Source organism: Winogradskyella sp., from assembly GCF_028282165.1.
In the GTDB taxonomy this organism is placed as follows: domain Bacteria; phylum Bacteroidota; class Bacteroidia; order Flavobacteriales; family Flavobacteriaceae; genus Winogradskyella.
This window is the reverse complement of record NZ_JANQIM010000019.1, coordinates 1-57,671: the sequence shown is the minus strand read 5'-3', so window position 1 is coordinate 57,671 and position 57,671 is coordinate 1. Positions and strand designations below refer to the sequence as shown.

Annotated in this window: 50 protein-coding genes (1 of these 50 running past the window's edge); 26 read left to right on the top strand and 24 right to left on the bottom strand. The window is 35.4% G+C overall.

Translation table 11 applies throughout. The features are described 5' to 3' along the window. The 3 genes from Q0972_RS08315 to Q0972_RS08305 form a co-directional block, all read left to right on the top strand. Positions 1-458 carry the 3' portion of a SprT-like domain-containing protein gene (locus Q0972_RS08315; protein WP_299364757.1) on the top strand. The gene continues 139 nt to the left of window position 1, outside the view, so 458 of the gene's 597 nt are visible here — the last part of the coding sequence; the start codon falls outside the window, past its left edge; it ends in the stop codon at positions 456-458. A gap of 144 nt (positions 459-602) precedes the next feature. Then, on the top strand, positions 603-1,694 hold the full coding sequence (locus Q0972_RS08310; RefSeq protein WP_299364755.1) for a mannose-1-phosphate guanylyltransferase: 1,092 nt from the start codon (positions 603-605) through the stop codon (positions 1,692-1,694). Between the two features lie 2 nt (positions 1,695-1,696). Then, positions 1,697-3,187, top strand: coding sequence for a DUF389 domain-containing protein (locus tag Q0972_RS08305; RefSeq protein ID WP_299364752.1), 1,491 nt, complete (start codon positions 1,697-1,699; stop codon positions 3,185-3,187). Here the strand turns inward: Q0972_RS08305 and Q0972_RS08300 are convergent, their stop codons facing one another. From Q0972_RS08300 to Q0972_RS08280, 5 genes are read right to left on the bottom strand one after another with little or no spacing between them, the layout of a single operon-like run. Beyond that, positions 3,188-3,955, bottom strand: coding sequence for an ABC transporter ATP-binding protein (locus Q0972_RS08300; RefSeq protein WP_299364750.1), 768 nt, complete (start codon positions 3,953-3,955; stop codon positions 3,188-3,190). It lies immediately after the preceding gene. After that, on the bottom strand, positions 3,955-4,692 hold the full coding sequence (locus Q0972_RS08295; RefSeq protein ID WP_299364748.1) for an ABC transporter permease: 738 nt from the start codon (positions 4,690-4,692) through the stop codon (positions 3,955-3,957). Before Q0972_RS08295 ends, Q0972_RS08300 begins: the two co-directional genes overlap by 1 nt. Before the next feature lie 59 nt (positions 4,693-4,751). After that, positions 4,752-5,600, bottom strand: coding sequence for a glycosyltransferase family 2 protein (locus tag Q0972_RS08290; protein ID WP_299364745.1), 849 nt, complete (start codon positions 5,598-5,600; stop codon positions 4,752-4,754). Positions 5,601-5,651: 51 nt separating this feature from the next. Continuing rightward, complete coding sequence (locus Q0972_RS08285) at positions 5,652-6,188, bottom strand: methyltransferase (protein WP_299364743.1); 537 nt, start codon at positions 6,186-6,188, stop codon at positions 5,652-5,654. 33 nt (positions 6,189-6,221) lie between these two features. Further along, the gene (locus Q0972_RS08280; protein WP_299364741.1) at positions 6,222-7,280 is read right to left on the bottom strand and encodes a 3-oxoacyl-ACP synthase III family protein; all 1,059 of its coding nucleotides are present in this window, start codon (positions 7,278-7,280) and stop codon (positions 6,222-6,224) included. A 381-nt stretch (positions 7,281-7,661) separates the two neighbouring features. Here Q0972_RS08280 and Q0972_RS08275 point away from each other — a divergent pair, with 381 nt between their 5' ends. After that, positions 7,662-10,895 (top strand): T9SS type B sorting domain-containing protein, encoded by a 3,234-nt coding sequence (locus Q0972_RS08275; protein WP_299364739.1) that lies wholly within the window; start codon positions 7,662-7,664, stop codon positions 10,893-10,895. 16 nt (positions 10,896-10,911) lie between these two features. Here the strand turns inward: Q0972_RS08275 and gcvP are convergent, their stop codons facing one another. Further along, positions 10,912-13,761, bottom strand: a complete 2,850-nt coding sequence (gene gcvP / locus Q0972_RS08270) for an aminomethyl-transferring glycine dehydrogenase (protein ID WP_299364736.1) — start codon at positions 13,759-13,761, stop codon at positions 10,912-10,914. Positions 13,762-13,883: 122 nt separating this feature from the next. On the opposite strand from gcvP, the gene Q0972_RS08265 reads away from it, so the two are divergent. Further along, positions 13,884-14,717 (top strand): hypothetical protein, encoded by an 834-nt coding sequence (locus Q0972_RS08265; RefSeq protein ID WP_299364734.1) that lies wholly within the window; start codon positions 13,884-13,886, stop codon positions 14,715-14,717. On the opposite strand, the gene Q0972_RS08260 is transcribed toward Q0972_RS08265, so the two are convergent. The 8 genes from Q0972_RS08260 to Q0972_RS08225 form a co-directional block, all read right to left on the bottom strand. Then, entirely contained in the window at positions 14,700-14,957 is a 258-nt protein-coding gene (locus Q0972_RS08260) for a hypothetical protein (RefSeq protein ID WP_299364732.1), read from the bottom strand. The two genes, Q0972_RS08265 and Q0972_RS08260, sit on opposite strands and share 18 nt — an antisense overlap. 4 nt (positions 14,958-14,961) lie before the next feature. Beyond that, positions 14,962-15,516: a sigma-70 family RNA polymerase sigma factor gene (locus Q0972_RS08255; RefSeq protein WP_299364729.1), complete on the bottom strand. Its 555-nt coding sequence runs from the start codon at positions 15,514-15,516 to the stop codon at positions 14,962-14,964. A 66-nt stretch (positions 15,517-15,582) separates the two neighbouring features. Further along, positions 15,583-16,464: a cyclopropane-fatty-acyl-phospholipid synthase family protein gene (locus Q0972_RS08250; RefSeq protein WP_299364727.1), complete on the bottom strand. Its 882-nt coding sequence runs from the start codon at positions 16,462-16,464 to the stop codon at positions 15,583-15,585. Between the two features lie 400 nt (positions 16,465-16,864). Next, complete coding sequence (locus Q0972_RS08245) at positions 16,865-17,368, bottom strand: MarR family transcriptional regulator (protein ID WP_299364725.1); 504 nt, start codon at positions 17,366-17,368, stop codon at positions 16,865-16,867. Between the two features lie 47 nt (positions 17,369-17,415). Further along, positions 17,416-18,195 (bottom strand): hypothetical protein, encoded by a 780-nt coding sequence (locus Q0972_RS08240; protein WP_299364722.1) that lies wholly within the window; start codon positions 18,193-18,195, stop codon positions 17,416-17,418. A gap of 28 nt (positions 18,196-18,223) precedes the next feature. After that, positions 18,224-20,254 (bottom strand): M3 family metallopeptidase, encoded by a 2,031-nt coding sequence (locus Q0972_RS08235; RefSeq protein WP_299364719.1) that lies wholly within the window; start codon positions 20,252-20,254, stop codon positions 18,224-18,226. A gap of 189 nt (positions 20,255-20,443) precedes the next feature. After that, positions 20,444-20,923, bottom strand: a complete 480-nt coding sequence (gene purE, locus Q0972_RS08230) for a 5-(carboxyamino)imidazole ribonucleotide mutase (protein ID WP_299364717.1) — start codon at positions 20,921-20,923, stop codon at positions 20,444-20,446. Positions 20,924-20,926: 3 nt separating this feature from the next. Further along, complete coding sequence (locus tag Q0972_RS08225; protein ID WP_299364715.1) at positions 20,927-22,081, bottom strand: 5-(carboxyamino)imidazole ribonucleotide synthase; 1,155 nt, start codon at positions 22,079-22,081, stop codon at positions 20,927-20,929. Between the two features lie 149 nt (positions 22,082-22,230). On the opposite strand from Q0972_RS08225, the gene Q0972_RS08220 reads away from it, so the two are divergent. From Q0972_RS08220 to Q0972_RS08200, 5 genes are all read left to right on the top strand, one after another. Next, positions 22,231-23,343 (top strand): adenylate kinase, encoded by a 1,113-nt coding sequence (locus Q0972_RS08220; RefSeq protein WP_299364713.1) that lies wholly within the window; start codon positions 22,231-22,233, stop codon positions 23,341-23,343. 83 nt (positions 23,344-23,426) lie between these two features. Continuing rightward, positions 23,427-24,425, top strand: a complete 999-nt coding sequence (gene obgE, locus Q0972_RS08215) for a GTPase ObgE (protein ID WP_299364710.1) — start codon at positions 23,427-23,429, stop codon at positions 24,423-24,425. A gap of 157 nt (positions 24,426-24,582) precedes the next feature. Continuing rightward, the gene (locus Q0972_RS08210) at positions 24,583-26,406 is read left to right on the top strand and encodes a T9SS type A sorting domain-containing protein (protein WP_299364708.1); all 1,824 of its coding nucleotides are present in this window, start codon (positions 24,583-24,585) and stop codon (positions 26,404-26,406) included. Positions 26,407-26,434: 28 nt separating this feature from the next. Then, positions 26,435-26,953: a DUF4136 domain-containing protein gene (locus Q0972_RS08205; protein WP_299364706.1), complete on the top strand. Its 519-nt coding sequence runs from the start codon at positions 26,435-26,437 to the stop codon at positions 26,951-26,953. 82 nt (positions 26,954-27,035) lie between these two features. Next, on the top strand, positions 27,036-27,596 hold the full coding sequence (locus tag Q0972_RS08200; RefSeq protein WP_299364703.1) for a DinB family protein: 561 nt from the start codon (positions 27,036-27,038) through the stop codon (positions 27,594-27,596). Between the two features lie 61 nt (positions 27,597-27,657). Here the strand turns inward: Q0972_RS08200 and Q0972_RS08195 are convergent, their stop codons facing one another. Together Q0972_RS08195 and Q0972_RS08190 are read right to left on the bottom strand one after the other, a co-directional pair. Then, a complete protein-coding gene (locus Q0972_RS08195; RefSeq protein ID WP_299364700.1) occupies positions 27,658-28,032 on the bottom strand; it encodes a DoxX family membrane protein in 375 nt (124 codons plus the stop codon). A 62-nt stretch (positions 28,033-28,094) separates the two neighbouring features. Then, complete coding sequence (locus tag Q0972_RS08190) at positions 28,095-34,295, bottom strand: MG2 domain-containing protein (protein WP_299364697.1); 6,201 nt, start codon at positions 34,293-34,295, stop codon at positions 28,095-28,097. Positions 34,296-34,446: 151 nt separating this feature from the next. On the opposite strand from Q0972_RS08190, the gene Q0972_RS08185 reads away from it, so the two are divergent. The 7 genes from Q0972_RS08185 (at position 34,447) to Q0972_RS08155 (ending at position 43,011) form a co-directional block, all read left to right on the top strand. Then, positions 34,447-35,400 carry a tetratricopeptide repeat protein gene (locus Q0972_RS08185; protein WP_299364694.1) on the top strand — a complete coding sequence of 318 codons (954 nt, stop codon included), beginning with the start codon at positions 34,447-34,449 and terminating at the stop codon, positions 35,398-35,400. A gap of 117 nt (positions 35,401-35,517) precedes the next feature. Continuing rightward, entirely contained in the window at positions 35,518-36,210 is a 693-nt protein-coding gene (locus tag Q0972_RS08180; RefSeq protein ID WP_299364692.1) for a TetR/AcrR family transcriptional regulator, read from the top strand. Further along, entirely contained in the window at positions 36,197-37,858 is a 1,662-nt protein-coding gene (locus tag Q0972_RS08175) for a peptidase domain-containing ABC transporter (protein ID WP_299364689.1), read from the top strand. Before Q0972_RS08180 ends, Q0972_RS08175 begins: the two co-directional genes overlap by 14 nt. Positions 37,859-37,869: 11 nt before the next feature. Beyond that, positions 37,870-39,225, top strand: a complete 1,356-nt coding sequence (locus tag Q0972_RS08170; protein WP_299364686.1) for an HlyD family efflux transporter periplasmic adaptor subunit — start codon at positions 37,870-37,872, stop codon at positions 39,223-39,225. A gap of 3 nt (positions 39,226-39,228) precedes the next feature. Next, positions 39,229-40,632, top strand: a complete 1,404-nt coding sequence (locus Q0972_RS08165) for a TolC family protein (protein ID WP_299364684.1) — start codon at positions 39,229-39,231, stop codon at positions 40,630-40,632. Between the two features lie 264 nt (positions 40,633-40,896). Further along, entirely contained in the window at positions 40,897-42,249 is a 1,353-nt protein-coding gene (gene murC / locus Q0972_RS08160) for a Mur ligase domain-containing protein (protein WP_299364682.1), read from the top strand. 120 nt (positions 42,250-42,369) lie between these two features. Next, on the top strand, positions 42,370-43,011 hold the full coding sequence (locus tag Q0972_RS08155; protein WP_299364680.1) for a hypothetical protein: 642 nt from the start codon (positions 42,370-42,372) through the stop codon (positions 43,009-43,011). A gap of 12 nt (positions 43,012-43,023) precedes the next feature. Here Q0972_RS08155 and Q0972_RS08150 read toward each other — a convergent pair whose 3' ends face one another. The 3 genes from Q0972_RS08150 to Q0972_RS08140 all read right to left on the bottom strand — a co-directional run bounded on the left by Q0972_RS08150 (position 43,024) and on the right by Q0972_RS08140 (position 44,943). Continuing rightward, on the bottom strand, positions 43,024-43,482 hold the full coding sequence (locus Q0972_RS08150) for a hypothetical protein (RefSeq protein WP_299364679.1): 459 nt from the start codon (positions 43,480-43,482) through the stop codon (positions 43,024-43,026). A gap of 72 nt (positions 43,483-43,554) precedes the next feature. Next, complete coding sequence (locus tag Q0972_RS08145) at positions 43,555-44,022, bottom strand: Crp/Fnr family transcriptional regulator (RefSeq protein WP_299364677.1); 468 nt, start codon at positions 44,020-44,022, stop codon at positions 43,555-43,557. 24 nt (positions 44,023-44,046) lie between these two features. Further along, positions 44,047-44,943, bottom strand: coding sequence for a dienelactone hydrolase family protein (locus tag Q0972_RS08140; RefSeq protein WP_299364676.1), 897 nt, complete (start codon positions 44,941-44,943; stop codon positions 44,047-44,049). Between the two features lie 270 nt (positions 44,944-45,213). Here Q0972_RS08140 and Q0972_RS08135 point away from each other — a divergent pair, with 270 nt between their 5' ends. After that, entirely contained in the window at positions 45,214-46,842 is a 1,629-nt protein-coding gene (locus Q0972_RS08135) for a hypothetical protein (RefSeq protein WP_299364674.1), read from the top strand. Between the two features lie 143 nt (positions 46,843-46,985). On the opposite strand, the gene Q0972_RS08130 is transcribed toward Q0972_RS08135, so the two are convergent. Then, on the bottom strand, positions 46,986-47,576 hold the full coding sequence (locus tag Q0972_RS08130; protein WP_299364672.1) for an FMN-binding negative transcriptional regulator: 591 nt from the start codon (positions 47,574-47,576) through the stop codon (positions 46,986-46,988). A 79-nt stretch (positions 47,577-47,655) separates the two neighbouring features. After that, on the bottom strand, positions 47,656-48,105 hold the full coding sequence (locus tag Q0972_RS08125; protein WP_367182399.1) for a DUF1569 domain-containing protein: 450 nt from the start codon (positions 48,103-48,105) through the stop codon (positions 47,656-47,658). A gap of 54 nt (positions 48,106-48,159) precedes the next feature. On the opposite strand from Q0972_RS08125, the gene radC reads away from it, so the two are divergent. From radC to Q0972_RS08105, 4 genes are read left to right on the top strand one after another with little or no spacing between them, the layout of a single operon-like run. Next, positions 48,160-48,858: a DNA repair protein RadC gene (gene radC, locus Q0972_RS08120; RefSeq protein WP_299364670.1), complete on the top strand. Its 699-nt coding sequence runs from the start codon at positions 48,160-48,162 to the stop codon at positions 48,856-48,858. Further along, positions 48,858-50,153 carry a polysaccharide deacetylase family protein gene (locus Q0972_RS08115; RefSeq protein WP_299364668.1) on the top strand — a complete coding sequence of 432 codons (1,296 nt, stop codon included), beginning with the start codon at positions 48,858-48,860 and terminating at the stop codon, positions 50,151-50,153. Before radC ends, Q0972_RS08115 begins: the two co-directional genes overlap by 1 nt. Beyond that, positions 50,150-50,836 (top strand): YjjG family noncanonical pyrimidine nucleotidase, encoded by a 687-nt coding sequence (locus Q0972_RS08110; protein WP_299364666.1) that lies wholly within the window; start codon positions 50,150-50,152, stop codon positions 50,834-50,836. The genes Q0972_RS08115 and Q0972_RS08110 overlap by 4 nt, the downstream gene beginning before the upstream one ends. Further along, positions 50,833-51,627: a hypothetical protein gene (locus tag Q0972_RS08105; protein ID WP_299364665.1), complete on the top strand. Its 795-nt coding sequence runs from the start codon at positions 50,833-50,835 to the stop codon at positions 51,625-51,627. The genes Q0972_RS08110 and Q0972_RS08105 overlap by 4 nt, the downstream gene beginning before the upstream one ends. A 13-nt stretch (positions 51,628-51,640) precedes the next feature. On the opposite strand, the gene Q0972_RS08100 is transcribed toward Q0972_RS08105, so the two are convergent. Beyond that, positions 51,641-52,918 (bottom strand): replication-associated recombination protein A, encoded by a 1,278-nt coding sequence (locus tag Q0972_RS08100; RefSeq protein ID WP_299364663.1) that lies wholly within the window; start codon positions 52,916-52,918, stop codon positions 51,641-51,643. A gap of 105 nt (positions 52,919-53,023) precedes the next feature. On the opposite strand from Q0972_RS08100, the gene Q0972_RS08095 reads away from it, so the two are divergent. Continuing rightward, entirely contained in the window at positions 53,024-53,767 is a 744-nt protein-coding gene (locus Q0972_RS08095; protein WP_299364661.1) for a rhomboid family intramembrane serine protease, read from the top strand. A gap of 81 nt (positions 53,768-53,848) precedes the next feature. On the opposite strand, the gene rlmB is transcribed toward Q0972_RS08095, so the two are convergent. Beyond that, complete coding sequence (gene rlmB / locus Q0972_RS08090) at positions 53,849-54,586, bottom strand: 23S rRNA (guanosine(2251)-2'-O)-methyltransferase RlmB (RefSeq protein ID WP_299364659.1); 738 nt, start codon at positions 54,584-54,586, stop codon at positions 53,849-53,851. 25 nt (positions 54,587-54,611) lie between these two features. Then, the gene (locus tag Q0972_RS08085; protein ID WP_299364658.1) at positions 54,612-56,222 is read right to left on the bottom strand and encodes a POTRA domain-containing protein; all 1,611 of its coding nucleotides are present in this window, start codon (positions 56,220-56,222) and stop codon (positions 54,612-54,614) included. Positions 56,223-56,498: 276 nt separating this feature from the next. Between Q0972_RS08085 and rpsL the strand changes: the two genes are divergently transcribed. The 3 genes from rpsL to Q0972_RS08070 form a co-directional block, all read left to right on the top strand. Continuing rightward, complete coding sequence (gene rpsL / locus Q0972_RS08080) at positions 56,499-56,873, top strand: 30S ribosomal protein S12 (RefSeq protein WP_008269190.1); 375 nt, start codon at positions 56,499-56,501, stop codon at positions 56,871-56,873. Positions 56,874-56,921: 48 nt separating this feature from the next. Further along, positions 56,922-57,398: a 30S ribosomal protein S7 gene (rpsG, locus tag Q0972_RS08075; RefSeq protein ID WP_299364656.1), complete on the top strand. Its 477-nt coding sequence runs from the start codon at positions 56,922-56,924 to the stop codon at positions 57,396-57,398. Positions 57,399-57,406: 8 nt separating this feature from the next. Continuing rightward, positions 57,407-57,671: GTP-binding protein (locus Q0972_RS08070; protein ID WP_299364654.1), on the top strand; the 265-nt coding region annotated here is incomplete at its 3' end.

Here is a 57,671-nt window from a genome sequence, read left to right as displayed (position 1 = left end):
GAAAGCATCAGATTACGGTAAATTCAAACTTAAATTCATATCGATTTTTAATCACCTTAATTCATGAAATAGCCCATTTTGAAGCTTATGATACGTATGGGCGCTTTATTAAACCACATGGCAAAGAATGGAAAAAGACCTTTCAGCATTTAATGTTACCTTTCTTGCGACCAGAGGTATTTCCAACGGAATTGTTACCACTGCTTGCAAAACATTTTAAAAACCCAAAAGCATCTAGCGATACGGATACGAAATTAACTTATGCCTTAAAGCAGTTTGATGAAGGTGATGCGAAGACTTATGTTTTTGAGGTACCTTTTGGTAAAAATTTCAAACTTTATAATGGGCGAACGTTTAAAAAGGGCGAAAAACGAAGAAAACGTTTTGAATGTGTTGAAGTTAAGACAGGTAGACTATATTTGTTTAATCCTAATGCAGAGGTGGAATTATTGGAATAATTCCGTTTCTACATATCACACTAAGATGTCAGGCTTAGCTTGTCGAAGTCTTGTCGAAGTGGGAATAGAAATCTAATAAAGACAATTAAATATAAGATTCCGTAACAATCCCGATAATTATTGGGACGGAATTACAAAGCGTGAATGAAAAACAAAAACTATTACGCCATTCTCATGGCAGGCGGAGTGGGGTCGAGATTTTGGCCTGTGAGTACACAGAATTTTCCTAAGCAATTTCATGATATGTTAGGAACAGGTGATACTTTAATTCAAAAAACCTTTAATCGTTTAGCTAAGTTGATTCCAGAAGATAATATTTTTATTCTCACCAATGCACGTTATAACGATTTGGTGTTTCAACAGTTGCCAAATATTACAAAAAGGCAGGTGGTTTTAGAGCCAGCCATGCGCAATACGGCACCTTGCATCTTATATGCGGCAATGAAAATCCAAAAAGAAAATGAAGATGCGGTAATGATTGTAGCTCCAAGCGACCACTGGATAGAAGATGAACAGTCCTTTTCAGAAAACGTAAAGACCGCTTTTGATTTTTGTGAATCCCATGATGCCTTAATGACGTTAGGCATTACACCGACGTTTCCAAATACAGGTTATGGTTATATTGAATTTAATAGAGAACAGTTACTGAGCTTGGCCGAAGTAAAGCCCGTTAATCAGTTTAGGGAGAAACCAGATTATGAAACGGCAAAGTCGTTTTTAGAGCAAGGTAACTTTTTGTGGAATGCAGGTATTTTTATGTGGAGCGTTAAGTCTGTTATCTCTGCTTTTGAATCTAAACAACCCGAATTATTTCAACTTTTTCAAAAAGGCTACGACGTTTACAACACAGAATTGGAAGCAGATTTCATAAAAGAAAATTATGGCAAGGCCGAAAATATCTCTATAGATTATGCCATTATGGAAAAGAGTACTAATGTATTTGTTGTTCCGGCTACGTTTGATTGGAATGACTTAGGCACTTGGGGAAGTCTTTACGATAAATTGGATAAGGATGAGAATAATAATGCGATAGTTAATTCTAAAGTGCTAGCAACTGATACCAGTGGCAATATGATTCGCTCTAAAAAAGATAAGATTATTGTTATCGATGGGTTAAAAGACTACATCATTGTGGATAAAGACGAAGTTTTGCTTATCTTTCCTAAGCGTAAAGAACAGGATATTAAAAAAGTACTCCAGAATGTGAAAGCTAATTTTGGAGAAGAATATGGTTAAGCATGAGCGAAGAAAGTAAATTCAATTTTTCTGAGGACGAACAACAAAAGATAGAGAAGGATAAAGCCGTTGAAGAAAAAAAGGAAGCTGTAAAAAAAGATGCAAAAGGGTTATTTGCAAGCATATCAAATTTTTTAAGTGAGCTTTTAGATTTTAGGGAGGATACTGATCGAGATGCTACTATTGCAGCGATAAAGGCCGACATTCCTTTTAAAGGTGCTACGGCATGGATTTTGGTTTGTTCAATTATGGTGGCTTCGGTTGGATTAAACGCCAATTCTACAGCGGTTGTTATTGGTGCGATGTTAATATCACCGCTTATGGGGCCGATCTTAGGCGTTGGGATGTCTATAGCTATTAATGATATAGATACTTTGAAAAAATCACTTATCAACTTAGCGACAATGATAGTATTGAGTCTTCTTACTGCATTTTTGTTCTTTAAGTTTTTTCCTTTGAGCGAAGACACTTCTGAGCTTTTGGGACGCACACAACCAGATATACGAGATGTTTTGATCGCATTTTTTGGTGGTTTGGCGCTGATTATTGCACGTACAAAAAAAGGAACCATTGCCTCTGTAATATTTGGTGTAGCTATTGCTACCGCCTTGATGCCTCCGCTCTGTACAGCGGGCTATGGTATCGCAGTTTGGGTAGGTAATACGGGCGAGCGTGCTAGAGAAGGCTTTGCTTTTTTTGGTGGCGCAATGAATTTATTCACCATTAATACCATCTTTATCGCTCTAGCAACTTTTATTGTCCTTAAGATTTTGCGTTTTCCAATGCTTAAATATGCTAACTCCAAAAAACGTAAGCGTATTTCACGAATTGCTTTGTTGGTTGCAATAGTCGTTATGGCTTGGCCAATTTATACCTTTGTTAAGGTCCTTAAAGAAAGTAGAATAGATATTGATTATACAAAGTTTCTAAAAGAGGAAATTGAGGGTAATGAATCCTTATGGCTTCAGCGTGAACGCATTGATACTGAAAAAAACAGAATAACACTTTTCTTTAATGGAGAAATTAGCGAAGCTACCGAAAGTGATCTTAGAAATGAGCTAAATAGGTATGAATATATCAAAGATTATGATTTAGTCATTAATGGTAATAAGAATGTAAGTGCCGAACGATTGATGGACCTTTATAATAATGCACTTATCACTATTGAGCAGCGCGATAGTTTGTTATTGGTCAAACAGTCCGAGTTGGATACTCTAACATTATTTATTCGCGAAAAAGGAAACCTTATGGATAATACTACTTTTGTTCTTTTGGCAAAAGATGCTAAAATAAAGTTTAATGACTTGTCGTATTTTGGCTATGCCAAAATGCTAGAATCCAGTGACTTCGTAAAGGTAGATACCGTTACTGTAGCAAATGTTAGGTGGAAATCAAATCTAACCGATAGCCTAATTAAGATAAAGGAATCTGAGTTATTAAAGTGGTTAAAGGCTGAATTAAAGACGGAGAAAGTAAAAATCAATAGAAATTAATTACTGATTTTCTTCAAGATACATCTTGCGTACTTTTTTAAATAGTTCGGAAGAATATACAAAGTTGGTAACAGCTTTATTATCGGTTTTAAAGATGGTGTCCTTAGAACCTTCCCATTCTTTATAGCCATTTTTCAGAAATACAATTTTTTCACCTATCTCCATTACAGAGTTCATGTCGTGAGAATTGATTACAGTAGTCATTTGATATTCGTCCGTAATTTCTTGTATGAGATTATCAATAACAATAGCTGTTTTTGGGTCTAATCCTGAATTGGGTTCGTCGCAAAACAAATATTTAGGATTGTTAACAATTGCTCTTGCTATAGCAACACGCTTCTGCATACCTCCAGAAGCTTCACTCGGCATTTTATGGTGGGCATCATCTAGGTTAACACGTTTTAAAACAAAGTCAACGCGATCTTCCATTTCACTTTTACTTTGTTTTGTGAACATTCTTAATGGAAACATCACATTTTCGGCTATGGTCATGGAATCAAACAAGGCACTCCCTTGAAATACCATTCCGATTTTAGCTCTTAAGTCACGCTTTTCATCGGGGCTTAGTTCGTTAAAAACTTTCCCGTCATAAGCAATACTTCCTTCTTCGTATTCAAATAAACCCAATAGGCATTTCAAAAACACGGTTTTTCCTGAGCCACTTTGTCCTATAATAAGATTGGTTTTCCCTTTATCGAAAGACGTTGTAATGCCTTTCAAAATATGGGCATCTCCAAACGATTTGTTTAAGTTTTTTACCTCTATCATTAGCCTAAAAGTAAACTTGTTATTAAATAATTCACCAAAATAATGACTACACTGGTCCAGACAAATGATGTGGTACTTGCTTTTCCTACTTCTAGTGCGCCACCTTTCATAAAATAGCCATAAAAAGAGGGAATAGTGGCTAAAATAAAGGCAAATACCATAGTTTTTATAAAGGCGTAGGCCATATGAAAAGGGATGAAATCAATCTGAACCCCATCAATATAATCTTCTAGAGTACCATAACCACCATATACACACGCAGCTAATCCTCCAAGAATTCCCAAAGACATGGAAATGGAGATGATAAAAGGATAAAGTGTTAAGGCAATAAACTTTGGAAATACCAAATAATTAATGGCATTTATACCCATAACCTCTAAGGCGTCTATTTGCTCGGTAACACGCATGGTGCCAATACTAGACGTTATAAAAGATCCAACTTTACCAGCCATAATTATGGAAATAAAGGTAGGCGCAAATTCTAAGATAATCGATTGGCGTGTAGCAAATCCAACTAGGTATTTTGGGATGAGCGGATTGCTAATATTTAATGAGGTCTGTATAGCAACAACACCACCAACAAAAAATGAAATAAAAGCAACTATACCAAGAGACCCAATGATGAGATCGTCAATATCTTTTAAGATCAAAGTTCTCATCACAGACCATTTTGTGGGTTTGCGAAACATGTCTTTAATCATTATAAAGTAAGTGCCAATGTTATGAAGGTACTTCATCTAAGAAAATTCTAATGCTAAAGTATAAAAAATGATTAGTAATATAACGTTAATTTAAATTAAGATAGTTTCCTTAAAACACCTTTCCAACGTAGTTGCCGTATAAACTTTCCTTCATCTCGAGATACAAGAAATTCTGAGTTATTGGATTTTGCTTTAAAGTAGCCGTACATGTAATCTTTAAATAGTTTTAAGCTTCCTTTTCTATAAGCCAATTTTAATGCAGATATAAGTGTAATCCAAAAACCATAGCGCATCTTGTACATGGCTTCTCCTTGTAAATACTTTGAAGCCTTATTGTAAGATTTTCCGGTAGGTTTAAGGTGTTTAACGCGCAGTGACTCATCCGTTAAAATATCCCAACCATGGTATTTTGCCAAAAGTTCATCAACCGTATCCCAACCCATGGATGACTTTAACTGCCCAATCTGCTCAAAACAAGTTTTTCGATATGCTTTTAGGGCACCTCTAATATGGTCTTTACGAGTTAAGTTTTCTAAAATCCAAATTCCATTTTCTTCTATATAGCAGAAACCTGCTGCCATACCCAAATTGGGATTGTTTTTGAAATGACTGGCAATAAGCTCTAAGTAATTTTTAGGGAAAATTAAATCAGCATCAAACTTACAAATAACATCATAGTGATCGTCTAATACTTCTAGGCCTTTGTTAAATGCGTTAATAATTTTAGCTCCTGGTAAGTGTTTTTCTGAAGAACTAATGTTAACCAAAGATATCCAATTGAACTTGGTCTGATAATTTTCGACAACACTTTGGGTATCGTCGGTAGAATTATCATTGATCACAACAACCTGTTTGGGTAATAAAGTTTGTCCAACCAAAGAGTTCAATGTTTTCCCAATAAAGACGGCTTCGTTATGTGCTGGGATGATGATGTAAAATTTCAAATCTTTAATTCCAAAATCCAAAACTAAAGAAATCCAATTGAAATTTGTTATTTAGTGATTGTTATTTGGGCTTCTTTCAGCATAGACTATGTAATAACGATTAGTCAATCGCCTTAAAATAGGTCTTATACCAAATTTCTTTACAGGATTTGTCCATTTAGCGCTGTCTATAATCCTCCAGCCTGTTTTTTCTAATAGCCAATCGAGCTGCCAATCTTCAAATTCGTGGTAGTGTCTGTCCCATTTATCATGTTCACTCCTGTAGGCAGAGGCAAACCACAATCTTAAGGGTACGCTAATCACTAATTTATTGGCTTTTATTGATTTTAAGACTTCATATGGTGATAAAAGATGTTCAAAAATTTCAAAAGCTGTGATCACCTTTGCATCAGAGTTTTCTATAGTTGAATGGTCTTCATCGAGATCTTCGCCTTTGGTGTTTTCAACATTATAACCCTCTGAAATCATAATTTCAGCAAAAGGATTTTTAACACCCAAGTCTAGAATAGATTCTGATTTGTCTATATGCTTCTTAAGAAACTGAAGTGTTAGTCTAAAGCGCTTATTTGGAAACGTTTTCTCGTACATATTTGTTTTCCGAGAAATCGGAAGTCTTTATGGTTAATACCTATACACAATCGCATTGATATGCATTCCGGCACCTACACTGGCAAATATAATAACATCGCCTTTATTAATCTGGTGATCCTTTAGTTGATTGTTTCTAATGAGATCAAAGAGTGTTGGGACAGTGGCTACAGAACTATTGCCCAACTTGTGTATACTCATTGGCATAATATCGTCTGGTGCCTGAGCTTTAAACAGTCTATAAAATCTCTTAATAATGGCTTCGTCCATTTTTTCGTTAGCTTGGTGAATCAATACTTTTTTTACTTCGGAAATATCTATACCGCTTTTATCTAAACAAAACTTCATTGCTTGAGCTACATTGGTCAGTGCGAATTCATAAATCTTGCGCCCATGCATTTTTATGTAGCGCGTATCTGGACATAAATCCTTGTTGTTAGAATTCCCAAAGAATAAGTAATAAGCTTCATCGTAGGTGAAAGAGGCAGATTCATGTGCCAAGATACCACTGTTGTCATCTGATGCTTCAACAATACTAGCACCAGCACCATCAGAATAGATCATGGAATCCCTATCGTGTTTGTCTACCACGCGCGACAATGTTTCAGCTCCAATAACTAAGCATCGTTTTGCCATTCCGGCTTTTATAAAGGCTTGGGCTTGTATTACGCCTTCAACCCATCCAGGGCATCCAAAAAGGATATCATACGCAACACATTTAGGATTTTTTATTCTAAGCCTATGTTTAATACGCGAGGCTAAGCAAGGCAATATGTCACTTTGGATTGTATTTGCCCTTACATCACCAAAATTATGGGCGCAGATAATATAATCAATATCTTCAGGATTAATTTTGGCATCATCTATAGCTTTCTGAGCAGCAAGAAATCCAATGTCTGAAGCAACCAAGTTGTCATCAGCATATCGTCTTTCAACTATCCCAGTAATGGCCTTAAACTTTTGTACAATAACTTCATTAGGGTAGTCTATTGATGATCCATCGGTATTGAGGAATGTATGTTGATGAAAATCTTCATTCTTTTCTATACTTTTAGGAATATAGCTACCTGTTCCTGTGATTTTAATACTCATAAATGCAGAATTCTAAAAATGGTTTATACATAGATGGCAATGTAATTATATTTAATCAAATAAAAAGACAAAACGGCTTTGTTTTACGATGTTCAATCATGAATATGCGTCTCAATATACTATTCCTTTGTTGGCATATGCAAATTGAATTTCTGTAGCCTAGATATCGTCAAGTTATTTCAATAATTATACAAATACTATTATCTATGATAAAATGGTAGTATAAAGTAACGCTGGAATATCATATACGTTTCTTCTCCATTCTTTGTAATAAAAGCTTGTGAAGCTGTAATAGGATGAATTTTCAATTTGTTAAGTTGCTATTAATTCATTTATTTTTTGTTTAATCTTTTATTATATTTGTTAAACAAAAATATAAAAATGACTATAAAATCAACATTCTATATTATGGCGTTTTTACTTTTTTGTGGTATTAATGTATTTTCCCAAGGTGAAGCCAATAATTGGTATTTTGGTTCAAATGCGGGCATAACTTTTAATAATGGCGCTCCAGAAGCTTTATTGGACGGACAATTGGATACTTTTGAGGGCTGTTCCAGTATATCAGATAGTTCAGGTAATTTGCTGTTTTACTCAGATGGAATAAGTGTATGGAATCGAAACCACCAAGTAATGCCTAATGGATCGGGCTTATTAGGAAGTTCATCGAGTACACAATCTGGACTCATTGCGCCATATCCTGGAAATCCAAATTTATACTACATTTTCGCCATTGATTTGCAAGCTGGTCCTAATGGAATAACATATAGTTTGGTAGATTTATCCTTGGATAATGGCTTAGGTGATATAACATCCGAAAAAAATGTTTTATTGTATGCACCATCTACGGAAAAGATTACAGCAATTAAGCATACAAATTCAGATGATATTTGGGTCATTACGCACAGAGCTGATACCAATGAGTTTTATACGTATTTAATAGATGATACTGGTATTAATCTTAATCCTATAATTTCTGCTATTGGTTATAATCCAGCAAACGAGATCGACTCAGCAGGATACATGAAAATAAGTCCAGATGGAACACGGTTGGCTATAGCTTACTCGTTCTCCAATATTTTGGAGTTATTTGAGTTTAATGCATCAACCGGTAGCATTTCTAGCTTAATTCAAATCGACAGTTTAAATCCAATTAATGAAGGATCATATATTTATGGTGTAGAATTTTCTCAAAATGGTGAACTATTGTATGTTAGTTCTTTACTGGATGGCATCTATCAATTGGACTTGAGTGCTTATGATGCTGCATCGATCAGTTCTTCACAATTATTAATACCACCAGATGCTTCGTTGAGCAGCACACCTCCGAGTGCAGGGCTACAGCTTGGTCCAGATGGTAAAATTTATGTTTCGCACTTTGATTATGGTTATTTAGGTGTTATCAATAATCCTGATATACAGGGTGTAGGATGCGACTACATTATTGATGGTATATTTTTAGAGGAGCGAGTCACTTTTTTTGGGTTACCTCCTTTTATTCAATCATTTTTTTCGGCATTTATTAATGCTAATGATACATGCATAGGCAATCCTATCGATTTTTCAGTCAACACCAATCAAAATATTGATAGTATTTTATGGGATTTTGGTGATTCAAATACCGCTATGGTTAATAATCCTTCTCACACCTATAACTTGCCTGGAACCTATACTGTTTCAGTTACAGTAACTTCGGGCCTACAAGTCATAACAAATACAAAAACTATTACTATTTTCGATCAGCCACAATTGGATACACTGACTGCGAGTTTAAGGCAATGCGATGACGATCAAGACGGTTTTAGTATTTTTAATTTAAATGAAGCGAATACTGAACTATCTTTAAATTTTACTAGTGAAATAATTACCTATCATGAAGCGTTAGCCGACGCAGAAAACAGAAGCAATCCTATTGAGAATACCACAGCCTATGCCAATGAAACTTCTAACACGGATATACTTTGGATTCGTGTAGAAAATAATACAGGTTGTTACAGTACGGCACAATTAAATCTTATTGTCTCTACCACACAAGTTCCTATTACATTTACGAGACAATTTGTTGCTTGTGATGATGGAGAGGATATAACTGATGGGGTAGCAACGTTTGATTTTTCATCGGTAAGTTCAGAAGTATTAGATGTATTTCCTGCTGGTCAAGAACTTATTATTAATTACTATCGAAGTGAATCTGACGCATTATCTGAACTCAATCCAATAACTGATATTTCAAATTATGAGAATATAGGGTTTCCTGGCCAACAAGATATTTTTGTTAGGGTGGATAGCGTCTTAGATAATGATTGTTTAGGGTATGGTCCGTACATTAGGCTAGTGGTAGAGCCTCAGCCTTTTGCCAATACTGTTGTAGATGATTTTGTATGTGATGATATATCTAATGATGGTGCGGCTAGTTTTGTGCTCTCAAATTATGATATACAAGTGTTACAGAATCAGTCGCCAATATTTTTTGAAGTTCTTTATTTTGAGACAGAATTAGACGCTTTAAACACAGTTAATTCACTTGAGGATACTCACCTCATTGACACAACATCCCAAACCCTTTTTGCCAGAATACAAAATAGAGATCATCCAGAATGTTTTGATATTACATCCTTTACACTCGGAATTAGTTATCAACCTATAGCTTATACTCCAGAAGATTTATCAGTTTGTGATAATGAGGGAGAAGGTATTGCAATGTTTAGTTTAAATGCGCAGGACGCTTCCATTTTAAATGGTCAATCTTCTATGGATCATAAAATCACTTATCACTTCACTCAAAATGATGCTCAGAGTGGGGAGAATCCTTTGGAGCTTAATTATAGTAATATTCAAAACCCGCAAACAATATTTGCAAGGTTGGAAAATGTGAATAATAGAAATTGTTTTGATATAACATACTTTGATCTTGTAGTTATTGAGCAACCTATATTAGAAATGGCTACTCAATGGTCTATTTGTAAAGGTGATACTCTAGAGATAGTCGGTGAGCCAGGCTATGATGAGTACTTATGGTCTACAGGTGAAATCACTCAAAACATTCTAGTAGATACTCCTGGTGTCTACAGTCTTACAGTTACCAATATCGACAATGACGTACGATGTGAGGATAACATAAGTATCATTGTAAACCTTTCAACTATAGCTTCAATAACAAATATTGAAACTAGTGATTGGACAAGTAATGAGAATACAATTTCTATTTTTGTAGAAGGTACTGGGGATTATGAGTACTCAATTGATAATGTTACTTATCAAGACAGTCCTATATTTATAGGATTAAACGCTGGTGACTATAGTGTTTATGTCAGAGATAAGAATGGCTGCGGTGTTGTGGCACAAGAGGTGTACCTACTTTCATATCCAAAGTTTTTTACCCCCAATGACGATGGTCTTAATGATTATTGGCAATTGATTGGTTCAAATAGAGAACCTGGTAATAAATTATCCATATTTAATAGATATGGTAAATTGATTACGACATTAAGCCCTAATAATTTAGGTTGGGATGGGACTTATAATGGTAAAAAAATGCCTTCTAGTGACTATTGGTTTGTACTAGAGCGACAGAATGGACGCACTTATGCGGGACATTTCACATTGAAGCGCTAATCTTTAGTCATGAGAATTAAGCCTCAACATAAGTCTCAATAGGTGCACAACTGCAGATTAAGTTTCTATCCCCATAAGCATCATCGACACGTCTAACACTTGGCCAGAATTTGTTGTCTCTTACATAGTCTAACGGAAATGCAGCTTCTTGTCTGGAATAGGGTAGTAGCCATTCATCTGAGGTCAACATTTCCATAGTATGAGGTGCATTCTTTAGTACATTGTTTGGCTCTTCTTTTGTAACGTTATCAATTTCTGCTCTAATAGAGATTAAAGCATCACAAAAGCGATCCATTTCTGCTTTACTCTCACTTTCTGTAGGTTCTATCATCATTGTGCCAGCAACAGGAAACGAAACAGTTGGTGCATGGAATCCGTAGTCCATTAAACGTTTGGCAATATCAGAAACCTCAACACCATTTGCTTTAAAATCACGACAGTCAATAATCATTTCGTGTGCTGCTCTTCCAGTTTCGCCAGTATAAAGCGTGTTATAATAACCTTCTAATCGTTCTTTAATGTAATTGGCATTTAGTATAGCGATTTCAGTGGCTTTTTTTAGACCATTAGCGCCAAGCATTTTGATATAACCGTATGAAATAATGCAGGCCAATGAAGAACCGAATGGTGCTGCTGAAATAGCTGATATTGCTTGGTGACCACCAGTTTTTATAATTGGATTTCCTGGAAGAAATGGTACTAACTGTTTAGCTACGCAGATAGGGCCAACGCCTGGTCCACCCCCGCCATGAGGAATGGCAAAGGTTTTGTGTAAGTTAAGGTGGCACACATCTGCACCAATATTTCCGGGATTGGTTAAGCCTACTTGGGCATTCATATTGGCACCATCCATATAAACTTGTCCGCCATTGTCGTGAATGATCTGCGTTATATCTTTTATTGCAGACTCATAAACGCCATGAGTAGAAGGGTAGGTGACCATTAATGCTGCAAGATTATCCTTATGTAATTCTGCTTTTTCTCTTAAATCATCAACATCAATATTTCCATTTTCTGAGGCTTTGGTCACTACTACTTTCATACCTGCCATAACTGCACTTGCGGGATTGGTACCATGTGCAGAGGAAGGGATTAAACAGATATTTCTGTGATAATCTCCTCTAGATTCATGATAGGCCTTTATTACCATAAGACCGGCAAACTCTCCTTGAGCACCAGAATTGGGTTGTAAGGATGTAGCGGCAAAACCAGTTATTTCTGTTAACTGATTTTCTAGAGCTTTCAACATTAATTGGTAACCTGCAGCTTGTTCTTCGGGTGCAAAAGGATGCATATTTCCCCAATTGCTCCAGCTTAAAGGCAACATCTCTGATGCCGCATTTAGTTTCATAGTACAAGAACCAAGAGATATCATTGAGTGATTTAAGGCTAAATCTTTGCGCTCTAATCTTTTGATGTAACGCATTAATTCGGTCTCGGAGTGATAAGAATTAAATACATCAAAGGTTAAAAACTCAGTTTGACGTTTCAACGTTTCTGGAATTGTATCCATTTCTAAAAGTGAAACAATCTCATCTGTTTTTTTTCCAGTAAAAGCTTCAAAAACAGAAATGATATCATTTAAATCTGAAATCGTTGTTGTTTCATTAATAGCTATGGTAACGGTATCATTATCTGGATAATAGAAGTTAACCTCTTTTTTCTCGGCTTCGTATTTTACTTTAAGGGCATCAGCTTTAATTTGAATCGTATCAAAATAATGCGTGTTTACTTGTTCTAAGCCTAAGCTTTCCAGAGCTGAAGATAAAGTAGCTGTTGTATTTTGAACTTTATTGGCAATAAACTCTAATCCCTTTGGGCCATGGTAAACAGCATACATACCGGCCATTACTGCTAAGAGGACTTGGGCGGTACATATATTTGAAGTTGCTTTGTCGCGTTTAATATGTTGTTCCCTGGTCTGTAACGCCATACGCAAAGCTCTATTGCCATTTGCGTCTTTGGTAACTCCAATAATTCTTCCAGGAACGTCACGTTTATAAGCTTCTTTAGTGGCAAAATAGGCAGCATGAGGACCACCGTAGCCCATCGGAATACCAAAACGCTGGGTGGTGCCAACAACCACATCTGCTCCAAATTTACCAGGTGCTTCAAGCTTAACAAGACTTAGTATATCTGCTGCAACCGCTACTTTAATATTTAAGGCATTTGCTTTTTCTATGAAGGATTTAATATCTGTAATCTTACCATTTTTGCCTGGATATTGTAAAAGTGCACCAAAAAATTCTTCAGTTAGTTTAAATTCCGTTTCGTTGCCAATCACTAATTCTACCCCTATTGGTGTTGCTCTAGTTTTTAACAAAGCGATGGTTTGTGGTAGGACGAGGTCCGAAACAAAGAACTTATTGATACCTGCTTTCTTTTGAACCCTTTCCCTAACTGCAAATAATAAGCTCATGGCTTCTGCTGCTGCCGTACTTTCGTCCAATAAAGAGGCATTGGCAATTTCCATTCCGGTAAGATCGATCACCATCGTCTGGAAATTGAGAAGTGCCTCCAAACGACCTTGGGCTATCTCAGCTTGATAAGGCGTATAAGCTGTATACCAACCAGGGTTTTCTAAAATATTTCGCTGTATAACGGCTGGTAAGTTTGAAGGATGATACCCTAAGCCTATATATGATTTATAGACTTTGTTAAGTTGTGATAGGTTATAGATATGATCGAGATAATCTTGCTCACTTATGGCAGTATCTAAATTTAAATCCTTTTTAAGACGGATACCATCAGGTATAGTTTCAGAAATGAGTTGTTCAATACTGGTAACACCAATAGTGTTTAACATGGCTTTTTGTTCATCTGAATTTGGCCCAATGTGTCTAAGTGCAAAAGAAGTCGTGTCCATTCTAAAATCAGCTATTTTTTTCGATATGCAAAAATACGGAAATAGCCTCTTTTTTTAGTTAATGAAAACTAAAGTTTTTAACCGAAAATAAGGGTTATTAACACATTGATTATTTTTGTTTAATGAGGATTTTAAAGCAGTTACTTAATTTTTACATTAACAGCAGTATACATGTTGCGCTTGCTGTATATTCTTTGACCTGGGTGACATTGCTGCAATTTGAATTAGCTTATGATAAAGAGGTACTATATTTAGTGTTTTTTGCTACGATAACAGGGTATAATTTTATAAAGTATTTTGGTGTGGCCAAGTTTCATCATAGACAATTGGCTGGTTGGTTGAAAACAATCCAGATATTTTCGTTAATGGCATTTATTGCCATGTGTTATTATGCGCTTCAGCTAAATATCAATTCACTTTTATATCTTTCGATATTTGGGCTTATTACGTTTTTATATGCCGTTCCTATAATACCTATGCGCTACTTTAGGGATCGCCAAAAAAATTTGAGACAAATAAGTGGCTTAAAGATTTATGTGATTGCCTTAGTTTGGGCTTTTACTACAGTATTCCTCCCGTTAATAGATAATGAAGTTGAGATTAACTCGGATATAGTAATTACGGCCGTCCAACGCTTTATCCTTGTTATTGTTTTAACCTTACCGTTTGAAATTAGGGATCTTAATTATGATAGTGTGAAACTAGCAACCATACCGCAAAGGATAGGTGTTAAAAACACTAAAATGATTGGAGCGCTATTACTAATGGTATTTTTTTTATTGGAATTTTTTAAGGACGACTTAGACAATAATACTATAATTTCAACAGTAATAGTACTAGTAGTATCACTTTTGTTTTTGGTCTTTTCAAACAAAAATCAGTCAAAATATTATAGTGCTTTTTGGGTGGAAAGTGTACCGATGATCTGGCTGGTCATACTATTGATGCTTCGCTAACTCTTCTTCGAATTGCAGTTTAATTTTACTGCGTTCATCGTTATTTAAGCAATCTACATCAGCTTTTTCTATCACTTCGGTCAACTTATTATTTCTTTTAGAATAAGCTCTGGTGATACGACACCAAGAAAGCCTGATGCCTAATTTTACGCGCTCCCATCCTGTAGCTTCACCATATTGCCTTTTATCGCATATATGATGTGCCTCTTCACAGCTTATAAATAAAAAACTTTTTTTCATTGTGTTAAAACCAATTTTTTTCCATGCAATCCGCCAAAGCTGTTCTAGCTCTATGGATGATTACCCAGAGGTTAGACGCAGTTATTTCTAATTCATTACAAATCGTTTCGGTATCATAACCCAAAATAGTTTTCATCTTAAAAACTTCAGCCTGTTTTTCAGGTAATTTGGCCATGCAATCGTAGATGGCATCGCCCAATTCAGAGTTTTCTATCTTATCTTCGGCCGTTTTATCAAACGGATCGGCCACACGTTCTTCCAACCAATCACCCTCAGCTTCAGTATCGTTGTTGTAACTCATTCTCACTTCGGCTTTACCTTTATTTGAGTTTATCTTGCGATAATAGTCTATAATTTTGCGTTTGAGAATAGAGATTAACCATGTACGTTCACTAGCTTCGCCTTTAAAATTGGCCATGGATTTAAGACCGGCTAAAAAAGTTTCAGAAACTAAATCTTGTGCCATTTCCCTATCATTAACTCTAGAAATCGTGTAGTTAAACAGGTAGTCTGAATATAGATTAATCCAGTTATTTGGGTTTATTTGATGGTCCGCCATTTACAAAAATCATTGCTTGATCAAAAATAGGATAAAATATTAACTTCTAAAATAGATTACCCTATTTTACTGGCTTTTGGTAGCACTAATTATATAGTAACCAAAGCTTTTCATGTGCAAGCCAGATAGTAGTGCATAAAACGAACCCTTAAGATTATGAAAACTTTCACTTTTTATTTTTTTGAAACTCAATAGCTTTTTCAATATAAAACCTGTGATGGCAAAAGGCACATGAAGCACTGAGGGAGCGACCCTATGTGAAACATTTTCGACTTTGATATCTGTAAAACCTAATTCCTTAAGTTTTTCATTGATAAAGTAATATGTTTCTAATTTTTCCAAATTCCAGTGGTTACACAACTTATTGTAAGCATATTTACCGCCTAAACAAAGTTGTGTTTTTTCTTTTTTTAAGAAAGCATCGGCGATAACAAATCGTCCTCCAGGCCTTAGAATGCGGTGCATTTCCTTTAAGGAACTATAATTGTGACCCGAATGGCAGAAACTTTCAATGGCTATAGCAGAATCAAAAGAATTGGATCGAAATGATGTATTATTATAGTTTTCCTTTAGAATAATACCATTTTTACCTTGTAAAAGTTCATTCCCCTTTTGTACTTGAAAGTTGGATAAGGTGACACCATAGGCTATTACATTTTTGCAGTGTTTTAGGGCATATCGCATAGTTGCGCCCATGCCGCAGCCCAAATCGATTAATCGGTGTTTGGTGTTGCCAATATGGAGTCGTTTTATCACTTGCCTGTTCATCTGGTTGAGCATGGAATCGCGCCTAAACGGATTAGTCTTAAAAGGCACAAAGTAGCCAAAATGCATGTTGAAATCGTGACTCCAAAATCCATAATCTTCCGTAGCTTTGTTATAGAAGTCTACCATGTCTATACGGTTTTGTTCTGCGTAATTACTGTAGGGTAAGGTTTGTGTTTTCATGAGTTTGAAGATTTAGTTGAACTATAGGTGACTATGACTAAATAAAATCCAATGGTCATAGGAATGATTAGCATGATTAATTTGAAATGGCTGTTTATATGAGATGTTACAATTGATGCTACCAGAAATAGAATCCAAGCCAGAATACCTATCCAATAATAATTAATCAATGTCTTTGAAAGTTGGTTGAGTCGCTGTGAGTTAATTTTGATTATGCACGCGATGATTAATTGAAAAACACCGAGTCCAATTTGGCTTAAAGCTCCTAGAACAGGTTGGACAAAGTAAAGCAACAAGACCGTGATGTAGAAGACTAAATTTGAGTGGTGAATATTTTTCATAATTCTATTGTTTTTAAAATTTCAGAAAAAATTGAAAGTTAAGTTTAAAAAAATATTTGCTATTTCATTAGCTTTAAAACAGACTTCGTTAACCAATTTTGTTTTTGGTTCACCAATTTGTTCATTAAAGTGTCTAAGTCGTCCGTTAGCTCCTTTAAAGCTTTCGTTTGTTTTATCAATTCTTTGGTATTTTTTGTACCATCATCTTTAATGGAGGAGACCTCTTCCAAAACTTTAATAACGGGTTTTATTTCTCTTCGGCTACGTTCTTTTGCTATGGTTCGTGCCAATTCTTGAACATCTTTCTCTGTTGTAAAGAACTCTCTTCGCTCACCCGAAACCAGAACTTTGGTGACAATGCCCCAATCGATGAGCTGTCTTAAATTCATACTGGTGTTACCACGGGAAATTTTAAGCTCTTCCATAATGTCTTCCATGGATAGAGGTTTTGTGGAAATAAAAAGCAAAGCTTGAATTTGGGCCATCGCTTTATTAATGCCCCAAAGTGTACCCAAGCTTCCCCAAGTACTAATAAACTTTTCTTTTGCTTCTACATACTTCATAATACAAATATACAATAATTTTTAAACTTTCAATAATTATTGAAAGTTTAATTTATTTGAAGGTGAATATGATCATCATGCCTTACGGCCTGGCAGCCATGAAATCTAATTTCAGAATAGCTTTGTAAGCCCAATTGTTCTTTTAAATAGGGTTCGATAAATAGTTTTTCATTGTTTGTTTGGTAAAGAATTCCTTGAATTAGTGCTTTCGTGTTTTCTCTATCAAATTCTAAACTGTTCCGAATGTTAAGATTTAGGTATTTTGTTATGTCATATTGCCAAAAACCTCTGGATTTACAATAATGATTAGTGGGATTTTCTGTATTGACATAATTGCCATAACCTAGTAATGAAGGTTTCTTATTTGTTGATTTCCCGTTTGCTGTTTTGTATTGGAAAGCGATATCCACTTTTCTACCATCATTATGGCTTAAATGTGGCAATAATGGGAAGCCGTCAATAAACGGAAAGTTAGCATCTAAATAACTGATTTGTATACCCAAATTTGCCAATTCTGCAGCGGTATTATTTAAACTACTTTTCAATTCTGGTGTTACGTAGTTTCTAAAAGCAAGTGCGTAAAAATAGTTTTGAGGTCTGATTGCTGAATTTAAAACGGGCAATTGTACTCTTCCAAAATAAGGTGCAATTACAGGAATTAGTATTAAATTAAATATTAGGTAAATGATTGGAAACGAATAACGTTTTTTCCATTCTAACAAATAGGAAAGTACTAAGGCAACCATCCAAATTAACCCACCTACTTGTGTAAGTGCTGTTAAAAGGATAATTATAAACACATGTCCAACTAATTTTATTAGCTTCATAAAAGCTAAAACGAAAAAACTGCTATGCTTATTTTATCAGCCCAGCACGTCGCAAAAGCGCCTCTGGTTTTGGCGCTTGCCCTCTAAACTTTTTGTACAAGGTCATTGGGTTTTCCGTACCGCCTTGCGACAACACAAAGGCTTTAAACTTATTGGCTACGGTTTTGTTAAAAATCCCTTCTTCCTTAAAATATTCAAAAGCATCAGCGTCTAAGACTTCAGCCCATTTATAACTGTAATAGCCCGAAGAATACCCGCCTTGAAAGATATGAGCAAAGGCTGTGCTCATACAATTTTCAGTAACATCAGGATATAAGCTAGTCTCACCAAAAGCTTTGATCTCATGAGATTTTACACTATCAATATTTGAAGGGTTGACACCATGCCAAGCCATATCTAACATACCAAAACTCAATTGGCGTAAAGTTTGCATACCTTCATGGAAGGTAGCAGAGGCTTTTATTTTTTCTATCAATTCCATAGGAATGACCTCGCCAGTTTCATAATGCGTGGCAAAAAGCTTAAGTGTTTCTTCTTCGTAACACCAATTTTCTAAAATCTGACTTGGTAATTCTACAAAGTCCCAATATACATTGGTGCCTGATAAACTTGGATAGGTGGTATTGGCGAGCATCCCATGGAGGGCGTGGCCAAATTCGTGAAACAACGTAGTAACCTCATTGAAGGTTAACAATGAAGGTTTGCTTTTGGTAGGTTTGGTAAAATTGCAAACAATCGATATGTGTGGACGATGATTGTGACCGTCTTTAATCATCTGAGGTTTAAAAGAGGTCATCCAAGCGCCATTGCGCTTGCCTGCTCTTGGGAAAAAGTCGGCGTAAAAAATAGAAACTAAATGACCTTCAGTATCAATTACTTTATAGGTCAAAACATCTTCATGATATTTGTCAATGGTGTCCATGTCTTCAAATCGTAAGCCAAACAATTTTTCAGCCACCGTAAATGCGCCATTAATAACGTTTTCTAGTTTGAAATAAGGTTTAAGCTGTTCGTCATCTAAGCTGAATAGTTTTTGTTTCAACTTTTCTGAATAATACGCTGAATCCCATTTTTCAAGTTCATCAATAACGTCTAAATCCTGCGCAAAACCTTTTAGATTCTCGAACTCCTCTTGTGCTGCTGGTTTAGCCTTCTCCAATAATTCATTGAGGAAAGTATTGACCTTGTCTGGTGATTCGGCCATGCGTTCCTCTAGTACAAAATGTGCATGGGTTTTATAGCCCAAAAGTTGCGCACGTTCAAAACGTAAATTCACGATTTTTAATACAATATCCTGATTGTCTAAATCATCATTCTTAAATCCTTTACTGCCAAACGCCTTAGACAATTCTTCTCGAAGTTTTCGGTTGTCGGCATAGGTCATAAACGGAATATAACTTGGATAGTCTAGAGTAATTAGCCAACCCGTTTTTCCTTTGCTTTCGGCAAGTTGCTTTGCTGCCTCTTTGGCACCTTCTGGTAAGCCAGACAAGTCAGACTCGTCTGTTAAGTGCATTTCAAATTTGTTGGTTTCGGCTAAAATATGTTCCCCAAATTTTAGTTTTAGTTGACTTAGCTCTTTATCGATTGCGCGAAGGCGTTCTTTTTTATCTTCAGGTAAATTAGCACCATTTCTAGAGAAGCTTTTATACTTTTTATCTAAAAGCGTTGTTTGCTCTTTAGTCAAATCTAAGCTAGACTTAGAATCGTAAACTGTTTTTACACGTTTAAACAAATCCTCGTTTAATGTAATGTCATTACTGAATTCTGAAAGTAAAGGCGACACCTCTTGTGCAATTTTTTGAATTTCATCATTAGTTTCAGCCGAATTTAGATTGAAAAAAATACTCGAAATCCGATCTAATTCCTCGCCAGAATAATCTAGTGCTTCAATTGTATTTTTAAAATTTGGAGCTTCAGAATCATTGGTGATGGCATCAATTTCTGCTTTTGCTTTTTCAATAGCTATCTTAAAGGCAGGCAGAAAATCTTCGTTCTTTATTTCTGAAAAAGGAGCTGTATTATATGGTGTTTGAAAGGCTTTGTTAAGTATTGTCATATTTTTATCCGTCTATATTTTCTTACGTATAATATTGATAATGTGAATTTTAACTTGATTTTATGATAGAAAAAAACTTGTTATTTGTTAAGTTTTAGTTATTTTTGCATCATCTTTTTGAACAAAAACTTATTGTTTCGAAGGATTGGTTAATAGCAAAATAAGCCTTGACACAAGTCGAGGCTTTTTTTATAGATCTTTGGCAGAGTCCATAACTTTTGCCTTTAGGCCTTCTTTATAAACCATAATCTTGTCTAAGATGCATTGATCAGAACTTCCTAGGATTTGTGCGGCTAAAATTCCTGCATTTTTGGCACCGTTTAATGCCACCGTAGCCACTGGAACTCCTCCCGGCATTTGAAGAATAGATAACACGGAATCCCAACCATCTATAGAATTACTACTTTTTACCGGAACACCAATAACTGGCAGTGGTGAAAGCGATGCTACCATTCCTGGTAAATGGGCAGCTCCACCAGCTCCAGCGATTATTACCTTAATTCCACGCGAGTGTGCATTTTTGCCATAGTCAAATAATTTATCTGGTGTACGATGCGCCGAAACTATATCTACTTCAACCTCAATATCAAATCCTTTTAGTATATCTATAGCGTCTTGCATCACTGGCAAATCGCTTTTACTTCCCATAATGACTCCTACCTTGCTCATAATTTATTCACTAATTACTTCAATTGTTCGCTTTACGTTTTCTGCTATTTCTCGTGCTTTGGCTATGTCCTTGTTTACTATAGTGACATGTCCCATTTTTCGGAATGGTCGGGTTTGTTTCTTCCCATAAATGTGAGGTGTAACACCTTCCATAGCCATGATCTCTTCGATATTCTTATATAAAACATTACCTGTATGGTCTTCTGCACCAACCAAATTGACCATTACTCCTGCAACTTTACTCTCTGTGTTTCCTAATGGTAGTCCTAAAATACATCTTAGGTGCTGTTCAAATTGTGATGTATAGCTGGCTTCAATACTATAATGACCAGAATTGTGTGGTCTTGGTGCTACTTCGTTAACTAAGATATCGTCGTCTTCGGTCTGAAACATTTCTACAGCCAATAACCCAACATGTTCAAACGCCGCCGCTGTTTTTAAGGCGACTAATTCTGCTTTTTTTGCAATATCTTCAGGTATTCTTGCTGGGCAAATCACGTATTCCACTTGGTTGGCTTCAGGGTGAAACTCCATTTCAACCACAGGATAGGTCTTTAAATGCCCTTGTGCATTTCTGGCAACGATAATAGCCAATTCATTTTTAAAAGGAACAAGATCTTCTGCAATGCATTCCACATTTGGCAGATCCACTAAATCGGTATAGCGTCTTACCACTTTAACACCTTGTCCGTCGTATCCAAATCGTGCACTTTTCCATACAAAAGGATAGCTTAAGCCACCATTTTCAACAGCATCATTAATTTCGGACGTATGTGCAAAGCGCGAAAAGTCAGCATTTGGAATGCTGTGGTCGCGATAGAATAACTTTTGCTGCGCTTTATTCTGAATGGTACGCAAGGTCTTGGCAGAAGGATACACATTTACACCTTTGTCTTCAAGGGTTTCGAGTGCATCGACATTGACGTTTTCAATTTCTATAGTAAGGACATCGACTTTCTTTCCGAAATTAACAACCGTTTCATAATCCAGTAAGTCGCCAACAGAAAATTCATCACAAGCCAATCTTGCAGGTGCATCTGGACTTGGATCGATTACACAGGTATAAATATCAAACTTGCGAGTGTTATACAAGATCATTTTACCGAGTTGGCCACCACCGAGAATACCGAGTTTAAAGTCTGAAGAAAAATGGTTCATGCTTACTTTCCACGACAGTGGAAATCTTTAAAGATTTAACTTAATTTACAGCAAAAATAAGCTAATTCTAGTACAAAAGTCTAAAAATGGAAACCAAAAATCGTCTATCGATTATCATTTGATTATCTTTGCATTTCTAAAATAATAAGATGGTTATTAAGCTTCACGATTTATACTTTAAACCTTTTATCTCTGAGCACGATATAGATGAGGCTGTGAAACATATGGTAGATGCCATCGCTACGGATTTAGGAGATGAAATGCCTGTATTTGTTGGTATTTTAAATGGCTCATTTATGTTTGTGAGCGACTTTGTAAAAAAATACCCAAAACCTTGTGAAGTCACCTTTATAAAGTTGGCATCTTACGAAGGTGTGAAATCTAGTGAAGATATTCAAAGGTTGATTGGTCTCACTCAGGATTTAACAGGAAGGACTGTCGTTATTTTAGAAGACATTATAGACTCTGGCAATACACTTGAAGAAGTGCATCGCATTTTTAAAAATGAAAATGTAAAGCAGCTACTCATTGCGACGTTGTTTTACAAGCCAGAAGCCTATGACAAAGATTTTAAACTTCACTACATAGGTAAAGAAATTCCAAATAAATTCATCGTTGGTTACGGGTTGGATTATAAGGGATTAGGAAGGGACTTACCAGATGTGTATCAATTAAAAACCACACAACATATGACAAACATTGTGCTATTTGGACCTCCAGGTGCTGGAAAAGGAACGCAAGCTAATTTTTTAAAAGAAAAGTACGATTTAGTACACATCTCTACTGGCGATGTGTTTAGATACAACATTAAAAATGAAACGGCTTTAGGCATGTTGGCTAAGTCTTACATGGATAAAGGCGAATTGGTTCCAGATCAGGTAACAATTGATATGTTGAACAAAGAGGTAGAAAAGAATGCTGATGCCAAGGGCTTTATATTTGATGGTTTTCCGAGAACTAATGCACAGGCAAAAGCCCTTGATGAATTGATGGATAGCAAAGATTCTCAAATCAATGGTATGATTGCCCTTAATGTTGATGATGAGATATTGGTTGAACGTTTATTAAAACGTGGAGAAACCAGTGGAAGAGCGGACGACTCTGATGAAGCTGTTATCCGCAATAGAATTAAGGTTTATTACGAAGAAACGGCTATTCTACAAGAATACTACTCAAAGCAAAATAAGTTTTTTGGTGTAGACGGCGTAGGAAGTATCGAAGATATTACAGTTCGTTTGAGTACTGCAATAGATAAGCTTTAGAACTGTCATTCCTGCGGAAGCAGGAATCCATCACAAAGTAACTTTGAAAAATGAGATTCCTGCTTCCGCGGGAATGACAAAACATGACTGAAGGAAATTTTGTCGATTATGTAAAAATGCACGTTACTTCTGGTAATGGAGGTAAAGGTTCTGCGCATTTACACAGAGAGAAATATATTGCCAAGGGAGGTCCTGATGGTGGCGATGGTGGTCGTGGAGGTCATGTCATAATAAGAGGTAATTCTAACCTTTGGACCTTAATTCACTTAAAGTTTAAACGACATATAAAAGCTGGTCATGGCGAACATGGGGGTTCGGCTCGAAGTACCGGAGCTGATGGTGAAGATGCCATTATCGAGGTGCCTTTAGGTACTGCTGTAAAGGATACAGATACAGGTAAAACACTGTTTGAAATAACTGAGGATGGGCAAGAGAAGATTGTAGCCGAAGGCGGTAAAGGAGGTCGTGGTAATTGGCACTTTAAAAGTGCTACCAATCAGACACCAAGATATGCGCAACCTGGTATTCCGCTTGAAGAAAAGAATATCACCATAGAGCTTAAAGTGCTAGCAGATGTTGGCTTGGTGGGATTCCCCAATGCAGGAAAATCGACCTTGTTATCGGTCTTAACGTCTGCAAAACCTAAAATCGCCGATTATGAATTTACAACCTTAAAACCCAATTTAGGCATTGTAAAATACCGTGACTATCAGTCGTTTGTTATGGCTGATATTCCAGGGATTATTGAAGGTGCTGCAGAAGGAAAAGGGTTAGGTTATTACTTTTTAAGGCACATAGAACGAAATTCAATTTTGTTGTTTTTAATTCCTGCGGATGCCAAAGATATTGTAGAGCAATATGAAATTTTGGTTGATGAACTAAGACGTTACAATCCAATGATGTTAGATAAGGAGCGTTTTGTGGTGATTTCAAAATCAGATATGTTGGATGATGAATTAAAGTCTGAGATTTCCACTATACTAGACAAGGATTTAGAGTGTGAGTACATGTTTATTTCTTCTGTTGCTCAACAAGGTTTAACGGAACTTAAAGATAAATTGTGGCAAATACTGAATGACTAAAACCAACGATCATGAAGCAAAAAATAAAAATATTGTAGAATATAACAACAATAGATTGTGCTTTCGTTGAACCAGATTCTAGGGAAGAATAATAAAAAATATCTTTTCAAGGAGTGAATTATTGATTATATTTAAATTCGAATATTCTTACTTTTTTATGAAATTTAAGCTTTTCTTTTTTGTTTGTTTATTGATGCAGAGCATAGGCTTTGCGCAATGTCCATCTTTTTCTGGAAATCTGATGTTTAACAATCAGCAGGAAATAGACGACTATTTTATCAATTACCCTGGTTGTACTGAATTGCAAAATGTAATAGTAGTAGAAGGAACAGATATTACAAATGTCAATGGGTTTAATGGCATTATTAATTTTGGTGGTCTATGGGTTGTTAATAACCCCTTATTGACCGATTTAGACGGATTTAATTCATTGACTAATTTCGATTTTGGATCTGAAAGCAGTCATATTTACATCGAAAATAACCCTTTGTTAACTAACCTTAATGGACTTGCCAATGCGGTAAATGATAACCCAATGGATTTAACAATTAAGGATAATCCACAATTAATTAGTTTGGACGGCTTACAAGGTATTCAAGGTGTAGGATATTCTATAGGAATAATTAATAACGATTTAATTGTCGATTTTAATGGTTTGAACGGTTTTACTAATATGGACGATTTCTATATTGAAGACAATGATAATTTGACGAGTTTTGTTGGATTAGACAATCTTGGTTTAACAGGTAGTTTTGTTTTTATAAATAATGATTCTATGACTTCGTTTGATTCCTTAAATAATATTGTGCCTCTCTGTGGTTTTGAAATCAGGGACAATAACCTTTTGGAAGATATAGATGGATTTACTGATTCATACCAACAGGGTTGTGGTACAAATTTGATTATTACAGGTAATCCGAACTTATCTACTTGTAGTTCAAACTTTGTTTGCGATGCTATACCTTTTGCAGATACAATTGAAATTAATAACAATAGTGTTGGCTGTAACAACCAAAATGAAGTTGAATTAAATTGCTCAATATGCCCGGACGATAATGTTGTCTTGACAAGTCAAGCCGAAGTGGATAATTTTATGAACTTATACCCAAATTGCGATTCTATTTCAGGATTTTTAGTCATAGTTGGAAGTGATATTGAAGACCTCTCACCACTATCATCACTTAATAGCGTTGGCAGTATTTCTGTTACTAATACTTCTATTACATCAATGCAAGGTTTAGAGGCTCTAAACATTACAGGTTTAAACGGTATGGATGCTTTTGTTGTATTTGATAATAACCTAATGCTTCAAAATATATTGTTTTTAAATAATTATACCATCAGTATTCCTGTTGTTTTTGTTATCAGGGACATGGATTCATTACTTTCATTGGAAGGTGCAGGTAATATAATTGAATACATCACAATTGTCTTAGATAATAATGATCAGTTAACTGACTTAAATGGTTTAAATGAGAATTTAAGCTTGGTAGGAGGACTTGTTCAACCACCAGTATTACAAATTATTGATAACAATACGATTTCTGATATATCTCGTTTAGATACGTCGCAGTGGAATAGTAGTTTAACTCTTGAGTTTTCTGATAATCCAGCACTTGCGGTTTGTCAAAATGCTTTAGTTTGTGATGTAGTAGATAATGGAAATGGTACCATTTCAAATAATGCTGTAGGATGCAATTCTAATGCAGAAGTAATTATGGCCTGTGAAGATTTATCCGTAATGGACATATATAATGACAATTGGATTAAGATTTATCCAAATCCTGCATTTGATATAATTTACATTAAAGGTATTGAAGATGAAGACTTAGAGCGAATAGTGGTTTATTCTTACTTAGGCCAAAAGATATCAGAAACTAATTCTTTAAAGTTAAACATATCTGAATATCGAGCAGGAGTTTATTTTATTGAAATTCTTACGAATCGAGGCCGCCTTTTTAAAACTATCGTTAAGAAGTGATTTTTCTGTATCTTTAAAAGAAAAAGATATGAAAGCTTTCAGATTTATTTTAGTTGCTTTATTATTCACATCTTGTGGAACCATTGTTAATTATGACTACGAAAAATCAACTGATTTTAATCGATATAAAACGTATAATTATTTTGATGACATGCAGACTGGTTTAAGCCAGTTAGATACTAAGCGTTTAATTAGGGCGATAGATGCTAAATTAGCCACTATGGGATTGACACGTTCTGATAATCCCGATTTTTTCATTGATATTCAAAGTCAGGATATTCAGAATAGAAACAATTCTAATATTGGAGTAGGAGCTGGTGGTACCGGAGGAAATGTTGGAGGTGGTGTTTCTGTAGGGATACCTCTGGGGGGCAATCAACATACAAGAGAACTCTTAATCGATTTTGTAGACAAAAAACAGAACGAACGACTATTTTGGCAAGCTGTTAGCGAAAGTACATACCGACCTAATGCCTCACCTGAAAAACGAGAGGAAGCCTTTGTGAGATTAGTCGAAAAGATATTTGCTGGTTATCCACCAAAATAACTCGACATTAGGTTTTGTCTTGAACGATTTACTTTCATCTATTTAATTAGTATTTTTATATGAAACTTTAAATCAGTTCATTATGAAATATGTGTTAATCATTGCCCTCACTTTATTTAGCCTGACTGCTGTTAATTCACAAAATATTATTAGTGAAGAAGAAGGATTTACACCCCAAGTAGGTGTTTTAGTCTCTATGCTCAATGATTTAAGTAATCGTTTAGAAAGAACAGTAAAGGATTTAGATGTAGATGCTATAGATTATCTCCTTGATGAGGATGCTAATACTATTGGTACATTAATCATGCATTTGGCAGCAACCGAAAAGATTTACCAGGTATATACTTTTGAGAAGAGAGAATTTAATGCAGAAGAGGAGAAAGAGTGGGGAACTGCTATGTCTATGGGTAGAGATGCTCAAAAAAAATTTAAAGGAAAAGAAGTTAGAGAATATCTTGAGGCTTTTAAAGCTGTAAGAGCAAAAACTCTACAATATTTAAAAGATAAGGATGATGCTTGGTTGGCTCAAAATACCATGGATAATAATATGAATCATCATTGGGCTTGGTTCCATGTCATGGAACATCAATCTAGTCATTTGGGACAAATTTTACTCATTAAAAAACGTATCCCTGAAAAATAATATCACGATAGTAATAAAAAAGAGGCATTATGCCTCTTCTTTTTTATTCGTAATCTATATCTCATTGTAACATAGATTTGTATTGTTCCTTGTAACCGAAAAGCATTACAATATTTAGAACAAGTAGGATGGCAGCACCAGCTATATCCGCAGGGCCTAAAAACACATGAAATAGAACTGCATTTACGGATACGCTCATTAAAATAATAGCTAACAGTCCTCCGTATTTATTAAAGATAAAAGCCAATCCAGCTATGACTTCAACCAGTCCAACTAGTTCTATAGTTTTGGTTGATGATAGAGCCATCATATAATTCATAACTTGTTCTGGGATCTCCTCAGGAGCTGGCATGAAATTCAGAAATTTATTGGATCCAAAAATGACCAATAAGACTCCGAAAATGATTCGGATCACTTTAAAAACTGTTTCATTCATAATGATATATTTTTTAGTTAGTCTAATAAAGATAGAAAATATTCCTATGAACTAGCTATAATCTATTCAACAGTAACCCTAATACCTTCACTATGACTGCTAAATTCTGGTGCGTACATGGACTGGATTGTACTAATACCGTTACTCATATCGCCAGCATTGTTAACCCGAAGGTCATATTCAAAAATATAGACGCCTTTTGGTAAATAGTCGATGAAGAAATTCGTAGCGGCATCTTTAGTGCTTTCGTAATAACCCAGGCCATCTTGCCATTTATATTGCGATAAGACATTAATAGGCTCAAAACCTGCAGCACGCATATCCTTAAGGTGTACAAATTCCATGGAACGGTCTGTGCGCAATTCCATGCGCACTCTTACCAAGTCGCCCACTTTTAGTTTAGTGTTCGAAGTAATTTCCGAAATTTTTTCACCTGTATTGGTGTTGGTCTTTAAAAAGAGTTTTTTGCTCAATTTTAGAGGTGTCTCGGCTGAGGTAATCTTATCTAAGTTCTCAAAGTATTGCCAATATAAGGCTCCCCAAGCAATGCCATCGCCTTTTTTTGTAATGGTGACATCGGCTTGTTCTTCTTTAATTTCATAACCATTCCAAGACGTTTTGTAATAACCTGTACCGGCTTCTACTTTTACATGGTCTAAAGTTTCAGGTGAAATAGTTTCGTTGTCGACCTTTACATCAACCATGTCTGTTGCATCCAACCAAGAACTACCTTGAAGCAGTAATGCATATACAGCTTCGGTGGTGGCTTTGGTCGTTTTCCATTGATTGGTTTGTTTGTTCTTTAATAACCAGATTTTTAGATTATCGATGTCGGTGAGATTTCTCGTCACACTATCGTGTTCTGTCGAAATGACATTACCAACCTCGCTAAATACTTCAATCATTAAGGCTTGTGTTTCAATAGGTGCTTGGTACCAATGCCAAGAATTGGTATTTTCTTTCCAATACATGCCCAATTCTTCAGAAGTAATACTGTTTTCTTTTAAAGATTTTAGAATTTTACTTGTAGTTTCGCTATCATTCATTCGGTGCATGGTCAATGCCATCAAACCTTTAGCATATAGTGAACGCGGCAACCAGTATTTTTTTATCTGGCCTTTGTAATAGTCCATTATGGTATTGACCTCTTTAGAAGGTTTTATGTTTAGATAAAAACTACGGAGGTACAAGTAATGTAATTGCATGTAAGACAGATGGTCTTTAGTTAAATCTGCATCCTTATTGTATTTTTTAATGTCTTTATATTCTTTTACAAATTGGGTATCTAAGTATCGAATGGCATCTGTAATCATTTGCATCTCGACTGCGCTCGATGTGACACCTAGTTTATCTAAGTGGCCAAAACCAGCAACGATATGTTGTGTAATGTAGCGATTGGCATAGCCGCCATTAAACCAAGGCCAAGCACCTGATGGCAATTGGTTGTTTTTTAGTTTTCGTAGTGCCGAATTTAACTCGTTATTCATTTTATTAAGGTTGAATAATAAGCCAATGCGCTTTTTCTGTTCGGTTTCGGATTGTGCATCGCGTAGCCAGGGTGTTTCTTGAATCAATAAAGACTTTAATTCCTGATTCTTCTCAAGATTAGATAAAAGTACCTCTCGAGTTTTGGCTGAGCTTGTCGAAGCCCATTTATTGAAAACGGCTTCTATCTTTGGGTTCGATCTTACAATATGTTGTGCCAGGGCGTTGGCATAATACCTTGAGAAGGTTTGCTCATTACAGTCGTAAGGATATTCCATTAAATAGGGTAATGCTTGGACTGCATACCACGCCGGATTAGAGGTCATCTCTAAAGTCAACCTATGATTTTTGAGTGTTGTTTTTGGGTCGCTTAGTGAGGTTGAAGCGAGTTTATCCAATGTAAATGTTTTGGTTTCATTAGAACGCACCCACATAGGCAGGGTTTCGGTCACTAGCATTCTATTGGATAAGACCGGTAATGCATTTTGCTCGCCGTCGCTAAATTGTGTTCCTTTCTCTAAATCTACAGATATAGCAACAATTTTGTATTGCACAACCTGAATGCCTCCGGGGATGTTTAATTTCCAAGATACCTGCGTGTTTCCCTTAGCATTAACCGAAAAATTCTTCAAGATTAAATCGGTCTTTATCATTTTGTTTTTTCCTGGTTCTGCTTGAATTATTTGGTGTAAATCTTCACTAGAAATAGGATCAGTCAGCTCTATATGAGCTGTACCATGTAATAAGTCATCTGTAAGGTTCGCGATTTTTGTGCTGATGTTAATTTCATCGCCTTCTCTTAAAAAACGCGGTACATTTGGGATCACCATCAACTCTTTTTGTGTTACGGCTTCTAATTCGGTAACTGTACTTTCTAGAGTTTTCGTATGGGCTAGTAATTGCAATTTCCATTTGGTTAGAGCTTCGGGAGCTTTAAAGTTGAAGCTTACATTACCATCTGCATCGGTTTGTAATTGTGGAAAGAAAAATGCGGTTTCATTAAGGTTTTTGCGGATTTGAATAGGTGATGAACCTAACTTTTCTTCACTTGAAGGTTCTATAGGATTTTTATCTTTTACCCCATCTCTATCTATTTCAATTCCACCCGCAAGACCACGTTCGGGTTGTTGAGGTGTTACTGCAAATGTCATTTCATCATCTATCACGGACTCTTCAAGAGCCATAATATTGTCAGGGGAGTAGGCAACTGCAGAATTTTTTGCTCTCCACATATGTCGGCGATCACCAAAGTAAAACCCAAACCAATTCAACTGATCAAAACCTTGTGCATTTAAATGGGTAATATTCGTAAAACGATTAAACAATCTAAAGTTGGTATTGCCAAAGCTTTGTCGAGAGTTTTTGTTAATTCTACCATAATAATTAGGTTCATCAATTGGACTAAAATTCCATTGATGAGCTTTAAATTCGTCCAAGGAGATATCATACATACTGGCTAATAATTCAGCAGAGACTTTGTCGCCTTTAGATCCTTTAATCTTAAAGCTCCAGGTTTCGTCCTGTCCGGGTTGTAGCTTATCTCTAAACGTTGTGGTCTCTATCTCCAAGTCTGTTTTAGGATAAGGTACATTGACTCTAAAACTTTGCGATATATAGGAGTTAAATGCAGCGTAACTGACATGCACTTCAAACCCTCCTAAATCAGGCTCTAAAATAGGAATGTTAAATGTTTTTTTAGAGTTGCTGAGCTTTGCAAGTTGCGTCGAAATGATTCTACCATCTTTTTCGATTTCAACGGTTACTGTAATGTCTCTTGCTGCAGATCCAACAGTGAGTTTAGCCATATCTCCTGCCCCATAACTATCCTTATCTAATGAGGCTTCAAACAATTGATTATCCGCAATGGTTTTATCGGAGTTGCTAAAAAGTGATGTGTAGGCTTCATCTTTAACCTCTTGCCCAAACGTGTCTTTGCTTTCCGCAATAATAATATACTTTCCGGAATCCCATTTTTTCAGCTCTTGTAAAGTTATCGTTTTGTTCTTTTCAGTGTCGAAATCAATACTAAAGACTTCACCCCCTTTTTTCCAATTGGCCAATGTGTGTTCATTATGATAAGGATCGTGCGGAAATAAACGTTTAAAATCTTCTTTTGAAATCATTTGAAAATCTGGGGCTTTCCAAGGTCTATTACGCAATACTCGGCTCGGCGCCTTAAGTTTGTATATTCTGAGTGTACCTTTTGCAGGGACGTCTTCACCATTTAAATTCTGGGTAACTAAAGATATCTCAATCTCTTTCCCACCTGAACGTCGAGCAGATTTGGATTTATCTATTGTCTGCGGAGCAATAATGTTTAATGTCATAGCATGATAACCTACATTGACGATTGTAGTTGCAGATCGTGTTTCGCCATTAATATCGGTGACATCTGCTGTAACTTCATACCTAAATATGGGGAGTCCTTCTTTTGATACCGTTTCATCAGGTTGTGCCTTAAAGGTAATTTCAAAATTACCAGACGCATCTGTGGTACTTTCCCCAAAGGTGATTTCTTGCGGTTCGGAGTTGTAATAAGGCCGTTTCCAATACCACCAACCAGGATATTGCACTTGTCGCTTCACACGATATATCACTTTGGCATCAGTAATATTACTTCCTGCAAAAGCAATTGCAGTACCTTTTACTGTGATGCTATCGTTGACTTTAAAGATATCTGTTATGGGTTGAAATTCTGGTTTAAACTTAGGCCGTTTGTATTCTTCAACAGAGAAATAAGCACGTTCAGTATTCGCATAATTCTTTACTTTATTTGCAATGTGATATGCACCTGTTAACCCATCATTAGGCAAAATAAATTCACCATGAAACGACCCAAATTCGTTTGTAGAAAGCTTTAGCTCAGCTATAGCTTCGCCATTCACATTGTAAAGTTTGGTAACAACATTTTCGTTGTCTACGATAGATGATTTGCCGTTTTGGGTTTTGGTAACAATTCCTTTAAAGTAAACCGTTTGCCCGGGTCTGTATATACTACGATCTGTAAACAGAAACGTTCTGTATCGTGTATCGCTATCGCCTCTCTCTTTGTACATTCTCCCAATATTATAATCTCCAAAGAATGCGATATCATCTTTGTGATCTGCTCTAACTTCTATGGCTCTGTAATGATTTTTGTCCTTTTTGAATTGAAATTTTCCAAAACGATTTGTAGACAACATTTTATTATAAGACTCATTTTTATTATCCCTGTAAGAAATACTAATAGACGCATCTACTATAGGTAAACCATTATTTCTGTTGATAAGTTGATAATTAACGACCTCATTCTCATTGCTTTCTATAAGCGCTAAGTCCGTAACTTGAATATGGGTAGCAGCGAAGACATTGTCCTTGGTATTAGTGTCTACTTTAATGAGATAAAAGCCATTTGTCAGTTCAGGAATGACAATTTCTGTACTGTGTTGTTGGTAATCTCCTTCTGATTTTAAAGTGCTGGTAAAAGATTTGAGAGGCTTAAGTTTTTTGAAAAACCTAGCTTTATCCTCTGTATGATATGTTTGGTTGAACGTTTTAAGCTGGTTAATGTCAATCTTATAGATTTTAAAGTCGAGTACCTTTAAGTTTGTATAAGTCACTAGAACTCGCGAAGTCAAATTGACAGGAAGAAACCTTTCTGCTTGGAGTCTTAAACTTGGTTGTAGCATTTGCTTTTTTAGAAAATCACATGCTTTAGCACCATCGCTCTCGGGATATTCTGAAATAACAGCATCGCATAATTCCAAAGCGTCTTTAAGTTTCCAACGATAGGTTTCATCAACGTTACCTTGATATGGGTTACTGTTGTATCGACTTCCCAATTCTTGGAACACAGAAGCTATTTCAAAATTGTATAAAGCAGAAAGCGGCGAACTTTTTAGGGATTTGGCTTTAGCTTTAAGTGTATTGATCAAAAGTGCTTCTTTGTCCTCAAAAATTGCATGTTGTGCTACATATTTTAATCGTTCGATGTCTATTATAACAAAGGCTTTTGAAGTCTTAGCATTTCTATGGAATTTTAAGAGATTCTGATAGATATTAAGCGCATTAAGCTGTAAGGATAATGTGTCTTTGGAAATTATCTCGAGATTTATAAACTCTTCACTATCACTAATTAGGGCTATGTTTTCAATTTTAAATTGATAAGCGGGTTTTGTAATGCTATTTTCACTGGTCTTGTAAAATTGTAGCGCATTATGACTTAGTAAATCGTATAAAGTGGGTCTATATGTTTTAGAACCCTCCGCCTCTATTAAAAGTGTTTTGTAATTCTCTAATCGTTCTTGCTGAAGTAGCAATCCATTTTCTAAGGAACGTTGATAATAGATGTGAATTTCATTGAACAAGGTTTCTAGATCCCATGTTCTAAAATCGTCACTGACTTTGTCGCTAGTATTGGTTCTATCGTAAAACCGATATCGGTTTTGCTGAAAATATTGCCAGTACATCGTGGCTAACATGTTTTCTAAGAGGTGTTTGGTCACCATCTTATCCGCTTTTTCGATTTCAGTTTTAAAACGCTTAATAATATTGAGTTGGGCATCTTCTTCAAGTACCAACATGTATTTGCTCTTATAGAGCAATGCTTTAATCTGTTGCTGTTTGTTATTAGAAGCTACTGCGGCATTGTAAATGGTATCAACGAGATCGGTTGCACTCTTGGTTAAGCCGTCATTTTCAAATTCGATTACCTTTTTCCATTGGCTTTCAAAATGGTTTTGTGCGTTAGAAAAAGAAGCAAAGCAAACTAGCATTAGTATTGAGATAAGATTTTTCATTTAAGTTTATATTTTCATCAAAATACCTTCAAAAGGTATTCCAAAAAAAGCCTAAAAAGGGCAACACCCCTTTTCAATGAGTTAAGTTAAACAATTTGCAAGGGAATGCCCACGTTAATAAATTGTATTTTTGTAAAAAATTGCTTGTGGTATGAATAGGTTTTTCTGGATGATCCTTATGTCTTCATTATGTTTTTCTCAGACTCCAAAAGAGAATGCAAAAACCTTTTTAGACCAGAAGAACTTTGTAAAAGCACAAGAGGAAATCGCAACTTTTTTGAAGTCTAATCCTAATGATAAGGAAGCCATTGAATTATTGGGTGATGCCTATGGCCATCAGGAAAAGTGGGATGAGGCCATTGTTCAGTACAAAAAGCTGGCCGAAAAAGAACCTAATAATGCCAACTATCACTACAAGTACGGTGGAGCTTTAGGAATGAAAGCATTAAGTGTAAGTAAGCTAAGAGCCTTAGGTCTTATAGGTGATGTAAAGCGTGCTTTTTTAAAAGCCGCAGAGTTAGACCCCAACCATATAGATACACGCTGGGCTCTAGTAGAATTATACATGTCGCTACCCGGAATTGTTGGTGGTAGTACTTCAAAAGCATTGAAATACGCCAATGAACTTCAGAATTTATCTGAGGTTGACGGCTATCTTGCAAAAGGCTACGTCTATGAATATGATGATGAACCAGAATTGGCCGAAAAATATTATAAACTGGCTATTAAAGTTGGAGGCTCGGTGACTTGTTATGAAAAACTGACCAACTTTTATGAAGAACAAGAGGAGCCAGGTAAGGCCATCGATAATATAGAAAAGGCACACCAAAAACATCAGCGTAATGCTATGCACTACCAGATAGGCAAAGTATGCGCAGATTATAATGTACAGCTAGACAAAGGCGAAAAATGCCTAAAGACCTACTTAGTAAATCATTCTGCAAAAGATGGAGTACCGAAAGCTTGGGCTTATTATCGCTTAGCTCAAATCTACAAGCACAAAAAGAACAAAGCTGAGGCGCTTAAATGGATAGATAAAGCTATCGCAGGGTTGCCAAAGATCAAAGTATTCCAAAAAGAGAAAGTTAGCATTTCAGAGCTTTAATTGCCAATTCATAAATTTTATTTATAATACATATCACTATAATTAATAGGCTAAATATTTGTTAAATACGCAAAATCGATAGTATTACTATTATATTTGCAATCTAAAATTTTAAGTATGATAAATTTACTATCAAATTTAAAGATTGCAGTGCCTGATAAAATCTATATTAAAGATCCGGAGTCGTCAGATTTGGGCAAACGGATTATTGAACATAGCATTTTGCTTATAGATGAAATCGGCTTCGACAGTTTTACATTTAAGAAGCTAGGAGCCAAAATTGGTTCTAACGAAAGCTCCATTTATCGTTATTTTGAAAGCAAGCACAAATTGCTCCTTTATTTAACGTCTTGGTATTGGGCTTGGATAGAATACCAACTGGTTTTTGCTACCCATAATGTGCCAGACAATAAAGAACAACTGTTTAAAGCTATAGAAGCAGTAACCCGCACTATTAAAGAAGATATTACCTATACGCATATCAATGAAGTTATTCTAAACAGAATTATCATCAATGAATATTCAAAATCTTACTTAACCAAAGAAGTTGATAGTGAAAACAAAGAAGGTTACTTTGTGGTTTACAAAAGACTTATTAAACGGCTGAGTGAAATTATTAACAAGGTTAACTCAGACTACGAGTTCCCCTCTAGTTTAGCCAGTACTATAGTAGAAGGTGCGCTACATCAGCATTTTTTAAAGGTGCATTTTAGTTCTATCACAGACTGTGGTAAGGATGTTACGCCTACACAATTCTTTATTAATCTAACCCAAAACGTATTAAAGACAACAACAAATGGATCAAAATAAACCTCTTTTAACACCTTGGCAACGCTTTGTAGGTATTTTGAAGCTAGAGCGAAAAGACATTACCCAGGTTTTGTATTATGCTGTGTTTTCAGGACTCATAGCATTGACACTTCCTTTAGGAATTCAGGCAATTATTAACCTTATTCAAGGTGCTCAGGTAAGTACATCATGGATTATACTTGTCATACTTGTTACATTGGGCGTGGCATTCGTTGGTGTTCTGCAATTGATGCAGATGCGTATTATAGAAACGATTCAGCAACGTATTTTTATGAGAGCATCGTTTGAGTTTACTTATAGGTTTCCAAAAATAAGGATGGATGAGTTGGTAAATTATTATCCGCCAGAATTGGCTAATCGTTTTTTCGACGTCCTCAACATTCAGAAAGGGCTGGCCAAGCTCTTATTGGATGTACCAGCAGCAGCCCTGCAGATAGTCTTTGCGTTGATTCTATTATCACTGTATCATCCATTTTTTATTGCATTTGGTATTCTATTGATCGTATTGATATACATTGTATTTAAGTACACTATAGAACGAGGTATGGTAACTAGTTTAAAAGAATCTAAACAAAAATATAAAGTAGCCCACTGGATACAGGAAGTAGCGCGTTCAATCATCAGTTTTAAAATGTCGGGAAAAACTACAATGGCATTAAGCAAGAACGATTATTTGGTAGATGGTTATTTAAAAGATCGTGAAAATCATTTCAAAATTTTGGTACTTCAATTTATTCAAATGATTGGTTTTAAGGTTATTGTTACGGCAGGACTTTTGATTATTGGAGGTTTGTTAGTACTAAGCCAGGAAATGAACATTGGTCAGTTTGTTGCTGCTGAGATTATCATTTTATTAATAATTACTTCAGTCGAAAAACTAATCTTAGGTTTAGAATCTTTCTATGATGTGTTGACATCTTTAGAGAAAATGGGACAAGTGGTCGATAAAAAAATTGAAAGTCAAGAAGGTGAAGATCCAGTTTTTACAGAAGATTTTAATATTCAACTCGACAACGTGACCTACACAGTCCCCGACAGGTCTATGCCAATATTAAAAGATATTTCGCTAAGTATTAAGGCAAAGAGCAGAGTTTTGGTTCGCGGTGCTAGCGGTGCAGGAAAATCAAGCTTATTGAGATTAATTGCTGGTATTATTAAGCCTACTGATGGCGTTATTTATCTTAATGATGTCAACTTAAAGAGTATTCATACCAATAGATATCGCTATAATTTAGGAGTATCATTAGCGGATGAAACACCGTTTGAAGGAACCATAAAAGATAATATAACGTTTGGAGATCCCGATATCTCGCCAGATGAAGTCAGGGAGGCATTAAGAAACGTTAGACTATCAGAATATATCAAGGATACAGAAAAAGGTCTGGACACCATTATTTATCCTGAAGCAAAACAAACCTCGTATACCGTAGCTAAAAAATTAATTTTGGCTCGAGCTATCGTACGCAAACCCAAATTACTATTATTAGAAGATCCTCTAGAGCATTTTGAAAGAGAAGAAGCCCAAGAACTTATAAAGTTTTTAACGGACGACTCTAACCCATGGACACTCATCGTTGTTAGTTTTAATAATGATTGGGCAAGTGAGTGTACGGATACCGTTACCTTAAAAAGAGGTCAAATCGTTTAAAGCAAAATATCATGTTAAATATATCTAGAAACCCACTGAATAAAACGGTCGACTTAACAAAGTATAAGTCTTCAAAACATGTTTTTAATAAGGATTATTACAAGCAGTCTAAAAGATTTTTAACTGGTTTTGCAATCGTATGTCTCGTTATCTTGTTTTTGCCTTGGACACAAAATATTTCTGGTAGAGGACAAGTCACCTCACTTACGCCAGAGCAGCGACCTCAAACCATACAATCTCCAATACCTGGAAGTATTCAGAAGTGGTATGTCCGAGAAGGCCAAACCGTAAAAAAAGGGGATACTATTATGCAGATTGCAGAGATTAAAAGTGAGTATTTCGACCCTAATTTGGTAGAGCGAACCCAACAACAGCGGGATGCAAAGGAGTTTTCTGCAAAGTCATACGAAGAAAAAGTAAGAGCACAAGATGTACGAATAGGAGCATTAATAAACGAACGAAAATTGAAACTAGAGCAAGCCGACAATAAACTAGCACAAGCTAAGCAAAAGGTAAAAGCAGATAGTATTGATTTAGTAGCAGCACGTACCAACTTAAGGATTGCTCAAATTAAATATAATCGTGCAGATTCTTTGTTTAAAGATGGTTTTGTGGCCAGAAAAAATTTAGAAGATGCCGCAATTAAACTTCAGGAAACACAAGCGAAAGAAACCTCGCAAGAAGCCAAGCTATTGGTAAGTAAAGCTGATGTAACTAATGCAAAATTGGAAATAAATCGTGTAAAACAAGAGTTTTCTGATAAAATATCTAAGGCACGAAGTGAGAAATTCTCAGCACAGTCCAGTCAATTTAGCACTGAGGCCGATGTGCAAAAGTTAGAAAATCAGGTAGCAAACTACGAATTAAGACGAGATATGCTTTATATCACTGCGCCTTATGATGGTTTTATAAATACTGCATTTCGCGGTGGCGTTGGTCAAACCTTTAAAGAAGGTGAAGAACTTGTAGGGATAATACCAGAAAATATTGATTTAGCTGTGGAAACCTTTGTACGGCCAATTGATTTACCATTAATACATCCGGGCGAAAAAGTACGAATTCAGTTCGATGGATGGCCAGCAATTATTTTTAGTGGATGGCCTAATGTATCTTATGGTACCTATGGTGCAGAGGTCGTAGCCGTAGAGCGTTTTATAAGTGCTAACGGAAGATTTAGGGTATTATTAAAACCAGATCCAGAAGATCATCCTTGGCCTGAAGAAATTAGGGCAGGTTCGGGAGCGTTTACCATGGCCTTGTTAGAAGATGTGCCTATCTGGTTTGAGTTATGGCGACAGCTAAACGGTTTCCCGCCCAATTATTATCAACCTGAAGGCACCGATAGTTCCAAAAAAGCCAAAAAATAAATTATGAAGTATCTAAGCACACTACTTTTCATAGTTGTTAGTTTTTCAAGTTTTGGACAGACCGACAGTATTACCGAAATACTTCGGTTTGATGAATACTTAGGCTACGTGAAAAAGTTTCATCCAATTGTAAAACAGGCTGAGCTGGTCATTGACGAAAGTCAGGCAGAACTCCTTAGATCGAGAGGAGCCTTTGATCCAAAGTTTGAAGTCGATTACGACCGAAAAAAGTTTAAAGGGACGGAGTATTACGACAGGCTTAACGGTATGTTTAAAATCCCAACATGGTATGGTATAGAGCTAAAAGCCACCTTTGAAGAAAATTCAGGTGATTTCTTAAATCCTGAAGCTTTTGTGCCAGACGATGGCTTATATTCTGCAGGAATAAAAGTTCCAGTGGCACAAGGGTTATTGATCAATGACCGAATGGCATCCTTAAAACAAGCAAAATTGTTTAGGGAACAAGCCAAAGCAGACAGGGATATCTTTGTCAACAATATTTTGTTTGAAGCCTCAATGGCCTATTTTAAATGGTTGCAAGCATATAATGAATTGCTGTTATTTCAGAATTTCCTAACCAATGCAGAACAGCGATTCCGAGGTGTGGAACGTGGTGCAGAAGTTGGTGAACGTGCTCAAATTGATGTGGTTGAAGCCAGAATAGCCATTAATCAGCGTCGTTTAAGCTTAGAGCAATCGCGTGTAAAATTGTTAAAAGCGGCGTTAGAACTATCGACATTTTTATGGTTAGAAAATAATATACCTGTAGAACTACAACCCAATGTAGTACCAGATGTTAATTCTGAACCAATTATTGATACTACTTTTAATATCAATCAATTACGAGATAATGAAACCATTATTGACGCACATCCCAAAATGATTTCTTTAGATTACAAGTTGCAAAGCCTAGAAGTTGATACGAGGCTGAAGGCAAATAAGCTGTTACCTAAAGTGGATGTAGAATATAACTTTTTAACAGAAGTGCCAGACGTTGCAAGATCTTTTAATACGGCTGAGTACAAAGGAGGTCTTAACATTAGTTTTCCATTGTTTTTGCGAAAGGAGCGTGGCGATTTAAGATTGGCAAAGCTTAAAATGCAGGATACCGAATTTGAAATTGATGCCACAAGGGTAAATCTCCTTAACAAAATTAATGCCTTGCAGCAGGAACTGGATTCGTATGTGCTACAAAATGATATTACACAACAAATGGTAACCGATTCTGAACGTTTGTTATTTGCAGAAGAACGGAAATTTCAATTAGGGGAGAGCTCTTTATTTCTTGTCAACTCGCGCGAATCCAAGCTTATTGATAGTCAGTTAAAGGCCATAGCTATTGAGTTTAAGTTCTTTAGTACCAAAGCAAAGTTGTTTAATAGTTTATCGGTTAATCCAGAGTTATAGAATTGAGTTGATGCTTTAGAGGTGTAACTTCCTTGAAAACATTTGAAAAAGAACTGGATGTTATTGCAAGGATCCCTATAGCTATTGGAAGACCAAGCAATCTTTTTAATTTGAAACTAAAATTCAAAAAGATTGCCACACTGCGTTCGCAATGACTAACAGAATGGTTTTTCTTGTACCTTATTGTGCAATAACTTTCAGAATTTAGTTCATTGGATTTGGAATTTGATTTCTGTAGGTTGATATTTGTTGTAAAGCAAAACTATGAACGTACATTTTATTGCTATTGGTGGTGCGGCTATGCACAATTTGGCCTTGGCACTTCATAATAAAGGCTATAGGGTAACTGGAAGCGATGATGAAATTTTTAACCCTTCAAAGTCGCGATTAGAAGTCAAAGGCTTATTGCCTGAAGCGTTTGGATGGTACCCAGAGAAGATCACTTCAGATTTAGATGCCATCGTTTTGGGTATGCATGCCAAAGCTGATAATCCTGAGTTGTTGAAAGCCCAAGAGTTAGGTCTAAAAATCTATAGTTATCCAGAGTTTATATACGAACAAGCCAAAGACAAAACACGCGTAGTTATTGGTGGTAGTCATGGTAAAACCACAATCACTTCCATGATTTTACACGTAATGCATTATCACGATCGCGATGTGGATTATATGGTTGGTGCGCAGTTAGAAGGTTTTGATGTGATGGTAAAGTTGACCGATGACAATGACTTTATAGTTTTGGAAGGTGATGAGTATTTAAGTTCTCCCATAGACAGACGGCCAAAGTTTCATTTGTATAAGCCTAATATTGCCTTATTAAGTGGCATCGCTTGGGATCATATTAATGTATTTCCAACCTACGAAAATTATGTTGAGCAATTTGAAATCTTTATTGATTCCATTGTTTTAGGCGGAAGTATTAATTATAACGAAGAAGATGCAGAGGTAAAGCGTGTGGTAGAAGCTTCGGAAAATCAAATACGAAAGATACCTTACAGCACACCGGAATATACCGTTGAAGATGGAGACACCTTATTGGAAACTCCAGAAGGACCAATGCCAATTGAAGTTTTTGGTGCACATAACTTAAATAATCTGGCTGGTGCCAAGTGGATCTGCCAGCATATGGGCATTGATGAGGATGACTTTTACGAGGCTATATCTACTTTTAAAGGCGCAAGCAAACGGTTGGAAAAAATTGCAGAAAATTCTAAAAGTGTAGCTTATAAAGACTTTGCGCATTCACCAAGCAAGGTAGAGGCCACGACGAAAGCGGTTAAGGAACAATATAGCGATAGAGCGCTGGTTGCCTGTTTGGAGTTGCATACCTACAGTAGTTTAAATGCGGAATTTTTAAAGGAATACAAAGGCGCTTTAGATGCTGCTGATGTTGCAGTGGTATTCTATTCTCCACATGCCGTTCAAATTAAAAAATTGGAAGAAGTCACACATGAGCAAATTGCTAGTGCATTTCAGCGCGATGATCTTATTATTTATACCAACCCAGACGATTTTAAAGACTTCTTATTCTCCCAGAGTTTTGAAAATAAATCATTGCTCTTAATGAGCTCAGGTAATTATGGTGGTTTGGATTTTGATGAGGTTAACAGATTGTTTTAAATTGAATCTCACATTACTTTACACAATAAACTAATATGTAGAACGTTATTTAATCAGTTTAACCAACCTTAAAAAGATAAAGCATCACTACGTTTCAAGTTATAATCAATCACAATAATCATGAAACGAACAGTTTATCTCTGCTTTATTGCTTTAATCACTTTTTCTTGCTCCACCACTGACAATAACCAAGATGCACAAGATGCTGACTCTAATTTTTATGCATTAACCGTTGGCAACCAATGGATCTACAAAAACTACAAGTACAACTCTACTACTCAAACCTATGATGAGACTGGTGTTATAGATTCAGTAAGTATTGTCGGCACTGAAGTATTAAATGATGAAATCTACTATAAGTTTAGGCGCTGGACTACCGGTAACGAAACAGGCATTGCCTTATGTAATCCTAACGGTGAGCATTTTGAGTTGTTAAGGGATTCTTTAGGGTATTTGATACGCGATGATGGCAGTATAAAATATGCCAACAATAATTTTTCGGCTAGAATACTGAGTTCGGCAGATTGGGGAATCGTTTATGATCAGCTTATCGCTTTAGATAATGAAATTACAGTAGAGGCAGGTAGTTTTATCAGTACCTACTCGCAACGCTATGCTATTTTAAATGATGGTGTTCAGTCACCTGGATTGGATCATTTTTATTATGCTGATGGTTATGGACTCATTTATGATACGTCGTCTTTTGTTAGTGAAGACATTCCGTTTATAATAAGACGGCTAGACTCTTACTCAATAGAATAGTAATAAACAATTTTACAAACTATTAGTTACTGCTTTCGTTTTAAAATAAGCGTAAAAGCTAAGTATTATCGCCAATGACGACACAATAGTCATTACAGTACCTGGCATAAACTTTACGTAGCCGCCCAAATCCATAAATAGAAAATAACCTAAGTCGGCTAAACCACCAGTTATCGCGGCTAAGAAAATGGCATTTTTATTGCCTTTCCAAACGTAAAAAGCGGAAATAAAAGTCACAATGCCAATCCAAAATAGGTTAAAACCATGCTGCCCAATAATAGCTCCTGCAGCTTTTGGATAATCTGTTTTTAGAGATGCTGGATCTACAGCATCCGCTATTCCGGCAACTGAAGCGGTGATATCATCAATTAATATACCTCGCATAGTCATAACACCAGCAAGCACATGGACAAGTCCCCAAATAATCCAAAGCATTGTAGAAATCTTGAACAGTAGTGATAGGTTTTTCATTTTGAAGAAAATTTATTCAATCAAAAATGGGATAACCGATTCACTTATGCATTAATCTAGATTAAGAAGTGATTATTTTTTTAAATGTTTACGTTTTATGGTACTCAACGCTTCAGGTGTAATTCCTAAGTAAGAAGCGATCATTTTTTGAGGGACGCGCTGTATGATGTTTGGATAGGTTTCCAAAAAATGGGCATAGCGCTCTTTAGCCGAGAAGCTCATAAGCATAATAATTCTCTTTTGTAAAACAGCGAGTCGCTTAACCAAAGGTTTTATATTTTGATGTTCTTTGGAAATGTCTTTTTCATGGACTGTAACAATAGAATCTTCAAGGGCATCGATGAATAAATCACAGGGCACTTCGGGGGGCAGGTTGTCAGCAATGGTCCAGTTTTCTGGTGCAAAAATGAAAATATGTTCTTTTCCTTTTTCATCGATACTATAACCTCTCAACAATCCCTCATGAACATGATAAATTTTAGAATTTAACTCACCAGTTCGTTGAACAAGCTCACCTTTTTTTATTGTTTTACGATTCATTAAAATCCGAAGAGAAATTTTAAACTAGTCAAGTTTATTTAAGTGCTTATTAAAAAAGGCAATGGTTCTATCCCAAGATAGCTGTGCTGCTTCTTTATCATAACGCGGTGTGGTATTATTATGAAAACCGTGATTAACGCCTGGATAGATATACGCCTCATATTCAATGTTATTATCCTTTAGTACTTTTTCAAATGCTGGCCAACCAGCATTTACTCTGGTGTCTAATTCACCGTATTGGAGTAAAAGTGGGGCTTTTATTTTTTTAGCATCTTCAGCTTCAGGCTGTCTACCATAATAGGGCACTGCGGCACCAAGATTAGGTAAGCGTACAGCCATCATATTTGAGATCCAACCACCAAAACAAAAACCAACAACACCTACTTTACCATTACAATCCTTATGGTTTTTTAAATATTCGTAAGCTGCAATGAAGTCTTCGAGCATCTTGTTTCTATCACGTTTTTTTTGCATGGCTCTACCATCATCATCATTACCTGGGTAGCCACCTAAAGGTGATAAGGCATCTGGGGCAAAAGATATAAAGTTTGCTTTTGCAACACGCCTGCCAACATCTTCTATGTAAGGATTGAGCCCACGATTTTCATGGACCACAACAACACCCGCTAATTTTTCATCATGCGCTTTGGGCTTAGATAATAAACCTTTAATAGTTCCACCGCCTTTTGGGGATTCATAGTCGATAAAACTAGAATCTAAGGTTGGGTCATCTGGTTTTACTAAAAGCGTATCGATATAATTTGGGGACATAAAACTTAGTAAAGACGATACAGTTAGACCTCCAACAGCATAAATAGATAGCTTTTCAACAAATTGACGTCGGTTGAGTTTGTTATGTGCATAGTCATCGTAAAGATCAAAAACTTCTTGTGTAATGTCTTCCTTTTTAATTTCCTTCATTTTTAGCGGTTTAAAGATTGCTCCTTAAAGTTATTTATTTTCTAAAAACTTTTAAAAAAATTCTAAGCTTTTGATGTGATGCTATAGTTACGACTACTTGGATTTTATAACAAGAATTTACTATTCTTAAGAAGAACGATTCTTTTTTAAATAGTATTAAGTGCTTTTTAAGTTTTACAAAAAAATAACATCATATGCTTACTTTGAGATTTTTAAAAAGTTAGCTTTAATTCATGTAAATATGAATCCTAATATTAATTATTCCTAAATATGAAAATTATTTTAGTTAAAGACAAAATAATATTTGTAGTAACTTTATTAGTATTGTTCAGTCTAAATGGTCAAGAAATAAAAAAGGAAGACTATTTTTTTAATGTAATGTTATGGAGGGAATACAAGAATTTGCAACAAGATATATGGTATACGCATGGAGAATTTATATTGAAAGAAATCGAATCAAATTCAAAACTAAGCGAAAAACATTCTCCAATAGTTTATAAGCATATAAAAGAAAAATCGAGTACTCCTCTTGATTTATATGGTTATGATGATTTTAATGTTTTAAAAAAATCTAAAAAGACAAGAACATATAAATTATTAAATAATATTTTGTGTCAGTCAAACTATGTTCCTCTTAATAATGAAGACATAGAAAAGATGAGATTACTTGAATTTCCTAAAGATTTAATAGATAAGCTTATACTAACTAACTCCTTAAGATATTTACTTCATAATAATGGATGGTATTTTTTCAATAATAATTATGGAAAGAATTACAGAGAAATTAATAGATACTTGTATGGCGTTTTTACTAAAACAAATTTTGAAAAAATTAACTGGGGGTTTGTTAGTAGTAAAATAGATAAAATTAGAGCTGGTAAATATAATAGAAATTTAAAATATTGGCCAATAACTACATATGATACTAATAAGCTAAAATTAAATTCACTAATTCAGCAAAGTTCTATTGATTCGTGGAAAGATAAATATGTAATATCCTATCATTTAGTCAATTTCCATTTTAACAACATGACTTATCCTAATATCGATGAGATTGTAGAAGATAAGAAACTGTTAATAATTTTTTCAAACTTAAGTCAGACTTCAGATAAACAAAGAGAGTTGTTCAGTAAAAAAGTAGGTGATTATATCGAAAACTCTAATAAAGAAAAAATAGTAGATAGATATTGCATTGTTGCTAGTAATGGATTTGATAGCTGGTGGAATTATATCATAGAAAATTATAAATTGAGTGAAATAAATGATGTTTTCTATAAAAAGATATATTCGGATTTAGTAGTATTAAAACAGAGAACCGCTGCATTTTGCTATTTAGAATATTCCGATTATAAAGTAAGAGTCAGAAAAATGAGTCAAATCGGTATTGGTTCTCCAAAGTTCCAACCAATGGGGGCAAAATTCTTCACTCGGATAAATGAAATCCCTTATGAGATTACTGATCTAAATTCAACAAAAATTATGGAGCTTATCGAAATCGAAAGCGCTCTTAGTAAATCAATGGTAGATATTCATGGCGTTGATGATTCTTCAAAGACCGTTAAAGAAATGAGTTCTAATTTTTTTGAGTTCATAACTACTCCATATAGCTATATTCCCCATAATGCATCAAAAAGTGAAGCAGAAAGAATCAAAAAAAGTAATGATAATACTAGAAGGGCATATGGGAAGTTTACTATGAATTTTTTCAAATATATAGGAACAAGTTACCTTAAGAATGAGGTTGTAAAGGAATACCGTAGTGTACAGAACTACTGGTTAAATTCTTTATATGATGTATACTCATACAATCTTACTAGGGTTATTACAAATGAGCATAGCCAACATGCTAGAGGTATGAAAGATGAAAGGATTTATGAGGAGTGGGATAAATTATTCTAATTTGATGTTTGTTAAAAATAATTAGTTGGTTTAAAACTAAAGTTTAGTCAAACAAGGAATATAATTGTACATTAATTAATGATGTACGTTAATTAACAGCAAAACTATCTTATAAGCCAGTCCAAGATTGATGGGAGTTAAGGCTAAAACACACTATCTAAAAACTTTCTTATACTTTCTTGATTGGCTCTTATCAATTCTTCTCTAGCGGCTTTCATGTCGCTTGTTTTTTTATCCTGTGAGAGTTTAAATTTCCCTTCCCAGTGGGTAATATCAATTTCGAACATCTCAATATAGTTGAGGTTAGTATTTAACCGAGGATTGTCGGGCTCCAAAACGTATTTGTGGTCTGGCGCCTCTAAAAACTCGGTCATGGTTATTAAGGATTGTTTTAGAGCTTCTTTACTTTTAATAGCCTTTACGATACCTTTTATATGAACTTTAATATAGTTCCAAGTGGGTAATTGTGTTGTTGAATAGACGGTTGGTGAAATATAGCATTGAGGGCCACCAAAAATAATAGTAACCTTATGATCATCTTTGAGCAATTGGGCTTGGGGATTATAAATATCAATATGCCCAATCAATTTTTTTTCCTCATACACCAATGGTAAATGCGTAATAAGTGGTTCATTGTTTTGTACCGAAATGACTGTTGCCAAAGGATAGGTTTTAATGACTTCAATCATATGGTAGATATCGTCATCTTGGTAGTGTTTTCGCGGATACTTCATTTTCTAAACTTACATTATGACACTGAGCCTGTAAAAGTGGGACATAAATTTACTTTAAACTATTGAAACTAATCACTTACTATACACCAAATTGTCTAAAGTGATGATCGAGATGCTTGTACTGCATTTTTCCCCATTGATCTTTGGTCAATTTTCCAAAGGAAGGATGTGGTTGCCATTGGTCTTTTTCACGTTGGGAGTGTAATTCTCCTAAAAGATTAGTAATGGCTTTATATTCTGTGTCAAAATCCTTTTCCTCAGTTATTTTAAAACCTGGAGCTGTTGGCATGTTTTTTCTCCAAGGTTTGTTACTATACATACTTTTCTTAAACAATAAATTCACCAACCAATTGGGCTTAACACCATAATTTTCTTTTTCTAATATAATATTAAGTGGCATTTGGCAATGATGAAGCATTTGCCCTACATTCATTTTTCCCCAAATGGGTTTAGAATCTTTATGAAGCTGCTGAATTCGAGAGGAGATTTCGTCATAGACGCCATCTTCAAAAAAGGATTTTATAGCCATGGAAATAATTAATTTAATTAGTGCATTAAATTTACAATTTTTTATCTTTAAAGCATGTCTTACAAATCGACTTCATTCTCCATAAAAAACTGGTCACAAGATGATCAACCCAGGGAAAAATTAAGAGATAAAGGAAAAACCGCTTTAAGTGATGCAGAGCTCGTAGCCATATTAATTGGTTCGGGTAGCCGAGATGAAAGTGCTGTTGACTTATGCAAACGCATTTTGGCTAGGGTAGATAATAATCTTAATACCCTTGGAAAATTAACCATCAATCAGTTAATGGAATTTAAAGGAATAGGGGAAGCTAAGGCCATTACTATTGCTGCTGCCTTAGAACTAGGGAAGCGACGACGATTAGAAGATGCTTTAAAATTGGAGAAGATAACATCTAGTAGAACTGTTTTTAATATCATGCAACCTATTCTAGGTGAGTTGCCTCATGAGGAGTTTTGGATACTATACCTTAACAACTCGAATAAAATCCTTCACAAAAATCAGTTGAGCAAAGGCGGTATTACAGGAACTTTAGTAGATGTACGTTTAGTACTCAAAAATGCATTAGAAGTAGGTGCTACGTCCTTGATTTTATGCCATAATCATCCTTCGGGCACTTTAAAACCTAGTCAGTCAGATAAGGCTATTACACAGAAATTAAAGTTGGCTTCCGAGAGTTTGGATATTAAGGTTTTAGATCATCTTATTGTAACCGAGAAAGCGTACTTTAGTTTCGCAGACGAAGAATTGTTGTAATGTTATTAGTGTACACGCATAAGATCACACCTCGCTTAAAGTATACATTTAAGCATATATGCAAGCGTATTCTTGGTTTAGAAGTGAAGTTCACATCCAAAGTTGAGGATTTTATAGCGCACAGTAGCTTAAAAATGTCTTATACTAAAAAGCCATTGAGTAGTGAGCTTTATGTACGTAGTAACGAACTATTGTTCGAGCAAGGTCTATCCGATATAGATATTAGCGTACAACAATGGAATGATACCAAAGGCTTTTTCCCAACAAGTGAGCGTAGTGATTTACCTTTCGATATTTTTGCAGCATCGTTCTACTTATTAAGTCGGTATGAAGAATATTTGCCCCATGTAAAAGATGATTATGGAAGGTTTATGGCCAAAGAGAGCTTAGCATTTAAGCATAGGTTTTTAAATCAACCCATTGTAGATATTTGGGCATACAAACTACAGAATGTCCTCAAAAAACGGTTTCCGGATTTTGTATTCTCCGAGCGAAGCTATAAGGTACAGCCTGTTATTGATGTGCCAATGGCCTATTATTTTAGGAAAAAAGGATTATTGCGAACCATAGGAGGAACATTTAGTGATATCGGAAGATTAAGGTTAAGGCAATTGTATCAACGTTATTCTGTTCTTATGGGATTTAAACGCGATCCTTATGATACCTTTAAATGGATAATTACCAAGCAGAAACTATGTGATTTTAAGTTTATGGTGTTCTTCTTAATTGGAGATTATTCTACCTACGATAAGAATATTAGTACTAACAAGAAAGAATTTGTATCGCTCATTAAATCTGTTGCAGATTACAGTGATGTCGGTCTAAAGGCGTCTTATTTTGCTCTTGAAGATATTTCGGTTTTAAAGAAAGAAAAACTAAAGATGGAAACCATTATTAATTCAGAGTTAAAAGCCGTTAGGCATTCGTTTTCCAAGCTAAATCTCCCCAAATCCTATAGAAATCTAATAGAGTTGGAAATTAACCAAGACTTTTCTATGGGTTATGTAGATACATTGGGTTTTAGAGCTGGTACATGTACGCCATTTCAATGGTACGATTTAGATTACGAGGTACAGACACCATTAAAAATAAATCCATATCATTGTTTGGATTTCGCTTTGTTGAAGTATGATTCGCAATTAGATAAATCTGAACACCTACAAAAGCTTATAAATCATATAAAAGCTGTTAACGGAACTTTTGTGCCGATATTTCATAATTATACTTTCGCAGATATAGAACGCTGGAAAGGGTATAGAGCACTTTTTAATTTAATCATAGAGACTGCTGAATGAAAGATAATGTAAAACATGTTTTTTTCGATTTGGATCATACGCTTTGGGACTTTGACAAAAACTCTGGCTTAACATTTAAAAAGATATTTGAGCTTAATAATATAGATGTGGTTTTGAATGAGTTTTTAAAAGTCTATGAGCCTATCAACCTCGACTATTGGAAGCTTTACAGAGAAGAGCGTATCTCTAAAGCAGATCTGCGTTACGGAAGACTAAAAGATGCTTTTAATGCCATAAAAGTTGATGTAGATGATACTACGATCAATCATTTATCCGTGTCTTACATAGAACATCTTACGACCTTTAATCATTTATTTGAAGGAACTATTGAAATTCTCAATTATTTGAGGGGAAAATATCAATTGCATATTATTACTAATGGTTTTGAAGAAGCCCAAGAACGAAAATTGAGAAATTCTGCCATAAAGCACTATTTTAAAACCATAACTAATTCTGAAATGGTAGGTGTAAAAAAACCTAACCCAAAAATTTTTAATTTTGCTTTAGACATTGCCAATGCCAATGCAGAAGAAAGCATAATGATAGGCGATAGTCTTGAAGCAGATATTGAAGGCGCTCAACGCGTTGGAATGGATACTATTTTTTTTAACTGTAGAAACCAAACTTTATCCATACCGTATAAAACCATCAATGAATTAATAGAAATAAAAACATTCTTATGAAGAGAACTATTGTATTAATATTTTTTCTAATAGCTTGTATCGTAAAAGTGGAGTCTCAATCTACAACGCAGCCCTATAAATATATTGTTGTGCCGCTACAATATGGTTTTTTAACAGAAAATGACCAGTATAGATTAAATACACTAACTAGGTATTTATTGAAACAAGAAGGATTTGAGGTGTATTTTGACGAAGGAGAACAACTTCCACAAGATCTTTTCAAAGATAGATGTTTGGCAATGTACGCCGATGTAGACAAGGTAAAAGGAGGATTTTTAAAAACTAAATTAAAAATCTCTTTCAAGGATTGTTTGGGAAAAATAATCTTGGAGTCTGAAGAAGGGTCTACAAAGAAAAAGGATTTGGATGTGGCTTACAAGGATGCTCTACAAAAGGCTTTTGTTACATTAGACTTCTCGAAGATCGAGACCAAAAGTAGAGTGGAAGATACTGTAACTACAGAGCAACCACCAGTGCCAGAAATTGTGGATATTCAAGAAGAGGGAGATTTAGAAGATGATGTGGAAATAGTTGAGAACATAGAGCAATCAATTCAACTTGAAACCAATGAAGAAGAAACAGACATACTTTATGCCCAACCCATGACAAATGGATTTCAGTTGGTAGATACTACGCCAAAAAAAGTTATGTTGCTACTGAAAACAGCAAAATCAAATGTATTCATTGTAAAAGGCAAAGAAGCTATTGTTTATTCTGAAAATGGGAAGTGGATTTACTCTGAAACTACAGAAAAAGGATATAATTCCGTAACGTTAAATATTAAATTCTAAGTATCCTGAACATTTAATAACCGTATTTTTCTTTCCATAACGCTTTTAAATAATTGCGTTGAGCTTGTTCCCTTGTATTATTACCAGGGTTGTATAATCTGGTGTTCTTTATTTCTTCGGGTAAAAATTCGTGTTCAGCAAAATTGTTTTCGTAACTGTGTGCGTATTTATAGTCATCTCCATAACCTAGCTCTTTCATAAGCTTAGTCGGTGCATTTCTTATAGATAAAGGTACTGACAGGTCTCCTGTTTCTCTTACTAACTGTTGTGCTTTGTTAATAGCCTCATAGGCCGCATTACTTTTTGGGGAACTCGCTAAATAAGTGGCACATTGACTTAAAATAATCCGGGATTCAGGATTACCAATGACTGATACAGCTTGGAATGTATTGTTGGCAATAACCAAAGCCGTTGGGTTGGCATTACCAACATCTTCGCTGGCTAAAATTAAAAGACGTCTGGCTATGAATTTTACATCCTCTCCACCTTCAATCATTCGTGCTAAATAATACACTGCTGCATTGGGGTCACTTCCGCGGATCGATTTTATAAAAGCTGAAATGATGTCATAATGCTGTTCGCCTGTTTTGTCGTACCGAGCCGCTTTGTGCTGAACTTGTTTTGCCACAAGTTCATTAGTAATAATGATAGGTTCATTTTCAAATGATGTCACCAATAACTCAAATATGTTAAGTAGTTTTCTGGCATCTCCACCAGAAAGCCTCAATAAAGCTTCGGTGTCCTTTAATTCTATGTTTAGTTTAGAAATAAGCTCATCTTCTTCTATCGCACGCTGAAGTAGCGCTTCTAAATCGGCTTTGCCAAAGGGATTTAAGGTGTAAACCTGACACCTCGAAAGCAAAGCGGAAATCACTTCAAAACTCGGATTTTCGGTAGTAGCACCAATTAAAGTAACCCAACCTTTTTCAACCGCTTCTAAAAGTGAATCTTGTTGCGATTTACTGAAACGGTGAATTTCGTCAATGAACAAAATAGGATTTTTGGCAGTAAACAATCCGCCACTTTTTTTTGCCTTATCTATAACCTCTCTTATATCCTTTACGCCAGAATTTATAGCACTCAACTTATAAAAAGGGCGTTCAGATTCATTGGCAATGATGTGAGCTAGTGTTGTCTTTCCGATTCCAGGAGGACCCCAAAAAATGAGCGAAGGTATAACGCCGCTTTTTATTTGGGCATATAACATACCATCTTCTCCAACCAAATGCTGTTGGCTTAAGTAGTCTTTAAGCGTTTTTGGACGAAGTCGTTCTGCTAAGGGCGTATTCATAATCCAAAATTACAAAATGTGAATGTTAAGGAAAGTGTTTATGACAATATTTCATGGTATGGCGTTTTGGTCATAAATTTGAAGTAAGTCTTTGAAATCTTATGGATGTCTTCTGAGCAGTTTAAATATTCAAATTCAATACTTATCTATCCATTACTCATTGTGTTCTTAATATGGTTGGTGTTTTGGTATCAGATCAATATTGATTATGGTATTAAATCGTTTGGTATTAGACCTCAAAAACTAGAAGGACTTTTAGGTATTTTAACGAGCCCTTTTTTGCACTCAGATATTGATCACCTATATAATAATTCGCTTCCCCTATTGGTATTGTCGTTATCGCTTTTTTATTTCTACAATAAGATTGCTTGGAAGGTTATTCTCTATGGGATTTTATTATCAGGTCTATTGACATGGGTTATCGGTAGGCCAGGAAACCATATAGGCGCAAGTGGACTAATATATGTTTTGGTGAGCTTTATTTTTTTTAAAGGAGTTTTTGCAAAACATTACAGACTCATTGCCCTGTCATTAATGGTTATATTTTTATACGGAAGCATGATTTGGTATGTCTTTCCTATTAAGGATGGGATTTCCTGGGAAGGCCATTTGGGTGGATTAATCTCAGGACTCATCTTTGCCTTGATATTTAGAAAGCAAATTGCTAAACCAGAACGGTACAAATGGCAGCAGCCAGATTATAATGAAGAGGACGACCCTTTTATGAAGCATTTTGATGAAGATGGAAACTTTATTGAGATTCTGCCAGAAGATGAAGTTGAACCCAAATCAGAATTAGAACAAACCACAAGAATCAATTACATTTTTAAGAAAAATAAAGACGAATAAGCTAAAACTCAAACGCTAAATTCCAAAAGATTGCTTTGTGCTTTACATTTCATATTGAATACAGCAAACTACTACTGCCAACTAGAGTCCACGTTGCCTCACGGCTTCATATAAAAAAGCACCGCAAGCCACAGAAACATTCAGTGATGCAATCTCCCCCAAAATAGGAAGCTTCGCTTGTTGATCTACAACTTTTAAAACTGAGGGGTTTATTCCCTTACCTTCAGAACCCATAATAATAGCGCAGGGTTCTTTAAAAGATACATCATAGATATAGTCATTGGCTTTTTCGGTGGCAGCGATAACTTTAATACCTGATGATTGCATATGAAAAATGGCATCCTTTATATGATCAACTTTGCATATTGGTATTTTAAAAATGGCACCAGCACTGGTTTTTATGGTGTCGCCATTTACAGGAGCACCTCCTTTTTTCTGTATAATGATGCCAGAAACGCCAGTGCATTCTGCTGTTCGGACTATAGCACCAAAATTTCTAACATCGCTCAACTGATCCAATAATAGAAACAAAGGTGTCGTGCCAGATTCAAAAGCATTCATTACAAGGTTATCTATAGTATGAAAAGCTATAGGGGAAATTTGCGCTACAGCACCTTGGTGATTGCCTTTGGTAAGGCGGTTCAGTTTTTCAATAGGAACATAAGAGGAATTGATGCCTTCGGACCTAAGCAGTTGTTCAAGCTCTTGAAAAAGTGGACTTCTTACGCCTTTCTGAACAAAAACCTTGTCTATGGTTTCACCTGATTTTATGGCTTCGATTATAGCCCGTATTCCAAAAATTATAGTGTCTTTTTTCATGAGTTGCAAAGGTATAGAAACCTGATTAAAATGTGGCTGTTAAACTTACATGCACCTTGGAGTCCGATAGTCGAAACTGCCTGTTCTCGGATTTTCCACTAGAATAGTTTAATCTAAAGAGACCAGCATTGGTCAATAAGCCTAATCCAAACCCAAAGCCAAAAAGCTTTTCTTCGGCATTGGTGATCTGATTTTCAAAATATGCTGCATCTAAAACCGAGTGTACATATATACTGTTACTTAACCGATAGCGATACTCAGTATTAATAACACCATAAAGATCAGCGACCAAGCTATTTTCCTCAAAACCACGAATTGAATTGATGCCGCCAAATCTAAAGAGCTCGTTATCAAGGTAATCATCAGAAGTCAAGATAGCACCATTCAATCTAATGTAAATGCTGTTCTTGGGATTCAAATTGAAGATCTTGTACGTGTTTAAATTAACAACAGTTTGACTTTGACTACCTAAATCATTTTCTCTATTACCAAATCCAGTTGATAAATCAAACCAAAAGTTTATAGGGAATAATGGATCATAAAATTGTGGCTTTGTGTAATTGTAACCTATAGTATAATAATTAGAGGTATAATCATTTAATATAGAAGTGTTATTATCCAACAGATTTGTAGAATTTGTGGATGTAATTCCAACCGAAATTCTGTGTTGTGCATTGATTTGGTAATTGATTTTTGCATATTGGCTAGCATTAGAAAATGTAGTGTCTTTTCTAAAAATATTCAATCCAACTTGAAGACCAATGGGTGAGCCAAATAAATAAGGTAAATCAGCATCAACTCTAAAGGTTTGCTGATCAATTTCATCACTTTTGTAGAATAAATTTAAGGTTTCACCAAAGTTTAAGTTGTTAATCAGTCTTAGATCCAAATAACCATCAAATTCTATTCTGTTGGTATTCTCGTTGGTGCCAAAACCTAAAAAACCATCAAAATTATTAACACGGTTTTTTTCGACATATAAATATAGGGTTGTAGAGTCTTTTGTAAACAGCACTTCGGGATCTCTTATTTTATTAGCAAAGCGCAAATCTTCCAACAATTCTACCTTGTCTTTGATTTCATTTAAGTTGAAGGTCTTACCAGTTCTTAATTTCATAAATCTTTTAATATAGGATTGCGGAAACTTTTCATAGCCCTTTACAATAATCATATCAATCCGTCTTTTCTGATTAGAGACAATTTTTAAATCTGCTGCTATTAAATCCGAATTTTGCTTTGAAATATTTATAAGTTGAAGCGTAGAAAACGGATCGCCCTGCTCCGCGATTTTTGAATTTAACTCGTCAAGAGAGGGTTCGGCTTGAATTATATCTAGTTCAAAAAAACCATCGCCTTTTACATGACTTATATGTTTTAATAATTCGGTATTGAAAACGGAATCATACCTAATTCGTATGCGATTTATTTTTGTGCCTAAAAAGAATTGAGCTTTGAATAATGTGTCATTTTGCTTAGCTACGGAATCTATTCTAGTGTCTATATAACCTAATCGGGTAAGTTTGTATTTAAGAGTGTCTAGCTCTGATTTAATACTCAAATAATTGACAAACTCCTTTTTGTATGCGATAGAATCAATAACTGCGGTTTTATCCTTACTTTCTGTTTCAACTTTCAAAGTAAGTGATTGACTGAAAGTCTCATTGGCAAAAAGCAATAAAATAACTGTGAGAAATAAGTATTTTTTTTTCGGCATCTTCAGGCTATCCTGATTCTTGTTTCTGTTAATTTTCAATCTAATTTATAACGTAAAAATAGACCATTATATATATGTTAAAAATGAATCCTTCAGTTTCTTTGAAAAATAAATTCTCAACTATTTGAATTATAAATATATATTTCTACCTTTGCAGCCCTCAAAAGTGAGGGTTAACAAATATTTATATAGTAATATATGCCAACAATTTCACAATTAGTACGAAAAGGAAGAGCCAAAATAACCAAGAAGAGTAAATCGGCTGCTTTAGATTCGTGTCCGCAAAGACGTGGTGTATGTACTCGTGTTTACACAACTACTCCTAAAAAACCTAACTCAGCAATGCGTAAGGTAGCAAGGGTGCGTTTAACAAACGGTAACGAGGTTAATGCATACATCGGTGGTGAAGGTCACAACTTACAAGAGCACTCGATAGTATTGGTTAGAGGTGGAAGGGTTAAAGATTTGCCAGGTGTTAGATATCACATCGTTCGTGGTGCATTAGATACAGCAGGTGTTGCTGGTCGTACCCAACGTCGATCTAAGTATGGTGCAAAACGCCCTAAGAAGTAATTAAAGCTAATAGCTAACAGCTAAAGGCTAAAAAACTAAAAAGAAGACATGAGAAAAAGACAAGCGAAAAAAAGACCGCTTTTACCAGACCCAAGGTTTAACGACCAGTTGGTAACACGTTTTGTAAACAACATGATGTGGGACGGTAAAAAGTCTGTGGCGTTTAAAGTATTCTACGATGCTATTGATATTGTAGAAGAGAAAAAGAACAACGAGGAAAAATCAGCGTTAGAGGTATGGAAAGATGCCTTGTCTAACGTAATGCCTCACGTAGAGGTACGTAGCCGTCGTGTAGGTGGTGCTACATTCCAAATCCCAATGCAAATTCGTCCAGATCGTAAAGTATCAACAGCCATGAAGTGGTTGATTGGCTATGCGCGTAAGCGTAACGAAAAATCTATGGCGCAAAAACTTGCTGCTGAAATTTTAGCTGCGGCAAAAGAAGAAGGTGCTGCCGTTAAAAAACGTGTAGATACGCACAAAATGGCTGAAGCAAACAAAGCATTCTCACACTTTAGATTTTAATATATAAAATGGCAAGAGATTTAAAATATACAAGAAATATAGGTATTGCTGCTCATATTGATGCAGGTAAAACAACAACTACTGAGCGTATACTTTACTACACTGGTGTGTCTCATAAAATAGGTGAGGTGCACGATGGTGCAGCGACTATGGACTGGATGGAGCAAGAGCAAGAGCGTGGTATTACGATCACCTCTGCAGCGACTACTTGTTTTTGGAAGTATCCAACAAGCAACGGTCAGCAATTGCCGGACACCAAAGAATACAAGATTA

Excerpts from the sequence above, each read along its gene's own strand:
- Q0972_RS08310 (WP_299364755.1), top strand. The coding sequence starts at position 603 with ATGAAAAACAAAAACTATTACGCCATTCTCATGGCAGGCGGAGTGGGG.
- Q0972_RS08305 (WP_299364752.1), top strand. The coding sequence starts at position 1,697 with ATGAGCGAAGAAAGTAAATTCAATTTTTCTGAGGACGAACAACAAAAG.
- Q0972_RS08300 (WP_299364750.1), bottom strand. The coding sequence starts at position 3,955 with ATGATAGAGGTAAAAAACTTAAACAAATCGTTTGGAGATGCCCATATT.
- Q0972_RS08295 (WP_299364748.1), bottom strand. The coding sequence starts at position 4,692 with ATGAAGTACCTTCATAACATTGGCACTTACTTTATAATGATTAAAGAC.
- Q0972_RS08285 (WP_299364743.1), bottom strand. The coding sequence starts at position 6,188 with ATGTACGAGAAAACGTTTCCAAATAAGCGCTTTAGACTAACACTTCAG.
- Q0972_RS08280 (WP_299364741.1), bottom strand. The coding sequence starts at position 7,280 with ATGAGTATTAAAATCACAGGAACAGGTAGCTATATTCCTAAAAGTATA.
- Q0972_RS08275 (WP_299364739.1), top strand. The coding sequence starts at position 7,662 with ATGACTATAAAATCAACATTCTATATTATGGCGTTTTTACTTTTTTGT.
- gcvP (WP_299364736.1), bottom strand. The coding sequence starts at position 13,761 with ATGGACACGACTTCTTTTGCACTTAGACACATTGGGCCAAATTCAGAT.
- Q0972_RS08265 (WP_299364734.1), top strand. The coding sequence starts at position 13,884 with ATGAGGATTTTAAAGCAGTTACTTAATTTTTACATTAACAGCAGTATA.
- Q0972_RS08260 (WP_299364732.1), bottom strand. The coding sequence starts at position 14,957 with ATGAAAAAAAGTTTTTTATTTATAAGCTGTGAAGAGGCACATCATATA.
- Q0972_RS08255 (WP_299364729.1), bottom strand. The coding sequence starts at position 15,516 with ATGGCGGACCATCAAATAAACCCAAATAACTGGATTAATCTATATTCA.
- Q0972_RS08250 (WP_299364727.1), bottom strand. The coding sequence starts at position 16,464 with ATGAAAACACAAACCTTACCCTACAGTAATTACGCAGAACAAAACCGT.
- Q0972_RS08245 (WP_299364725.1), bottom strand. The coding sequence starts at position 17,368 with ATGAAGTATGTAGAAGCAAAAGAAAAGTTTATTAGTACTTGGGGAAGC.
- Q0972_RS08240 (WP_299364722.1), bottom strand. The coding sequence starts at position 18,195 with ATGAAGCTAATAAAATTAGTTGGACATGTGTTTATAATTATCCTTTTA.
- Q0972_RS08235 (WP_299364719.1), bottom strand. The coding sequence starts at position 20,254 with ATGACAATACTTAACAAAGCCTTTCAAACACCATATAATACAGCTCCT.
- purE (WP_299364717.1), bottom strand. The coding sequence starts at position 20,923 with ATGAGCAAGGTAGGAGTCATTATGGGAAGTAAAAGCGATTTGCCAGTG.
- Q0972_RS08225 (WP_299364715.1), bottom strand. The coding sequence starts at position 22,081 with ATGAACCATTTTTCTTCAGACTTTAAACTCGGTATTCTCGGTGGTGGC.
- Q0972_RS08220 (WP_299364713.1), top strand. The coding sequence starts at position 22,231 with ATGGTTATTAAGCTTCACGATTTATACTTTAAACCTTTTATCTCTGAG.
- obgE (WP_299364710.1), top strand. The coding sequence starts at position 23,427 with ATGACTGAAGGAAATTTTGTCGATTATGTAAAAATGCACGTTACTTCT.
- Q0972_RS08210 (WP_299364708.1), top strand. The coding sequence starts at position 24,583 with ATGAAATTTAAGCTTTTCTTTTTTGTTTGTTTATTGATGCAGAGCATA.
- Q0972_RS08205 (WP_299364706.1), top strand. The coding sequence starts at position 26,435 with ATGAAAGCTTTCAGATTTATTTTAGTTGCTTTATTATTCACATCTTGT.
- Q0972_RS08200 (WP_299364703.1), top strand. The coding sequence starts at position 27,036 with ATGAAATATGTGTTAATCATTGCCCTCACTTTATTTAGCCTGACTGCT.
- Q0972_RS08195 (WP_299364700.1), bottom strand. The coding sequence starts at position 28,032 with ATGAATGAAACAGTTTTTAAAGTGATCCGAATCATTTTCGGAGTCTTA.
- Q0972_RS08190 (WP_299364697.1), bottom strand. The coding sequence starts at position 34,295 with ATGAAAAATCTTATCTCAATACTAATGCTAGTTTGCTTTGCTTCTTTT.
- Q0972_RS08185 (WP_299364694.1), top strand. The coding sequence starts at position 34,447 with ATGAATAGGTTTTTCTGGATGATCCTTATGTCTTCATTATGTTTTTCT.
- Q0972_RS08180 (WP_299364692.1), top strand. The coding sequence starts at position 35,518 with ATGATAAATTTACTATCAAATTTAAAGATTGCAGTGCCTGATAAAATC.
- Q0972_RS08175 (WP_299364689.1), top strand. The coding sequence starts at position 36,197 with ATGGATCAAAATAAACCTCTTTTAACACCTTGGCAACGCTTTGTAGGT.
- Q0972_RS08170 (WP_299364686.1), top strand. The coding sequence starts at position 37,870 with ATGTTAAATATATCTAGAAACCCACTGAATAAAACGGTCGACTTAACA.
- Q0972_RS08165 (WP_299364684.1), top strand. The coding sequence starts at position 39,229 with ATGAAGTATCTAAGCACACTACTTTTCATAGTTGTTAGTTTTTCAAGT.
- murC (WP_299364682.1), top strand. The coding sequence starts at position 40,897 with ATGAACGTACATTTTATTGCTATTGGTGGTGCGGCTATGCACAATTTG.
- Q0972_RS08155 (WP_299364680.1), top strand. The coding sequence starts at position 42,370 with ATGAAACGAACAGTTTATCTCTGCTTTATTGCTTTAATCACTTTTTCT.
- Q0972_RS08150 (WP_299364679.1), bottom strand. The coding sequence starts at position 43,482 with ATGAAAAACCTATCACTACTGTTCAAGATTTCTACAATGCTTTGGATT.
- Q0972_RS08145 (WP_299364677.1), bottom strand. The coding sequence starts at position 44,022 with ATGAATCGTAAAACAATAAAAAAAGGTGAGCTTGTTCAACGAACTGGT.
- Q0972_RS08140 (WP_299364676.1), bottom strand. The coding sequence starts at position 44,943 with ATGAAGGAAATTAAAAAGGAAGACATTACACAAGAAGTTTTTGATCTT.
- Q0972_RS08135 (WP_299364674.1), top strand. The coding sequence starts at position 45,214 with ATGAAAATTATTTTAGTTAAAGACAAAATAATATTTGTAGTAACTTTA.
- Q0972_RS08130 (WP_299364672.1), bottom strand. The coding sequence starts at position 47,576 with ATGAAGTATCCGCGAAAACACTACCAAGATGACGATATCTACCATATG.
- Q0972_RS08125 (WP_367182399.1), bottom strand. The coding sequence starts at position 48,105 with ATGGCTATAAAATCCTTTTTTGAAGATGGCGTCTATGACGAAATCTCC.
- radC (WP_299364670.1), top strand. The coding sequence starts at position 48,160 with ATGTCTTACAAATCGACTTCATTCTCCATAAAAAACTGGTCACAAGAT.
- Q0972_RS08115 (WP_299364668.1), top strand. The coding sequence starts at position 48,858 with ATGTTATTAGTGTACACGCATAAGATCACACCTCGCTTAAAGTATACA.
- Q0972_RS08110 (WP_299364666.1), top strand. The coding sequence starts at position 50,150 with ATGAAAGATAATGTAAAACATGTTTTTTTCGATTTGGATCATACGCTT.
- Q0972_RS08105 (WP_299364665.1), top strand. The coding sequence starts at position 50,833 with ATGAAGAGAACTATTGTATTAATATTTTTTCTAATAGCTTGTATCGTA.
- Q0972_RS08100 (WP_299364663.1), bottom strand. The coding sequence starts at position 52,918 with ATGAATACGCCCTTAGCAGAACGACTTCGTCCAAAAACGCTTAAAGAC.
- Q0972_RS08095 (WP_299364661.1), top strand. The coding sequence starts at position 53,024 with ATGTCTTCTGAGCAGTTTAAATATTCAAATTCAATACTTATCTATCCA.
- rlmB (WP_299364659.1), bottom strand. The coding sequence starts at position 54,586 with ATGAAAAAAGACACTATAATTTTTGGAATACGGGCTATAATCGAAGCC.
- rpsL (WP_008269190.1), top strand. The coding sequence starts at position 56,499 with ATGCCAACAATTTCACAATTAGTACGAAAAGGAAGAGCCAAAATAACC.
- rpsG (WP_299364656.1), top strand. The coding sequence starts at position 56,922 with ATGAGAAAAAGACAAGCGAAAAAAAGACCGCTTTTACCAGACCCAAGG.